The organism is Pedobacter gandavensis, from assembly GCF_032677645.1.
In the GTDB taxonomy this organism is placed as follows: Bacteria; Bacteroidota; Bacteroidia; order Sphingobacteriales; family Sphingobacteriaceae; genus Pedobacter; species Pedobacter gandavensis_A.
The window spans coordinates 1-57,671 of record NZ_JAVTSB010000001.1 but is presented as its reverse complement, the minus strand read 5'-3'; the positions used below and the strand labels follow the sequence as shown (position 1 = coordinate 57,671).

General features: G+C 42.5%; 35 protein-coding genes (1 of these 35 running past the window's edge). 23 read left to right on the top strand and 12 right to left on the bottom strand.

From position 1 onward, the window contains the following. The 3 genes from R2Q66_RS00175 to R2Q66_RS00165 form a co-directional block, all read left to right on the top strand. Nucleotides 1-1,105: the 3' portion of an ammonium transporter gene (locus tag R2Q66_RS00175; protein WP_316745719.1), read on the top strand. It extends 272 nt beyond the left edge of the window; the window shows 1,105 of its 1,377 coding nt (coding positions 273-1,377); the start codon falls outside the window, past its left edge; it ends in the stop codon at nt 1,103-1,105. A gap of 124 nt (nt 1,106-1,229) precedes the next feature. Then, nucleotides 1,230-2,249 carry an outer membrane beta-barrel protein gene (locus R2Q66_RS00170; RefSeq protein WP_316745717.1) on the top strand — a complete coding sequence of 340 codons (1,020 nt, stop codon included), beginning with the start codon at nt 1,230-1,232 and terminating at the stop codon, nt 2,247-2,249. A gap of 157 nt (nt 2,250-2,406) precedes the next feature. Next, nucleotides 2,407-2,997 (top strand): DUF4468 domain-containing protein, encoded by a 591-nt coding sequence (locus tag R2Q66_RS00165; RefSeq protein WP_316745715.1) that lies wholly within the window; start codon nt 2,407-2,409, stop codon nt 2,995-2,997. On the opposite strand, the gene R2Q66_RS00160 is transcribed toward R2Q66_RS00165, so the two are convergent. Then, entirely contained in the window at nt 2,998-3,471 is a 474-nt protein-coding gene (locus tag R2Q66_RS00160) for a ribonuclease H-like YkuK family protein (RefSeq protein WP_265840920.1), read from the bottom strand. It lies immediately after the preceding gene. Between the two features lie 337 nt (nt 3,472-3,808). Here R2Q66_RS00160 and R2Q66_RS00155 point away from each other — a divergent pair, with 337 nt between their 5' ends. The 8 genes from R2Q66_RS00155 (at nt 3,809) to R2Q66_RS00120 (ending at nt 28,717) form a co-directional block, all read left to right on the top strand. Continuing rightward, entirely contained in the window at nt 3,809-4,027 is a 219-nt protein-coding gene (locus R2Q66_RS00155) for a hypothetical protein (RefSeq protein ID WP_316745711.1), read from the top strand. A gap of 65 nt (nt 4,028-4,092) precedes the next feature. Next, complete coding sequence (locus tag R2Q66_RS00150) at nt 4,093-5,400, top strand: DEAD/DEAH box helicase (protein ID WP_410479370.1); 1,308 nt, start codon at nt 4,093-4,095, stop codon at nt 5,398-5,400. Between the two features lie 50 nt (nt 5,401-5,450). Beyond that, a complete protein-coding gene (locus tag R2Q66_RS00145; protein WP_316745707.1) occupies nt 5,451-5,699 on the top strand; it encodes a DUF1456 family protein in 249 nt (82 codons plus the stop codon). A 346-nt stretch (nt 5,700-6,045) separates the two neighbouring features. Beyond that, nucleotides 6,046-23,334: a gliding motility-associated C-terminal domain-containing protein gene (locus R2Q66_RS00140; protein WP_316745705.1), complete on the top strand. Its 17,289-nt coding sequence runs from the start codon at nt 6,046-6,048 to the stop codon at nt 23,332-23,334. 21 nt (nt 23,335-23,355) lie between these two features. After that, the gene (locus tag R2Q66_RS00135; RefSeq protein WP_316745703.1) at nt 23,356-24,351 is read left to right on the top strand and encodes a type IX secretion system membrane protein PorP/SprF; all 996 of its coding nucleotides are present in this window, start codon (nt 23,356-23,358) and stop codon (nt 24,349-24,351) included. Nucleotides 24,352-24,366: 15 nt separating this feature from the next. Then, nucleotides 24,367-26,361 carry an OmpA family protein gene (locus R2Q66_RS00130; RefSeq protein ID WP_316745702.1) on the top strand — a complete coding sequence of 665 codons (1,995 nt, stop codon included), beginning with the start codon at nt 24,367-24,369 and terminating at the stop codon, nt 26,359-26,361. A gap of 260 nt (nt 26,362-26,621) precedes the next feature. Further along, nucleotides 26,622-27,488 carry an ROK family protein gene (locus R2Q66_RS00125; protein ID WP_316745700.1) on the top strand — a complete coding sequence of 289 codons (867 nt, stop codon included), beginning with the start codon at nt 26,622-26,624 and terminating at the stop codon, nt 27,486-27,488. Nucleotides 27,489-27,616: 128 nt separating this feature from the next. Continuing rightward, nucleotides 27,617-28,717 carry a Fic family protein gene (locus R2Q66_RS00120; RefSeq protein ID WP_316745698.1) on the top strand — a complete coding sequence of 367 codons (1,101 nt, stop codon included), beginning with the start codon at nt 27,617-27,619 and terminating at the stop codon, nt 28,715-28,717. Nucleotides 28,718-28,778: 61 nt separating this feature from the next. Here R2Q66_RS00120 and R2Q66_RS00115 read toward each other — a convergent pair whose 3' ends face one another. Continuing rightward, nucleotides 28,779-31,319, bottom strand: coding sequence for an ATP-dependent Clp protease ATP-binding subunit (locus R2Q66_RS00115; RefSeq protein ID WP_316745696.1), 2,541 nt, complete (start codon nt 31,317-31,319; stop codon nt 28,779-28,781). A 523-nt stretch (nt 31,320-31,842) separates the two neighbouring features. On the opposite strand from R2Q66_RS00115, the gene ettA reads away from it, so the two are divergent. Then, nucleotides 31,843-33,522 carry an energy-dependent translational throttle protein EttA gene (gene ettA, locus R2Q66_RS00110; protein ID WP_316745694.1) on the top strand — a complete coding sequence of 560 codons (1,680 nt, stop codon included), beginning with the start codon at nt 31,843-31,845 and terminating at the stop codon, nt 33,520-33,522. Nucleotides 33,523-33,612: 90 nt separating this feature from the next. Here ettA and R2Q66_RS00105 read toward each other — a convergent pair whose 3' ends face one another. After that, nucleotides 33,613-34,530, bottom strand: coding sequence for a sugar phosphate isomerase/epimerase family protein (locus R2Q66_RS00105; protein ID WP_316745692.1), 918 nt, complete (start codon nt 34,528-34,530; stop codon nt 33,613-33,615). 234 nt (nt 34,531-34,764) lie between these two features. On the opposite strand from R2Q66_RS00105, the gene R2Q66_RS00100 reads away from it, so the two are divergent. From R2Q66_RS00100 to R2Q66_RS00085, 4 genes are read left to right on the top strand one after another with little or no spacing between them, the layout of a single operon-like run. Then, complete coding sequence (locus R2Q66_RS00100) at nt 34,765-35,730, top strand: formylglycine-generating enzyme family protein (RefSeq protein ID WP_316745690.1); 966 nt, start codon at nt 34,765-34,767, stop codon at nt 35,728-35,730. 48 nt (nt 35,731-35,778) lie between these two features. After that, nucleotides 35,779-37,098: a Gfo/Idh/MocA family oxidoreductase gene (locus R2Q66_RS00095; RefSeq protein ID WP_316745688.1), complete on the top strand. Its 1,320-nt coding sequence runs from the start codon at nt 35,779-35,781 to the stop codon at nt 37,096-37,098. A gap of 13 nt (nt 37,099-37,111) precedes the next feature. Next, a complete protein-coding gene (locus tag R2Q66_RS00090; RefSeq protein ID WP_316745686.1) occupies nt 37,112-38,122 on the top strand; it encodes an FAD:protein FMN transferase in 1,011 nt (336 codons plus the stop codon). Between the two features lie 32 nt (nt 38,123-38,154). Further along, nucleotides 38,155-39,096, top strand: a complete 942-nt coding sequence (locus tag R2Q66_RS00085) for a hydroxypyruvate isomerase family protein (RefSeq protein WP_316745684.1) — start codon at nt 38,155-38,157, stop codon at nt 39,094-39,096. A gap of 19 nt (nt 39,097-39,115) precedes the next feature. Here the strand turns inward: R2Q66_RS00085 and R2Q66_RS00080 are convergent, their stop codons facing one another. From R2Q66_RS00080 to R2Q66_RS00040, 9 genes are all read right to left on the bottom strand, one after another. Continuing rightward, nucleotides 39,116-40,189, bottom strand: coding sequence for a PA0069 family radical SAM protein (locus tag R2Q66_RS00080; protein WP_316745683.1), 1,074 nt, complete (start codon nt 40,187-40,189; stop codon nt 39,116-39,118). Between the two features lie 38 nt (nt 40,190-40,227). Then, complete coding sequence (locus tag R2Q66_RS00075) at nt 40,228-41,472, bottom strand: carboxypeptidase-like regulatory domain-containing protein (RefSeq protein WP_316745682.1); 1,245 nt, start codon at nt 41,470-41,472, stop codon at nt 40,228-40,230. 43 nt (nt 41,473-41,515) lie between these two features. After that, entirely contained in the window at nt 41,516-43,171 is a 1,656-nt protein-coding gene (gene recN, locus R2Q66_RS00070; protein WP_316745680.1) for a DNA repair protein RecN, read from the bottom strand. A 105-nt stretch (nt 43,172-43,276) separates the two neighbouring features. Beyond that, on the bottom strand, nt 43,277-44,977 hold the full coding sequence (locus R2Q66_RS00065) for a M56 family metallopeptidase (protein WP_316745678.1): 1,701 nt from the start codon (nt 44,975-44,977) through the stop codon (nt 43,277-43,279). A gap of 19 nt (nt 44,978-44,996) precedes the next feature. Next, entirely contained in the window at nt 44,997-45,380 is a 384-nt protein-coding gene (locus R2Q66_RS00060; protein WP_316745676.1) for a BlaI/MecI/CopY family transcriptional regulator, read from the bottom strand. 101 nt (nt 45,381-45,481) lie between these two features. Next, nucleotides 45,482-46,396, bottom strand: coding sequence for a DUF4835 family protein (locus R2Q66_RS00055; protein ID WP_316745675.1), 915 nt, complete (start codon nt 46,394-46,396; stop codon nt 45,482-45,484). Next, entirely contained in the window at nt 46,396-47,592 is a 1,197-nt protein-coding gene (coaBC, locus tag R2Q66_RS00050; RefSeq protein ID WP_316745674.1) for a bifunctional phosphopantothenoylcysteine decarboxylase/phosphopantothenate--cysteine ligase CoaBC, read from the bottom strand. The genes R2Q66_RS00055 and coaBC overlap by 1 nt, the downstream gene beginning before the upstream one ends. A gap of 43 nt (nt 47,593-47,635) precedes the next feature. Then, on the bottom strand, nt 47,636-47,962 hold the full coding sequence (locus tag R2Q66_RS00045; RefSeq protein ID WP_062550173.1) for a DNA-directed RNA polymerase subunit omega: 327 nt from the start codon (nt 47,960-47,962) through the stop codon (nt 47,636-47,638). After that, nucleotides 47,962-48,891, bottom strand: coding sequence for an outer membrane protein assembly factor BamD (locus R2Q66_RS00040; protein WP_316745671.1), 930 nt, complete (start codon nt 48,889-48,891; stop codon nt 47,962-47,964). Before R2Q66_RS00040 ends, R2Q66_RS00045 begins: the two co-directional genes overlap by 1 nt. Nucleotides 48,892-49,198: 307 nt before the next feature. Here R2Q66_RS00040 and R2Q66_RS00035 point away from each other — a divergent pair, with 307 nt between their 5' ends. From R2Q66_RS00035 to R2Q66_RS00005, 7 genes are all read left to right on the top strand, one after another. Beyond that, nucleotides 49,199-50,005 (top strand): carboxypeptidase-like regulatory domain-containing protein, encoded by an 807-nt coding sequence (locus tag R2Q66_RS00035; RefSeq protein ID WP_316745670.1) that lies wholly within the window; start codon nt 49,199-49,201, stop codon nt 50,003-50,005. 114 nt (nt 50,006-50,119) lie between these two features. Further along, complete coding sequence (locus tag R2Q66_RS00030; RefSeq protein WP_316745668.1) at nt 50,120-52,531, top strand: glycoside hydrolase family 3 N-terminal domain-containing protein; 2,412 nt, start codon at nt 50,120-50,122, stop codon at nt 52,529-52,531. A 303-nt stretch (nt 52,532-52,834) separates the two neighbouring features. Then, on the top strand, nt 52,835-53,665 hold the full coding sequence (locus R2Q66_RS00025) for an ABC transporter ATP-binding protein (protein WP_316745667.1): 831 nt from the start codon (nt 52,835-52,837) through the stop codon (nt 53,663-53,665). Nucleotides 53,666-53,675: 10 nt separating this feature from the next. Continuing rightward, entirely contained in the window at nt 53,676-54,455 is a 780-nt protein-coding gene (locus R2Q66_RS00020) for a hypothetical protein (RefSeq protein WP_316745666.1), read from the top strand. Nucleotide 54,456: 1 nt separating this feature from the next. Beyond that, entirely contained in the window at nt 54,457-54,834 is a 378-nt protein-coding gene (locus R2Q66_RS00015; RefSeq protein ID WP_316745665.1) for a GntR family transcriptional regulator, read from the top strand. A 112-nt stretch (nt 54,835-54,946) separates the two neighbouring features. Further along, nucleotides 54,947-55,672 (top strand): hypothetical protein, encoded by a 726-nt coding sequence (locus R2Q66_RS00010; RefSeq protein ID WP_316745663.1) that lies wholly within the window; start codon nt 54,947-54,949, stop codon nt 55,670-55,672. 505 nt (nt 55,673-56,177) lie between these two features. Continuing rightward, complete coding sequence (locus R2Q66_RS00005) at nt 56,178-57,044, top strand: DUF6266 family protein (protein ID WP_316745661.1); 867 nt, start codon at nt 56,178-56,180, stop codon at nt 57,042-57,044. Nucleotides 57,045-57,671: the final 627 nt, after the last annotated feature.

Sequence of the window (57,671 nt, the reverse complement as noted above, 5' to 3'; positions counted from 1 at the left end):
CGTAAGCTTTAGTCTGGCTTTTGGTGACAGTATTAACGGATTAATCGGAAATCCATTAACCTATATGTTCTTTCAGGGCGTAAACTCCGGACCATCATGGAGCCTGGCACCAACCATTCCACTAACCTTATTTGCACTTTTTCAATTGATGTTTGCCATCATTACCCCCGGACTGGTAGTAGGTGCAGTTGCAGAGCGTATCCGTTTCACTTCATACATACTATTTATCGTCTTGTTTGCACTTTTCGTGTATTCTCCATTGGCACACTGGACCTGGCATCCTGAAGGTATCCTGTTTAAAATGGGTGTCCTTGATTTTGCAGGTGGTACTGTAGTCCACATTTCTGCCGGTATGGCTGCTTTGGCAGGTGCATTGGTATTGAAAAGAAGAAGAAGTCACCAGGACCATCAGGAAGTTCCTCCTGCAAATATTCCTTACGTATTAATCGGTACCGGATTACTTTGGTTCGGCTGGTTCGGCTTTAACGCAGGTTCTGCATTGGGCGCAAACAGTTTGGCTGTATCTGCTTTTGCAACCACTAATATTGCCGCCGGTGCAGCAGGTTTATCCTGGATGTTCTTTGATGTAGCCAGAGGTAAAAAACCTTCCGTACTTGGTTTCTGTATTGGTGCTGTGGTAGGATTGGTCGCGATCACGCCAGGTGCGGGATTTGTGAGTATCCCTTCCAGTATTTTTATCGGTGCAGCGGCAGCAGTAGTGTCTAACCTTGCTGTGGTCTGGAAATCAAAAACAAGTTTAGACGATACATTGGATGTATTCCCTTGTCATGGCGTAGGTGGTATCGTTGGAATGTTGTTAACTGGTGTATTTGCCACAAAAACTGTAAATGCAGCTGGTGTAGATGGTTTACTTTATGGTAATCCTACCTTCTTCCTGGTCCAGTTGAAAGGTGTACTTATCGTTGCCCTTTTCAGTTTCGTTGTCTCTTTCCTAATCTTCAAATTCATCAATATAATCCAGCCAATCCGTGTAACCTCCGAAGAAGAAGAAGCTGGTCTGGATGCCAGTCAGCATGACGAGAAATATTTCCAGGGAACTTTAATCGTTGCCGCAACGGGAGTAGAAATGGACAATGTTGATTAATCGCTAAACCAAACAGAATAACCCAAACAGAATCACCCATAAAAAGAATTTTGCCTATGCTGTAATGCCCCCGATACAAATGCTTTAACCCATTATTGATTCTATACCTCAAACCAACCAAACCATGAAACTAAGATCAATTTTTACCACTGCATCACTGTCCTTCGCTTCTTTTTCTTATGCACAGGAAGCGCCTTTGCAGATTTCCGGATCTGTCGATACCTATTATAAGTATGATTTTGCGAAACAACCTAATATCGGAACCAGCTTTGCGGGCGACCAGAATTCTATCTCCTTAGGGATGATAGATCTGGCGCTGAAGAAAACTACAGGAAAAGCTTCATTTGTAGGGGAATTGTCTTTTGGACCACGAGGACAATATCAATCCCTGATCAATGGAGATGGAACTGACGACAATTCCTTTCATATTCAGAATCTATATGCAGCCTATGCCTTTACGGATAAGTTTACCGTAACTGCAGGTTATATGGGCACCTTTATTGGTTATGAGGTAATTTCTCCGACCGGAAATTACAATTATTCGACTTCCTATCTGTTCACCAGCGGGCCTTTCCAAAATGCAGGGATCAAAGGAAGTTATGCTTTCTCCAGTAAAGTGAGTGTGATGTTGGGGTTATTTAATGATTGGAATGTGTATAAAGATTTGAATGGGGTGTCTCATGTTGGCGGACAATTAACTCTTAGTCCGGTTGAGGGCTGGACAGCTTACCTGAATGTATTGTCGGGAAAATCTGCCGGAGCGGTAGGTACAGGAACAATTCTGGATTTAACCACTGCTTATCAGGTAACAGAAAAGGTGAAATTGGGTTTAAATGCAGCCGATTATACGGTAACCCATGATGGTGGAGGTTATAGCGGTGGCGCTTTGTACGTACAAAATGCGTTTACAACTGCTTTTTCTTTAGGCCTGAGGGGCGAATATTTTAACTGGAAAGGGACAGGGGAGGATAGCGATGAAAATATTCTCGCATTCACGCTTTCTGCGAATGTTAAAGCTGGCGGACTGACCTTTATTCCTGAGGTCCGGTTTGATGACGGATCTTCTGCTATGTTTGTGAAAAAGAACCTTAATCCCTCAAAGAATGCTTCACAGTTTTCTTTGGCTGCGGTATATGCTTTTTAGTCTTCGTTAATTAAATGCTGGAGGAGGTTGTTAAGCTTAGTATTTTGTGATTCGAATACTGATTTAAGCAGCCTTCTTCCTGTTATCTTTAAATCGCTTAAATTTATACTTTGGAAATTAAATATGCGCTGCATATGAAAGTAAATCTGCTATGCTTATGAAATTATATCTGCTGTGCTTATGGTGTTTTGTTGGAATGTCTGCTGTCTTTGCACAAGAACCGCAGCTATCCTTTGATGATCGCGGTAAATACATTTACTACGAAGTCGTATCCGCAAAAGGCAAAACTGCGGAGGAGTTAAAGCAAGGGGCTAAAGCTTATTTTAAAAGTCTGGCAGCACCAAAAATCCAGTTATCGGAGCAAGACTCCCTCTGGACTGGTAAAGGAAAACTAATCCTCCATAAAACGGCCTTTGTATTAACCCGTCCAACGGGGGAAGTTCGTTATCAGCTGTACCTGGATTTTAAAGAAGGGAAGTATCGTTTCTGGCTCACAGATTTCAGCTTTGTGCCCTATCAGCGGGATCGCTATGGCAATTTCGTTCCTGCTACACCATTAGGTATACCTTTAGAACAGAGACCCGGAAAATTAAATGCAGCGGAATGGGAATCTTATGGGAAAGCAACTGCTAAAGAGGCACAGTTATTTGCGGATAAATTTAAGCGCGCGATGTTGGAGGATCAGGCAATAACTATTCCAACCGCTAAAGCGATTCCGGTACAGACTACAAAAGATAAAAAATGGTAATTAGTGTACCATTTTATCAGCGCAGGTAGAGCTGGCAAAAGCCTCAGGCTTTGCTTTAAAAATAAATCCCATACTCAGGATATAGCCCATTGCTTCATTTAAAGCCTTGTTCGACTTAAACATCGGATTGGTGTTAATGTCTGCATGGACTTCCAGATCCACATCATACAAATCCAGTAAATCGCAAACCGCATAAGCGGTTTCTATGGATTTTTGTACTTCTACCAGCATTCTTTCCTTGATGCTCATCTTTTGTGGCGTTTTCTCCTGATGGATATACATGAAACCTCCATGATTCTCCCTTAACAGGACAATTACCGTCGCAAAATCAGTTAGTGGCCCTTTTACCTGTGAGTCTGTACCGATACAGACCTTGAGGTGGAACCCTTTTTCGGTCTCCCTGATGATGGCTTGTTCTACTTCTTCTAAAATGGACGAGTGGATCACTTCGCCGCTAAATTTCTTCCAGGTCATACGTTATTTGGTGTTAGAGTAAACAACCCGTATTCAGGTTTCTTAAAAATACCCGGATTAAATTAAAAAACCATTAATTTAATGTGGTTTAATTGTCAACAAATACTTAGTTTTCAACAGGTTGTGCGTTTTAAGGAGGAGCTAATCTGGTTTTACATCCTGCTATCCCACTTTTTGCATGGAATGCTATCGTTGTAAAACCGGGTGTCAATGGTAGAAAATGAAAACCCTTTTTCTTCCTGTTTGTTATAATAATTCTTGTCCAGGGTTCGTTTCTTATAGTAGAACAGATTCTTATTCCACAGAAGAACAGGCTATTTATCTAAATATAAGCATTATGAAAGCAGAATTGATTAATGAGTTTTATTTATTACAACAAAGCATGGCTCCTTATGATTACCGGGAGAAAATTGAAGAACAGGTCTATGAACCTTTAAAAAAGGCGAATCATAAAATGACCTCCTGGATCTACAAGCGTGGTAAGATGTTGATGATCCTGGACCGGAAGATGAACAGCTCGATGAAGCATCTGAGACGTAAATATTTGAAATTTTAACCTGAATTTTATATTTCCGGGCATTTCCCGCTAACGTTAAGGCTTAATTCCCTTATCTTTGTGCCATTATGGTAGAAAAGATACTGGAGAAATTAAAAATTACTTCTTTGAACGAGATGCAGCAGGCATCACTTGCGGCGACCGGAAAAGGAAGTGACGTGGTTTTATTGGCACCTACAGGTTCCGGTAAGACATTAGGCTTTTTGTTTCCTCTATTGAACAACCTCAATGCAGATGTTAAAGGAGTGCAGGCTTTAGTGCTGGTCCCTTCGCGTGAACTTGCTTTACAAATTGAGCAGGTATTCAAGCAGATGGGAACTGGTTTTAAAGTGAATTGCTGTTACGGGGGGCACCCTGTAAAAACAGAACGAAATAATTTAGAACAACCACCGGCGGTATTGATTGGTACTCCGGGAAGAATAGCGTATCATTTGCGCCATGAGAATTTTGATGAATCTACGATCCACACTTTGGTGTTGGACGAGTTTGACAAGGCGCTGGAATTTGGTTTCCAACAAGATATGGCTTATATCATCGCGAAATTACTTTCTTTAAAACAAAGAATCCTGACTTCAGCTACGGCAATGGATCAGATTCCTGATTTTACAGGTGTAAAAAAACCGGTGGAAATAGATTTCCTGAAAGATGTTAAGGTAGCACCAGATTTGAAGCTGAAAAAGGTATTAACTACCGCAGCGGATAAATTGGACACCTTATTTCAATTGATCTGTAAGATCGGTAACAAAACAACCTTGATTTTCTGTAACCACAGAGAAACGGTCGACAGGATCAGTGATTTGTTGATCGACAAAGATTTGGCACACGATATTTTTCATGGTGGCATGGAGCAGGATGAGCGTGAGCGCGCCTTGCTAAAATTCAGAAACGGAAGTATTAAAATCTTAATCACAACGGATCTTGCTTCCCGTGGTCTGGATATTCCTGAAGTAGAGTACATCATTCATTACCAATTACCATACACAGAAGATGCGTTTTTACACCGCAACGGACGTACGGCTCGTATGAATGCAAAAGGTACCGCTTACCTGGTTATTGCTGATGATGAGAAGTACCCATTCCTGAAAGCAGATATCGAAACGGAAAACTTAAAAGGTAATTTTGACCTTCCTAAGGATAGCCAGTGGCAGACCCTATACATCGCGGCAGGTAAAAAAGATAAAGTCAACAAAATTGATATCGTTGGTCTGTTACTGAAAAAAGGTGGTCTTGAAAAAGATGATGTTGGCCTGATTGAAGTGAAAGATACAGCTTCTTATGTGGCGGTAAAAAGAAAGATGGTAGGTAGAGTACTTGCGGCTTTAACTAACGAAAAAATTAAAAACAAAAAGGTGAAGATTGAAGTTGCAATGTAAATCGCAATATTTAATTACTGATCTGAATTTAATACATAAAGTTCTAAATAATGAGCAATAACGATATTTTTAAGAAATTACGCGTAGCACTGGAGCTAACAAATGATGATATCATCAAAATAATGGAATTAGTGAACTTCAAAATCACCAAAAGTGAGCTTGGTTCCTTTTTCAGGAGCGATGACCATCCTAATTTCAAGCCTTGTGGTGACCAGATTCTGAGAAACTTTTTAAATGGCCTTGTCATTTATAAAAGAGGACCAAGAGTGACTGAATCCACTGAAAAACCAGCAAACTAAAAACTATTTTTTTAGATCAGGCCGCGGAGAAAATTAGCTTTTTCTCCGCGGCTTTTTTGTTTGTAAAATCCGCCTAATGATGGTTAATTGGGAGTTTAATTAATAATTTGTGAATTTTCATTAATAGTTGATCACTGTATGGTTTAGATGATTTTTGTTTAAAAAATAGTTAAACATTTATTTGTAGCTGAGGAAAATGACATTTTTTTGTATATTGTAATAAACAATTAGTAGGTATATGTCTTAAAAAGGTGGGTAAATTCCCTTAAGGTGGAACGTAGATTGTAAAGGCTGAGTAACTTGTTGTTGGCAACGAAGAATACCTTTATTTATTATATCTACCCCTATGATTACAAATTTACCTCTCTATCTGGCTCCTGCCAGAGGATCTTCCGTGTCCAAATTCCCACTAAAATCATTTTCGTCAATTGCGCTGTCTTTTGCTGATAAAACGAAATTTTTATTCTGTTTATTGCTTCTGGTCATTTTTGGCCAGCAGGCAAATGCTCAATTTACGATCACAGAGAATTTTAAAGGCAGTTCTACTGGTAATATTACCATTGGTGGTAACGCTAAACTGACTTCCGGAAAGGAGGATCCGGTGGGTAGCGGTTGGTTGCGACTGACACCAGATTCTACAAATAAACTTGGATATGGTTACGTAAATCAGTCTTTCCCTTCCACATTAGGGGTTTTGGTCGATTTTGAATATACGGACTGGCGAAGACCAAACACCGGAGGAGCAGCGGATGGTTTTTCCGTATTTCTTTTTGATGCTACAAAACCCAATTCTATTGGTGGTAAAGGTGGTTCCCTTGGGTACGCACCTATTGCAGCAAACTCTGCCAATGATCATGCTGGTGTAGTGGGTGGATATGTAGGAATTGGATTAGATGAATTTGGGAACTTCTCCAATCCAGGAGAGGGAAGGACAGGGGGGGTGACTACCAATACAGGTACCGTATGGCCGGATAGGATTTCTATGAGAGGTTCTCAGGCAGAAAGTTATAAATACCTGACCAGCGCTGTAGTACCCGGTGGAGTTGATTATCCAACTGCCGTAAGTACAAGGCCAGATCCAACTTTGTTCTATAGAAGGGTGCAAATTGAGATTTTACCTATTGTAGGGGGGGCAGATAATGGGAAATACCAAATTACGGTGAAGTTGAAAACCAGTTTAACCGGTAATTTTGCAACAATTCTTGCACCTTTTACCTTAGCCACCTTACCCCCTGCAAATCTGAAATTGGGTTTTGCTGGTTCGACAGGTGGTTCTGTGAATAATCATGAGGTAAGAAATGTAATTATTACCACTCCTGGTGGAGTTAGGGTGGATAAAGCAGTGGATAAAGCAAGTGCGATTTCTGGTCAGGATCTTACTTATACGGTCAATGTGACAAATTCTACTCCAGCTGCGATTGCGAATTTGAAATTGGCAGATACCATCAGGAATTCAGCCAATGCCATTCTTACGGCAGCTGATTTTACGATTAACAGCATTAGCTTTAGTAACAATGGAAATGCGGGAAATACCGCTCCTGGTTATTCAAATGGAACTGTAGTTGCCGGTGGGACCAATCCATTCAATGCTACTTTGAATATGGCGGCTAATACCACCAGTACTTTTACCATAAAGGGGACGATCAATAATGCTTATAGCAATAGTATTCTGAAAAATTCCGTCGGAATAGACCCTTCACAAACAGGAATTACAGATACCGATTTAACAAATAACTATTATACGGTTTCCACAAATGTATTGAAACAAAATGTTGATGTGGCGATTTCAGGAACCGTAGATAATAGCTGTTTTGTCCCCGGAGGGAATACTTTTACTTATAGCGTAACCAATCAAGGTGCTACACCAACGGTGACTCCGGTGAGTGTAACTTATACTCCTCCTTCAGCAGCATTTACTGTGGTAGGAACACCTTCAGGTTCGGGTTGGTCAGTTTCATTGTCCAATGGGGTTTATAGATTTACGAGGACATTGCTTGATGCTTTAGCCTCTGGGTTTGCTTATCCACCGATTTCTATAAAGGTGTTAGGACCTTCCACAGGCGGCCCCTGGACAAATCAGGCTGTTGTGACCTACCTAAACGATTCAGATATTTCAAACAATACAGCCAGCGTACTGACTTACGCTATTCCTGCAGCCCCTTCATTAGAGAGTACAACGGTTAACTATTGTATAGGTGCAACAGCAAGCCCATTAACGGCGACTGGTACCAACCTAAAATGGTATACTGTTCCTGTTGGAGGAATGGGAAGTACTACTGCACCTACGCCATCAACGACTACTGTAGGGACTACAAGTTATTATGTGACTTCAAGTAATGGTACCTGTGAAGGACCAATGACTACGATCAATGTGGTGGTACAGGCTGCAATCACTGGAAATACGGTTTCTGCCAATCAGATAATTTGTTCAGGACTCCAGCCTGCAGCATTAACAGGTGGAGCAGTGACCGGTGGATCTGGTAGTTATCTTTACTACTGGGAACAAAGCATCAATGGTGGAGCCTGGACTGCAGCAAGCGGCCAGAATAACCAGCCCGGTTATGCACCTGCTGCATTGACCACCACTACGGCCTATAGAAGAACCGTTAGCGGGGGAGCCTGTTCAAATACCAGTAATGTGGTTACGGTTACGGTTCAGCCAGCCATCAGTTCAAATACGATTGTCCCTCCAGCTACCCTGACGCTTTGTGGTGCAGGTGATCCTGGATTGATCACCGGTTCAGCAGCGCTTGGAGGTACTGGAACCCCAACTTATATCTGGCAATCCAGTATAAACAATGTGAATTATACGACTATTGCTGCTGCAACCGGAGAAAATTATGATCCGGGACCAACACCAATTACGGTATCCACCTGGTATCGTCGTCTGGCTACCTCAGGAGCTTGTACATTAGCTGATATTAGTAATGTCATTAAGTTCACGGTGAATCCGGTATTAACTGCAGGAACAATTGGTGCAAATCAAGCCTTTTGTGAATCGGCTATGCCAGCTACCTTTAATGAGTTAACGCCTGCTACAGGCGGAGATCAGATTTATGCCTATCAATGGCAAAGTAGTACTACAAGTACGACTACTGGTTTTGCTGACATTCCAGGTGCCACGCAAATCAACTATACCGTAAGCAGTCCAATTCGTCAAACCACTTATTACCGCAGAACGGTGATTTCAGCCGCTTCAGGCTGCGGTCCGGTAAATAGTCCTGCGGTTACCGTTACGATTACTCCGGTAATTACCGGGAATGCGCTGACTACACCAGTCGTATCTGCTTTTTGCGGGCCAACGGATCCCGGTGTAATTACAGCTACAATCCCTACAGGTGGCAATGGAACATATGTTTACAAATGGGAAAAAAGTATCGATGCTGGCAATAGCTACACGGTGATCGGTGGCAATACCGCTAATTTATCTCCTGGACTTGTGTCAGAAATGACGCTATTCCGTAGAACGGTGACTTCTGGTGCCTGTTCGTCTATCAGTGTTCCGGTAATCATCTATATTGATCTTGCCCCAACACCTTCCAATGCAGGTGCTAACCAACAGCAATGTGCGACAGACTTATTCCAGATGAACGGAAATGTACCGGTATTAGGAACGGGAGTATGGGCTGTGGTATCAGGACAAGCCGCGATTGATAATGTGAATCTGCCAAATACAACCGTGAATGTTGCAAAAGGAAAAACAGCAACATTATCCTGGACCATTAGTGCTGGCGCTTGTCCATCATCAGTGAGTAATGTCACCCTAACTAATTTCGACAATCCAACTACTGCCAATGCAGGTCCGGATATCACTCAATATAATAGTGCTGCATTTACCATGAATGCAAATGTGCCAACTTCCGGAACAGGAGTATGGAGCGTTAAAGTAGGAAGCACTGCAACAATTGCCACGCCAACTGCAGCAAATACCCTGGTAACTATTGAGCCGGGAAGCACGGCAACCTTAATCTGGACGGTGTCAAATGGTACTTGTACCGCTTCTTCTGATGAAGTAGTGATCACTTATACCAGACTCGCAGATATTAAAGTAACGAAATCGGTAGTGACTCCGGGACCATTTGTTGCCGGACAACCTATTGTTTACCGCATTGTAGCCACCAATAATGGCCCAAGTGATGCAACAGGGTTAAAACTACTCGATAATGTACCTGCTGATATTTCCGTATTGGCCATTAGTGCCAATGCGATGGGAACTGCCGCAGTTACTCAAAATACTTCCGCTGGTAATGCTATAAACGTGACTGGCGACATTGCTTTTGGTGCCGGCAATAGTATTACTGTAGATGTGAATGGTACCGTTGCCGCCAATTATTCAGGTAACCTGGTGAATACCGCTACGGTAACTTCTCCAATCATTCCTGATCCTGATGGGGCAACTTCTACAGTAACCAGTCCCGTGGATAGAAAACCAGTCCTGGTCTTAGAAAAAGACGGCCCGGCAAATGTCATCGCCGGAGATGCCATTGCTTATAAAATCATCATCAAAAATACAAGTACCAGCGATGCCATTGGTACTGCTATTAAAGACCTGATTCCTGCACAGATTAATAATGTGAACTGGACGGTCAGTAAAACCGGCACGGCAACTTTTACCGGGAATGCCAGCAATACCGGAAATAACATCAGCTTTACAGCAACGATTCCTGCGGGCTCAGCCAATACGGTAGTCATCAATGTAACTGGAACCGTATTGCCTTCTGCAACAGGAAGCTTCAGCAATACCGCATCAGCGACACCGGTAGAAAATGTGCCGCCAGTAAATTCCAATACTGTAGTGACCACAGTTTCCAGCAAATCCGGATTGGTGATGCTGAAAAACGGACCAACCAATGCACAAGCGGGAAGTCCGATCAGCTACACTTTGAGAATTACCAACAACGGATTGAGTGATGCCTTAAATGCAAGAATTACGGATGCGATACCCGCAGCCATAAAAACAATTACCTGGAACGCAACAGTTCAAGGCAGTGCGACCATTATCGGTCCAAATGACGGCGGTGGAAGTAACTCCATCAGTCTAAATGGAAATATACCAACAGGAGCAGCCAATGCCATTTTGGTAACGATCAATGGCATTGTTGATCCATCGTTTAGTGGAACTATCACCAATATTGGTATTGCTACACCTTCAGAAGTTGGAGGTACAACATCAAATTCTACCGTAATCACTCAGGTGAGCCGTACTCCGGTATTGACGATTACTAAAACTGGTGCAGCTACTTTAGTTGCCGGTCAGACTGTAAATTATGTGGTTACGGTAACCAATACCAGTACTGCAGATGCGAAAGCTTTAGTGATCACAGATGCAGTGCCAGCTCAACTGAGCAATGTGGTCTGGAGTACCAGTACACTAGGGACAGCCTCTATAGTTGGCACAGGAAACGGTACGGCTAATGCGATTAGTGTTACCGGAAATCTTCCTGCCGGATCAGCCAACAAAATTGTGATCAATATCAGCGGAACATTGAGTGCTGGTTTCTCTGGCACTTTAGCAAATACGGCAACGGCTACACCAGCAGAGCCTGGAACGGAAGCGAAATCAGCGACCAGTACAGGTCAGGCCATCAGACAGCCCGCTTTAAGTATTCTGAAAACCGGCCCGGCTACGATTACTGCCGGTAACCAAATCACCTATACAGTAACTGTGGCCAATACCGGCGTTTCGGATGCCGTAGATTTAGTGGTGACAGATGTGGTGCCAGCCAGTATCAAGGATGTAACCTGGACATCTACCATTGCTGGAACAGCAGTGATTGACAATGGGGCAACCGGAATTGGAAACAACCTTTCCTTAACCGGAGATATTCCGGCAGGTGCGGCCAATAAAATTACCCTGACTGTTAGAGGAACGGTTGATCCATCTTTTAACGGCAGCATTTTAAATACCGCTACCGCTACACCTACAGAAAGTGCAGCAACGCCAGTCAGCTCTTCAGTAACGACTACCGCGGCGCGTACGCCAGAATTGAGCATTACTAAAACCGGCCCTGCAGTATTGGTGGCCGGACAAAACATTACCTATACCATTACCGTAAATAACTTTAGTGCTTCAGATGCGAAAGCATTGGTGATTACAGATCAGGTGCCTGCAACTGTTGGTGGAGTAACCTGGTCGGCAATAGCCGGAGGTACCGCCTTAATTAATGGTACTGCTGCTGGAAGTGGAAACGCCATCAGTTTGAATGCAGACCTTCCGGCAGGTGCCAGCAATAGCATTACCCTAACGGTGAAAGGTAAAGTTACGGCGTCATTTACCGGAACATTGAGCAATACAGCAACGGCTACGCCAGCTGAACCTGGCACGGTCGCCAAATCGGCAACCAGTACCAGCATTATCAGTAGAATACCGGTGTTGGCGATTCAAAAAACAGGGCCTGCAACGATTTCTGCAGGTCAGCAAATCAATTATACCTTAACCATTAGCAATACCGGAACTTCGGATGCCACAAATGCGACGATTACAGATGCGATTCCAGCAGGAATTACCAATGTGACCTGGACGGCAACAGCCGATGTAGGAGGTACTGCTACGATTATAGGTGCTGCTTCAGGAAGTACAAATGCCTTGACGTTCAATGCAAATATTCCTGCAGGCCTGACCAACGTGATCCGGGTAAATGTACAGGGGAATGTGAATTCAGCTGCAACAGGAACTTTAGTCAATACGGCTACGGTAACGCCATCAGAAGCAGGTGCTACTCCATCGGTTTCTACAGTGACCACTACTTTACAGTCGGTACCAGGAGTTACGTTGTCTAAATCGGGTCCTTCACAGATCGCTGCGGGACAAACCGTGACTTATACCTTGATTGCGGGCAATACTGGTCCTTCGGATGCAACTAACCTGAACATTACCGATGCTGTGCCAGTTCCATTAACCAATGTAACCTGGACCGCAGTATCGGAAGGTACCGCAGCAATTACTACCGGAGCAACCGGTACTGGCAGCAGTGTAACCGTTATTGGAAATATTGCCGCAGGTACAGGAAATAGAATCCTGGTGACGATCACTGGTCTGGTGCCATCAAATACTACGGCTACTACTTTCAGCAATGTGGCGAAGGCAAGTCCGTCGGAACCTGGCGTGTCTCCGGTAAATTCAAATACAATTACGACTACCATCAATAAAAAGGTGACCATCTCCGCTGTCAAATCTGCAACAGCAGTACTTTCAGCAGGAGAGAACATCACTTATCGATTAGAAATAAAAAATACCGGTCCTAGTGATGCGCAGAATTTATTGATTGCAGACCAGCTGCCATTAGGAATGATCAATACCCAATGGACTACTGCGACCAGCGGAACGGCATCGGTAATTTCTGGCGTAACAGGTACGGGAAATTCATTGAGCCTGCGCGGTAATATTCCGGCAGGGAATGCCAATGTGATTTTGGTCATGATCACGGGTAAAGTAGATCCGAATTTTACGGGTACACAATTGGTTAATACCTTTACCGTTGATCCGCTGGAACCAGGAAATCCTACCGTAACCTCGAATACCACCACTACCCTCATCAATAAAACCGCAGACCTGCAGATTTCAAAAACAGGTCCGGCAACAGCGATTGCAGGTAGAACAATAAATTATACCATTACAGTAAACAATGCAGGGCCATCAAACAGTATGGATGCGAATATTGTGGATCAGGTTCCGGCAGGAATTACAGGGGTAACCTGGACTGCTACCGCTCAAAATGGTGCCGTGATCAATACCAACCCGGCTTCAGGATCTACAAATAACATCAATGTGCTGGCTGCTATTCCTGCAAATTCAGGAACGGTAACGATCAATGTAAGCGGAACAATTGATCCGGGTTTTACAGGAAGTATACTGACAAATATTGCTACTGCTACTCCGGAAGCAGGAGTCACAGATCCAACACCGGCAACAAGTACAGTGGTTACCGCGGTCAGCCGTTCTGCCAATGTGAGGATTGTGAAATCCGGCCCGGCAAATATTACTGCCGGTGAGCAAATTACCTATACGTTAAGAATTGTAAATGACGGACCTAGTTTCGCACCAGGAGTCCTGATCAGAGATTTATTTCCTGGAGTTCTTCCAGGTTCTCCAGTGACTAATGTAAGCTGGAAGGCTATAGCCTCAAACGGAGCAGCCTTAAACGCTGGAACAGTGAACAATTCGGCTAGTGGAACAGGGAATGTAGCCTTTAGCGCTAATATTCCTTCTAAGACAGGCGTGATAGATGTGACCATTACGGGAACGGTGAATCCGGCGACAGCTCCGGGTGCCTTTGTAAATACGGCCACTGCGTTTTTACCTGATAATTCGGTTACCGATCCCGATCTGGTCTCTAATACGAGTTCAGTGACGACTACTGTTGGCGTAGAAACAAATTTAGCGGTATCGAAAAGCGGACCAAGCAAAATCAATATTGGCGATCCGATTACCTATACCATAGAGATTAAAAACAACGGACTGAGTAATATCACGGATGCTGCCATTACTGATGTGGTCCCTAATTCTGTGGCCGTGAGTAGCTGGACCGCAGTAGCCTCAAACGGCGCCTTTATCGAAGGTTCAATAAACGGGACGATTTCTGGAACGAGTAATGCTGTCATCACCTATGGCGATATTCCATCTACAGTAGTAGGAAATCCTCCTTCGCTGATCAGACTCACCATTCAGGGGATTGTGAAAACAACCGCCGAATCGACCTTTACCAATACGGTTACCGTGGAATCGAATGGTATTAAAGAAAGTGCTGTAGTAACTGCTTTAAATGCATCTACAGATGTATATATCGAGAAAAACGGACCTCAAAGTATCCTTGCTGGTGCACCAATCAGCTACCAGATCAAGGTAGGTAACGATGGTCCGATCAATGTGGCCGGTCTTAACATCTCAGATGTTATCCCTCCGGTAATTCAAAATGTAAGCTGGAATGCGACTACTTTCGGAACGGCAACGATTACCGGAGCAGCTAGTGGAAGTACAAATACCATTCAAACCACTGCTTCAATTGATGCAGATCCTGCAAATTATATCTTAATTAGCGTTCAAGGGACTGTTGATCCAGCTACGAATCTGACTGTCATTAACAATACTGCAAGGCTGTTGCTTCCAGCAGGAGTGTCTGATTTTAACCTGACTAATAATACCAGTACTGCTTCGACTGCCCTGGCTTCAAAATCAGGATTGTCGGTTCGTAAAATGGGACCAGCAGATGCAGTTGCAGGTTCTGAAATCAGCTATACGATTATCGTAACGAATGCAGGGCCAAGTAATGCGGTAGGTACAGTGATTACCGATGCTGTTCCTGCAAACGTTAAAAATGTGACCTGGACCTCCAGTCAGATTGGCGCTGCAACTATTACTGCAGGTGCAACCGGAACTGCCGGCGCAAATAACCTGGTAACCCTAACCGCGAGTATTCCGGCAGGTGCAGGAAATGAGGTAGCCATTGTAGTGAAAGGAACCATTGACCCTTCTTTTGCGGGCTCATTGCTAAACAATGCAGTGGCAACACCTGCTGAGCCAGGGAATCCTCCGGTAACTTCTCAAAATGTAACGACTACCGTAACGAATAAAACGGCATTGAGCATTGTGAAAACAGGACCATCAAGTGTGGCTGCTGGAACAACAATTCAGTACCAGCTGCTGCTGAGTAATGCAGGACCAAGTAATGCATTAGGCATGGTCATCACAGATCAGATTCCTGCAGGCTTAACTAATGTACGCTGGACTACGGCTGCCACTACTGGTGCGGTAGTGACTGCAGGTGCAACCGGAAATACAAATCCGGTATCGGTGACTGCTAATTTCTTAGCAGGTGCAGGCAACCTGGTGGTGACCATCCTCGCGGATGTCCCGGCAAACAGCCAGTTGGCAAGCGTAAGTAATACGGCAACAGTGGCACCAGGAGTTCCTGATCCCAATAACCCACCAGTGACTTCTAATGAGGTGACTACGGGAATTGTGAAAGACGTCACACTGAGTTTAACAAAATCAGGTCCTCCAACCTTAAATGCAGGAGAAAACATCACTTATACACTAGCCATTAAAAATACAGGTCCTTCAAATTCTAGTGCAACCAGGTTAACAGACGCGGTTCCTGCAGACATCACAAATGTTTCCTGGACGAGTACGGTTGCTGGTGGTACCCTGATTACCGATGGTAGCACAGGATCTGGAAACCATATAGATCTGACAGCTGACATTCCGGTAAATGGAACAATCCTGGTCAATGTAAAAGGAACAGTAGATCCTTTATTTGCAGGTACGTTAACCAATACCGCAGTGTTGAGTCCTAAGGAAGTTGGTGAACAGCCAGTGAATGCGGTTGCAGTAACACAGGTGAGTAAATTAACTAATTTACAGATTGGGAAAAGTGCAGTCAACAAAGCAATTGCAGGTCAGGTGATGACTTACCAGATTAAGGTGATCAATAACGGACCAAGTACTGCGCTGAATGCCTTGATTACGGATGCAGTTCCGGTACAGCTGCAAAACGTAAGCTGGACTGCCATTGGATTAGGAGCAGTAGTAATTACGGAAGGTGCCCAGGGAACTGGAAACACTTTACGTGTGAAAGCGAATATTCCTGCGGGTCAGCAAAATGAAGTTGTAATTGAAGTTACAGGAACGATCCTGGCTTCTTACGCAGGTACATTAAGCAATTCCGCTACAATAACCCCGGTAGATCCAGGAAATCCACCATTGGTAACACCGCCGGTAATCACAGTGGTTACACAAGAACCAGAAATCAATATCAGTAAAACAGGTTCGGCAACGGTTACAGCAGGTGGACAAATCAGCTATACCATTGAAGCCAATAATACCGGATTAAGTGATGCCACTAACCTGTCAATCACCGATGCGGTAAATTCAAATATTAAAAATGTAAGCTGGACCAGTAGTACTGCTGGTGCAGGCAGTATCATCAGCGGTAATCAAGGAACTGGAAATGCAGTATTGATTAAAGGAAACCTCCCGGCTGGTGCTGCTAATAAAATCACCATTAACATTACAGGTACAGTAGATCCGGCATTTGCAGGTACTTTAAGTAATACTGCGACTGCTACACCGGAAGAACCTGGTATTCCGCCAGTGGTTACGCCACCAGTGGAAACTGTGGTCAATCAGGTTCCGGTAATTGTAGTCCATAAAACAGGTCCTGCATCGGCCACTGCCGGCGGAGCGATTACTTATGTGGTAGAAGTAAGCAATACTGGTTTGAGTAATGCGAAAAACCTGAACATTACCGATCAGATTGATCCGGCCATTACCGGAGTAACCTGGACGGCCAGTACAGCAGGAACAAGTACCATCAACGGTTCTGCTTCCGGTACGGGAAACGTGGTGTTAAATGCAAATATTCCTACTGGTGCGGCTAATAAAATCAGCATCAGTATTACTGGAACGATTAATCCTGCAGCGCAGGGTAAACTGGTCAATATGGCCACTGCAACGCCTGCAGAACCTGGAATTGTTCCGGTAAACAGTAACCCTGTAGAAACTAATATCGATCAGAAACCAATTGTAGTGATCACTAAAACCGGACAACCTACGGCTACGGCAGGAGGAGAGGTTACTTATATCATTACTGCGGTAAACAATGGATTGAGTAATGCTTCAGGGCTAACTATAGTGGATGATGTACCTACCGCATTACAGAATGTAAGCTGGACTTCGGTTTCAGGAGGAACAGCATCGATTCTTACGGGTGGTACAGGAACAGGTAATTTTATGGCACTAACCGCCAATATTCCGGCAGGGAATGTCAATAATAAAATCACGATTACCTTAAAAGGAACCGTGAACCCTGCCTTCTCCGGGAAACTGGAAAATGCGGCCTCTATTGCAGTGCCATTAATTAATTTCCCGAATGTAATTACACCGCCAGTAGAAACGGCAGTGGATGCCAAACCAGGTATTACGCTGGTTAAAACCGGCCCTGCTGCGGTCATCTCCGGATCGGAAATTACTTATACAATTGTTGCAGGAAATACCGGGTTGAGTAATGCAACGGCAGTAGCCATTACAGATGCAGTGCCTGCTTTGCTGAGCAATGTGAGCTGGACCAGTGTAGCTTCCGGAGCTGCAGTGATCAATACTGGTGCTGCTGGTACCGGAAATGTGCTGCTCTTAAACGGCGATATTCCTACAGGTGCCAATAACCTGATCACCATTACGGTGAAAGGAACAGTTGATCCTTCATACAATGGTAACCTGAGCAATACTGCAATAGCGACCCCATCGGAACCGAATACGGTACCGGTAAATGCCTCAACTACGGCCATTGTAAGCAAGACGCCAGTGTTGGCCATCGCGAAAAACGGACCGAATACCATTGCTGCGGGTCAGGAGATTATCTATACGCTAAGTATCAGCAATACTGGAAAGGCCAATGCAGACAATGCGACCATCACGGATGCCATTCCTGCAAATATTACCGGGGTAACCTGGACTGCAGTGGCAAACGGGGCGGCAAGTGTGGTGAGCGGTGCAACTGGAAATACAAATAACTTATCTATGAATGTACATGTTCCTGCAGGTGCAGCCAATTCGATATTGGTAACAGTTAAAGGAACGGTTAGCCCTTCTGCAACAGCAGATCTGGTGAATAAAGCAACGATTACGCCTTCGGAAGATGGAACAGTGCCTGCTAGCGCTACAGTAACCACTACTTTAAAATCTGCTTCTTCGGTTAGCCTGGTTAAAACAGGTCCATCACAGATCTCCGCAGGTCAGACGGTTACTTATACGCTGCTGGCAGGAAATAACGGTCCTTCTGATGCACGTAACCTGAGTATCACTGATGCAGTGCCTGCCGGATTAACCGGAGTAACCTGGTCGGTGGCTACGCAGGGAACCGCTACAATAAGTACCGGAGCAAATGGTACAGGCAATAATGTACAGCTGACAGTAGATATTCCTGCCGGTATTGCCAACCAGATTTTAGTGACTATTACCGGGAAAGTGCCAGCTTCGGCTGCTGCCGGAACACTGACAAATGTGGCCACCGCTACACCGTCGGAACCAGGTAATCCTCCGGTAACGTCCAATACCATTACCACTACAGTAGACCATAAGGTGGCTATCAGAGCAGTGAAATCTGCAGTCGCTACGATCGCCGCCGGCGAGAACATCAATTATACCTTACAGGTTTATAATGATGGGCCAGGTGATGCGGCTAATCTGGCGATCAGTGATGTGGTTCCTGCGGGAATTACCAATGTCAGCTGGACAACTACTGCCACTGGCAGTGCAAGTGTGGTTGCAAATGGTACAGGTACCGGAAATACACTGAACGCAAGTGTGAATATCCCGGCAGGTGCGGGCAATTCAATAACAGTGTTGATTACAGGATTGGTAGATCCAGGTTATACTGGCACAACATTGAAAAATAGCTTTACCGCTACCCCTGCAGAACCAGGGAATCCGCCGGTACCTTCTGAAGAAGTGACCACGGCTGTGGTTAAAACGGCAGACCTGCAAATCACGAAAACAGGACCGGCTGCGGTTGTCGCAGGTTCAGCGATCAGCTATACGATTAACGTGAAAAATGCAGGTCCAAGTCATGTGACTGCTGCAACTATTACAGACAATCTGCCGGTTGGTTTTACCGTACAGAACTGGACTGCAACCGGACAAAATGGTGCGGTAATCAGTGGTCCGGCTACTGGAACAGGTAATGTAAGCCTGACCGCAGCAATTCCTGCAGGAAATGCAAACGTACAGATTGTGGTGACTGGAAAAGTGAATGCTGATTTTGCAGGCAGCAGCCTGATCAATACGGCAACGGCTACACCAGGACCAGGGGTAACAGACCCAACACCGGCAAGCAGTACGGTAACGACTGCCATCAGTAAAGTCGCGAATGTGAGAATCACTAAATCAGGACCAGCAGATATTGCGGTTGGAGAAATGATGATTTATAACCTTCGCATTGTGAATGATGGCCCAAGTGATGCGGTTGGTGTGCTGATTAATGATGTGATTCCTGGAAATCTGGAAGCCGGGGCAACCTGGACCAGCACACTTCTGGGGGGAGCCAGCTTGAGTCAGCCTTCAGGAACCGGTAACATCAGCCTGATTGGAGGAATACCTTCAGGAACAGGTGTCATTGAAATTAGTATCCTTGGAAAAGTAAAAGCAAATAATTTAGATAAAACAGTGTTCACAAATACGGCTACCGCTTATTTCCCTCCGGGCAGCTTGATCATTGATCCGGATCCGGGTTCAAATACCAGTACGGTGCCAACAATAATCAACAATGATCCAGTGCTTAAAGTATCGAAAAGTGGTCCGTCAACGGTGAATATTGGTGATCCGATTGAATATACGATTGTCATTAGAAACGGTGGCGCAGGAAATATTGTCAATGCAATGATTGCTGATCCGGTACCTAATGATGTAGCGGTAAGCAGCTGGTCTGCTACGGCAACAGGTGGGGCAACGCTGAACGGAGCTGCTTCGGGTACAACCAATTCAATCGTAACTTCTGCGGATATTCCTGCTGATGGAGATCCGAATACGACCGTATTGATCGTAGTGAAGGGTACGGTGAGAACTACTGCCAATGCGGTGTTTACAAATACGGTGACCGTAACTGCCAACGGAGAACGTAAAAGCTCTGTGGTTACTGCTGTGAATCAGTCGACAGATGTTAAGGTAGAGAAATCTGGTCCACAGGCGGTGATCTCTGGAGCTGCGATTACTTACACGATTAAAGTAACCAACCAGGGGCCAAGAGATGTGGTTGGATTAACGATCAAAGACAATGTTCCTTTGGAGATTGGTCAGATCAGCTGGACTGCTCAGGCAGTGGGTAATGCGAGCGTTAACGGAGCAACTACTGGTACGACCAATGCGGTACTAGTGAATGGAGATGTGCCGGTTGGTGCCGCCAATTATGTGCTGATTACGGTGAATGGTACGGTGAATGCCAATGTGCCTTCCGGAAATATCAGCAACATCGCTGCGGTGACTTTACCGGTAAGTATGGTCGACTTTAACATGGCCAACAATACCAGTGAAGTGAAAACAGTAATCAGTTCCGTTTCTGGATTAACAATCAGCAAGGCTGGCCCTCAAAATGGACTTTCCGGATCTGCGATCACTTATACGATCAAAGTACGCAACAATGGATTGAGTAACGCAAGTCAGGCACAGATCAGAGATGTGGTGCCGGCAGGAATCAAAGCGGTAAGCTGGACGGCCACTGCTACAGGCAATGCGCTGATCAATTCCGGAGCTAGCGGAACAGGAAATACAGTAGCCGTGAATGCAGATGTTCCTGCAGGTATCAATGCGGAGGTGACGATTACAATTAATGGTACAATCGATGCAAGTTTCAGCGGACCAATTGTAAACACTGCTACGGTGACACCTTCAGAACCAGGTAATCCAGCAGTAACCTCTCCACCAGTTACCACGAACGTGCTGAATAAATCGGCACTGAAAATTGTGAAAACAGGGCCGAATAGTATTGATGCTGGTAAAACAGTGAATTATACACTGACCATTAATAATGCTGGTCCGGGTAATGCGGTAAATGCGGAGATTTCTGATGCGATTCCTGCTCAATTGACTAATGTAAGTTGGACCAGCAGCGTTTCTGGTGCAGCTGTCATCAATTCAGGTGCAAGCGGACAAGGCAATGCGCTGTTGATCAGGGCGGATCTTCCAGCTGGAAATGGCATCATTACCGTAAATATTAGCGGCTTGGTTCCTGGAGGGACTACCGCAGGAAATATCAGCAATACGGCAACAATTAAGCCTGCTGAGCCAGGTAATCCATCGGTTCCTTCTAATACGGTAACGACAGCAATTGTCAATAATGCAAATTTAAGTCTGGCGAAAAGCGGTCCTGGTACGTTAAACTCAGGAGAAGCAATCAGCTATACTTTAACAATTAAAAATGATGGCCCATCAGATGCCATAGGTGTTAAAGTGTCGGATGTGGTAGATCCTGCGGTAACGAATGTTTCCTGGACTACAAGTCTGATCGCTGGAGCAACCATTAGTTCAGGGGCTACAGGTAATGTGAATGCAGTAGCATTGACGGCTAATGTTCCGGCAAATGGCAGCATCCTGGTCAACATCAGCGGTAAGGTAAATCCTGCTTATGCCGGAATATTGATCAATAAAGCAATATTGACGCCTGCGGATCCTGCTAAACCGGTGGTCAATGCGCAGGTGAGTACAACGGTAACGAGTCTTTCTGCATTGAAAATCACTAAAACAGGGGCTTCAACAGTGACCGCAGGCGGCCTGATGAATTACCAGATTACAGTGGTTAACAATGGTCCGGGTACTGCGCAGAATGCAGTGATCAAGGATGTGGTTCCTGCACAGTTAACCGGGGTAACCTGGACGGCTGTGGCGAATGGAGCAGCATCGATCAGTACCGGATCAACCGGAACAGGAAATGCGTTAAGCGTAACGGCTACGATTCCTGCAGGTGCTGGTGATGGTATCGTCATCAACCTGAGCGGAAAAGTAGATGCTGCTTATCTGGGCGCATTGAGTAACACGGCTACGGTGACCCCGGTAGAACCAGGGAATCCAGCAGTAGTGACGCCTCCGGTGACCACAGTTGTCGTTGCGAAGCCATCGCTGACTATTAAGAAAACAGGCCCGGCTACCATCAGTTCAGGTGCAAATATTACCTATGTGATTGAAGTTGGAAATACAGGACTAAGTAATGCCAAAGGGACGCTGATCACTGATAACGTGTCTGCGGAAATTACCAATGTGAAATGGACAACCAATACAACTGGAACTGCTGCAGTAACCGCCGGTGCAACCGGAACAGGTAATGCGGTGGCAGTAACAGGAGATATCGCAAACGGTGCCGGTAATAAAATAACCATTACCGTAACAGGTACAGTAAATGCAGGTTTCGCAGGTACATTGAGCAATATCGCTACTGGAAAACCTGCTGAACCGGGCAATCCACCGGTAGTGACGCCTCCGGTAGAAACCGTGGTCACTAAGACACCAGCGCTGAGTATCAGTAAAACCGGTCCGGCACAATTGAAATCCGGAGAACAGATCACTTATGTAGTAGAAGTATTAAATCCTGCTCTAAGTGATGCGGATAATATTACGGTGACGGATTTGGTATCTTCGGATATTCAGAACATAAAATGGACTTCGGAGATAATGGGTACTGCTAAGATTATTTCTGGTGGTACTGGTTCTGGTGGCCGTGTAGAGCTGGTCGCAGATCTTCCGGCAGGTACAGCAAATAAAATTGTGCTGACGATTACCGGTACTGTATCTAAGTCCTTTACCGGGAAACTGGAAAACACGGCAAGGATATTGGCTACCGCAGTTACCCCGGAAGTAGGAAGTAATACGGTTGCAACGATAGTCGAAAATGCCGATTTTATCATTCCGAATATCATCACACCAAATGGTGATGGTAGTAATGATACGTTCAAAGTGAAAGGACTGGAGAATTATCCGGGTACTCAGGTAATGATCTTTAACAGATGGGGAAATGAGGTGTTCCGCTCCGATAACTACACCAACAACTGGGATGGTAGTCAGCTGAATGAAGGTACTTACTATTACCTGATCTTAAGAAGAGAAAAATCGGGACAGACAACGCCGTTTAAAGGATGGTTATTTATTAAAAGGTAGAACATTTAAGAACACGCTACAATGAGAGATTTAAAGAAATATGGTTTAGTATCACTGCTCGTACTTGGGATGAGCAGTGCATACGCACAGCAGACGATCCAGTTTAGTCAGTATGTTTTTAATGGTTTAGCTGTTAACCCTGCCTATGCCGGTTATAAAGAAGAATGGACAGCGAATTTTAGTTTCCGCTCGCAATGGGTAGGAATTGATGGCGCACCCCGTACAGGAACGGCCTCTTTTGACGGATTAACAGATCAGGAAGGGAAGAAGATGGGACTGGGATTTATAGCTTCCACAGACCGTTTAGGCCCCCAGAATACCTCTGCCTTTTATGTGAATTATGCGTACCGTTTGCAGTTAGATGCTGAAGATACCAAGCGACTGAGTTTTGGTATCGGTGCTGGTGCAACACAATATAACCTGGATGGCTCGAAATTTATTTCTACAGATTTAGGTGATGGGGTAATCCCGATAGGAAATGAGAGTAAGCTGAGACCCGATGTGCGGGTTGGGGTTTATTTTTATACGCCTAAATTTTATATTGGTGCTTCCGTACTGGATTTATTATCAGGATTGAGAGGTAATGACATCGCCACAGAGGGAGATTATAAAGTACTCCGCCAGGTGCGTCACCTGTATGTAACCGGTGGTATGATGATTCCTTTGTCGGAATCTTTGGATCTGAAACCCAGCTTTATGCTGAAAGAAGATTTTAAAGGGCCTACAAATTTAGATTTAAACGCCTACCTGCTGATCAGTAAAGTGGTCTGGCTGGGCGCTTCTTATCGCACAGGTGTGACCTTATGGGATAAGAAAAATTTACAAACCGGACTAAGTCAGAGTGATGCCATTGCCGGAATTGTAGAGCTTCAAATGAGCAATAGATTCCGCCTGGGTTATTCTTATGACTATACTACGAGCAAGCTGTCCAGCTACCAGAGTGGATCGCATGAGTTCTCGCTAAGTATGAGTTTCCCTGGAAAAAAAGCAAGGGTATTGAGTCCACGTTATTTTTAAGCTGCAAAGAATTATATGAATACAACAGCATTTAAAAGTCCAGCATCTTTCATGACCAGGGTATTGATCATGGGAATAATGGCGCTATTTTTAGGGAATTACACCATGGCTCAGGAACAATTGAGCCGGAAACAACAGGCAGATGTTTACTTTAACCGCTACGAGTATTACCCGGCATCAAGGCTATACCTGCCCCTGGCAGAGCGTAAAAATCCGGATGTAAAAGTATTGGAGAAACTGGCCGCTTGTTATCGCATGATGAATGATTATGACAATGCCGAAAAATGGTATGCGAAGGCAGTTGCTGATCCTAAAGCCGATCCTTTGAGTCATTACTATTACGCGGAAGCCTTACAGCGAAATGAAAAGTTTGATCTGGCTAAAGTTGAGTACTTGAAGTATGCTGCGCTTTCCGGTAACCAGAAAGAGATTGCCTTAAACATCGCTTCCTGTGACAGCGCGGCCTTATGGATCAAAACGCCAAAGGATATTAAGATCAAAAATATGGAATCTTTAAATACCAAATCTGCGGATTGGGGTTTAACCGATTATGGGAATCAGGGCTATGTTTTTACTTCTGAACGTCCCTTAGGCAGAGAAACAAAAGGCAATGATTTGTATAAATGGAATGGGAATCCATGGTTGAAATTATTTACGGCAACAGCCGATGGTCAGTTCAAAGGAGAACTTCCAATTGTTACGGAAGTGAATAGTCCGGCGAAAGCAGAGTATCATGTTGGACCGGTAGTATTCAATAACACCGGAGACATTGCTTATGTGACAATCGCTACCAGAGCGCCTGCGGCACTGATCCCCCTGGATAAAACAAAAGGCGGAGATCGCTTATATACCCGTAGACTGGAACTGTTAATCGCGAAGAAAAACGGTGATAAATGGGATTTGAAGTCTTTCCCTTATAATGATGTAAAGGCTTATTCTGTTGGACATGCCGCGTTGGCTAAAGCTGGTCAGCTGATTTATTTTGCTTCCGATATGCCGGGTGGTTTTGGTAAATCAGATATCTGGTATAGCGAACAGCAAGCAGATGGTACCTGGGGTAAACCCGTAAATTGTGGTGCCGAAATCAATACTCCGGAAGAAGAAGCTTTTCCAACAGTAGGCCCTGAAGGGGAGTTGTTTTTCGCTTCCAAAGGTAAGATCGGAATGGGTGGCTATGATATTTATGCTGCACATGGGGAGAAAAGCCAATGGAGTAAAACGGAAAACTTAAAATATCCGCTGAATTCTACCAGTGATGATTTTTATCTGTTCACAAAGAATGGCAAGTCTGGTTATTTGTCTTCCAACAGACAAGGTGGCGCAGGTGACGATGATATTTACAGCTTCGCTGATGAAACACCTCCAATGATGATACTGGCCTTAGCGGGTACTGTGTTTGACCAGCAAAGTAAAGCGCGCTTGGACGGAGTATCGGTTACTCTAACTGATGCTAACGGAAAACAACTGAAAACTTTACTGACAGGGCAGGATGGTAATTTCTTTTTCGGTTTAGCGAAAGATCAGGACTATAAAGTTGCCTTTAATAAATTAGGCTATACCGAAGACCTGAAAACCTTAAGCACCAAAGGGCTTACTAAATCTGATACTTTAACCATGCAGGCCTTCCTGGGTAAGGATAAGTTTGAGCCAGGTAAGACTTATGTTCTGAAGAATATTTACTATGATTTCGACAAAGCAAACATCAGACCGGATGCAGCAAAAGAACTGGATAAACTGCTGGCCATCTTAAAAGAAAACCCGGCGATTTCCATTGAACTGGGTTCACATACTGACAGTAGGGGCGCAGATCAATACAATCAATGGTTGTCTCAAAGAAGGGCAAATGCTGCGGCACAATACCTGATAGATCGTGGTATCGACCGTTCCCGAATTATCGCTAAAGGTTATGGCGAAACGATGTTGCTCAATAAATGTGGCAATGGGGTAAAATGTACTCCTGCAGAACATCAATTGAATAGAAGAACGGAGTTTAAGATTATCAAAAACTAACTCTTTTGAAATAAACAAAAACAGCCTGTTTTCTTTTTAAGGAGACAGGCTGTTTTTGTTTAGTTGTTTTTTTATCAGGAATCGGGCTTGTCGGGGGCCATGGCTTCTCTGGAAGCGGATTGAAAATCTTCTCTGGTTTTATCCGCTAATATTTGAATTACCTTGCTTATTATTACTGCTAAAACTATTTAATAACAATTAGATAATCTAAAAGGAATTATTTAATTTGCTGAGATTTTAAAAATTAGACGACGAATACAATGAACTCAAATTCAACAAAACTCCCTTATATAGGTGTGGATATAGGTGGCTCTCACATTACTGCCGCTCACGTTGATGCAACCACATTTAAGGTAATTGAAAGTACGCTGAAAAGAGAAAGAGTAGCCTCAATGGATACCGCAGAAGTAATTTTGCAGTCCTGGTTGAAAGTTCTTTCTTCGTTAATTATACGTGAAAACGGTGAAAATACTAAAATCGGTATCGCCATGCCTGGTCCTTTCGATTATGAAAAAGGAATCTCCATGATGCAGAACCAGGAAAAATATGATGCTTTGTATGGAGTTAATGTAAAAGAGATTCTGGCAAAACGTCTGGAAATCCCTGAATCAGATATTGTATTCATCAATGATGCAGAAGCCTTTCTAAGAGGTGAACTGGCCTCTGGAGCGGCAGCAGACAAGCAAAGAGCCGTTGGCATCACCCTGGGCACCGGATTAGGCTCTACGAGCAACGGAAGCGGTATCACTGTAGATATGAACTGGGCTTTCCGTCCATTTAAAGACAGCATCGCCGAAGAATATATTTCTACCAGATGGTTCCTGAAAAAATATAAGGAGATCACCGGTAAAGAGGTTAAAAACGTAGAAGTTCTGTTGGAAGTAGCAGAAGAATCAGTTAAGAATGAAATATTCGAAGAATTCTCCGATAACCTGAGCACTTTTCTGAATGATTTTATTGCGCAGGAACAACCGGAAGTGGTGGTTATTGGCGGTAATATCGCAAAGACATGGGATCATTTCATCGGACTGTTAACCGCCAAAATCAAAGATAAAACGGTAGCCATCAGACAAAGTGAAATGTGGGAAGATGCAGCATTAGTAGGTGCAGCGAATGCATTGGCTTAATATTGGTCTTAAAAACTGTCACTGAGGATGATAGTGATATTTTTGTCTTGCTGTGAGCCGATTAATTTGGTTATTCGGCTCATGAAATTACTATATTTGAGCCGAATAACTAAATTAATCGGCTCATTATGTACAATTGGGAATTACCAGACTGGCCGGATTTCAAATATCAGCTCCAAAATATGGAGCCTGTTTGGTATGATTTTGCCAGGGAAACCGGAGAAGTAAATGGGATGCTGAACGCATTGCCAAATACGATGCAACAGGAAACATTAGTGCAATTGATGTTGACCGAAGCCATTAAAAGCTCTGAAATTGAAGGGGAGTATTTAAGTCGCACAGATGTAATGTCCTCTATAAGAAATAATCTGGGGCTTAATCCAATTCCTGAGGTGCTGGCTGATCAGAGGGCAGCAGGAATAGGTGCACTGATGGTGGATGTCAGAAAGACCTTTCACCTGCCGCTTACCATCGTTAAGCTGATGGAATGGCATAAGCTTTTACTAAGTTCCTTCAAAGGTATAAATCCAGGAAACTGGAGAACAGGGACTGAGCCTATGCAAGTGGTTTCAGGTAGGATGGGTAAAGAGACCGTTCATTTTGAAGCCCCACCAGCTCAAGAGGTTCCGGCTGAAATGGATAAATTTATCAATTGGTTTAATGATACTGCTCCCGGAGCTGCTTTGGAAATTTCTAATCCAATCATTAGGGCAGCTATTTCACATTTATATTTCGAATCGATTCACCCATTTGAGGATGGGAATGGGCGTATGGGGCGTGCTATTGCAGAAAAGGTATTGTCGCAGACGATAGGCAGACCTGTAATGTTGAGCCTGTCCAGAACTATAGCAGCAAATAAAACAGCTTATTATGAGGCCTTGACTGTAGGGCAACAAAGTAATGAAATCACACCCTGGGTCAAATATTTCGCTGAACTGAGCCTGCAAGCTCAAAAGGAGGCAAGACTATTGGTGGACTTTACTTTGCAAAAAACACAGTTCTTTGACCGCTTTAAAGCTGAACTGAATGAACGCCAGTTGAAAGTCATAACGAAAGTACTGGACGCTGGCCCTGCGGGCTTTGAAGGAGGTATGACCGCAAAGAAGTATATGTCTATAGCTAAGACATCAAAGGCCACAGCAACACGAGATTTGCAGTTGTTAACCGAATTAAAGATTTTTATCCCAATGGGTGGTGGTAGAAATATACATTATACGCTAAACCTCTAAACAAATAAGCCCCTAACAGTTCAACTGCAAGGGGCTTATCATTTATCACCTACCGAAAGTATTACTCAATACTTCCTTCTTCTTTTTTCTTTTTCTTACCTGGTGCTTTGTTTTCTACTACAATCAGATCATCTTCTTTGTTGTAGTCAATTTCCAGCGTATCGCCATCATTGATTTCACCTTTTAAGATTTCTTCTGCAATAGGATCTTCCAGATATTTCTGAATAGCACGTTTTAACGGTCTTGCACCAAAGGCAATGTCGAATCCTTTATCTGCGATGAAGTCTTTTGCTCTGTCGGTTAATTTCACTTCATAACCTAAGTTATGTACACGACCGAACAATGATTTCAACTCAATGTCAATGATCTTGAAGATTTCATCTTTACCTAAAGTATTGAAAACAACAACATCATCTACACGGTTTAAGAACTCAGGAGCGAAAGCACGTTTTAACGCGTTCTCAATCACACCTCTTGAATGTGCATCAACCTGGTTTGTTTTAGCCGATGTAGAGAAACCAACCCCTTGTCCGAAATCTTTCAACTGGCGTGCGCCAATATTAGAAGTCATGATAATGATTGTATTTCTAAAATCTACTTTGCGACCAAGACTGTCCGTCAGCTGACCTTCATCCAATACTTGTAATAAGATATTGAATACATCTGGATGCGCTTTTTCAATCTCATCCAATAGAATTACCGCATATGGTTTACGACGTACTTTCTCAGTCAGCTGTCCGCCTTCTTCATAACCTACGTATCCCGGAGGAGCACCCACTAAACGGGATACCGCAAATTTCTCCATATACTCACTCATGTCGATTTGAATCAGTGAATCATCACTGTCAAACATGAAACGCGCAAGTTCTTTTGCCAATTCTGTTTTACCAACACCGGTAGGGCCTAAGAAAATAAAGGAACCAATCGGTTTTTTCGGATCTTTCAATCCTGCTCTTGTACGTTGAATCGCTTTGGTTAGCTTTTTAATTGCTTCATCCTGACCGATAATTTTGGTTGCTACCGTCTCGTACATATTCAACAGTTTTACACTGTCTGTTTGTCCAACACGTTGCAATGGAATACCAGTCATCATAGAAACTACTTCTGCCACGTTATCTTCTGTTACGGTATAACGTTTGGTTTTAGTATCAGCTTCCCATTCTGCCTTCGCACGATCCAGCTCCTCTAAAAGATTCTTTTCAGTATCTCTTAATTTTGCAGCCTCTTCATATTTCTGGCTTTTTACAACCTTATTCTTTTCAAGCTTGATTTCTTCAATCTTGTTTTCAATATCAATGATGTTCTCAGGAACGTGGATGTTCGTTAAATGCACTCTTGAACCCGCTTCATCTAAAGCATCAATCGCTTTATCCGGCAGGAACCTGTCAGTGATGTACCTTGAAGTTAAGGCCACACAAGCATTAATCGCTTCATCTGTATAAGTTACCCCATGGTGATCTTCATACTTTTCTTTAATACGGTTCAGGATCTCAATGGTCTCATCTGGTGTAGCAGGCTCGATCATTACCTTTTGGAAACGACGGTCTAATGCACCATCTTTCTCAATATACTGACGGTATTCATCTAAAGTAGTCGCACCAATACATTGAATTTCGCCCCTTGCCAAAGCAGGTTTGAACATATTCGATGCATCTAAAGAGCCCGAAGCACCACCGGCACCTACAATCGTATGAATCTCATCAATAAACAAGATCACGTCTGTAGATTTTTCCAGCTCGTTCATCACCGCTTTCATACGCTCTTCAAACTGACCACGGTATTTAGTACCTGCGACTAATGAGGCAAGGTCTAAAGTAACTACGCGTTTGTTGAACAATACTCTGGACACTTTTCTTTGAACAATACGTAAAGCAAGACCTTCTGCAATCGCAGATTTACCTACTCCCGGCTCACCGATTAAGATCGGGTTGTTCTTTTTACGACGTGATAAGATCTGAGAAACACGTTCAATCTCTTTTTCACGCCCAACAATAGGGTCCAGACGGTTTTCTTCTGCTGCTTTCGTTAGATCTCTTCCGAAATTATCTAATACCGGAGTCTTGGATTTAATATCGGAAACCTTTTTAGGGCTGCTGAAGCTTTCTTCCTCACGATAATCATCATCACCACCTGTTGATGCGCTATTTTGAGTCTCATCTCTGAAACCGTTTTTATTCACTTCAACTTCCTGTTTGAAAATTTCGTAATTGATGCTGTACTGCAATAAGATTTGAGAAGCAATATTATCATCGTCACGCAAGATGGACAGCAACAAATGTTCTGTACCAATCAAATCGCTCTTGAAGATTTTGGCCTCCAGATACGTGATCTTTAAAACTTTTTCGGCTTGCTTGGTCAATGGGATATTCCCCAGGTTGACCGTTACACTGGACGTACCTCTAACCGAGTCCTCTATTGAGCGACGTAGTTTTGAAGTGTCTACACCCAGCGATTTTAATATCTTAATGGCCATACCATCGCCTTCGCGAATTAGGCCTAACAAAAGATGTTCTGCGCCTATGTAATCGTGACCTAATCTCAGGGCTTCTTCCCTGCTAAAAGATATCACGTCTTTTACTTGTGGAGAAAATTTAGCTTCCATATATACCTTTCTAAATCGGGAATGCTCTAAACTATAAAATTTGTTTTATAAAAAGGCAGCACCCGATTCTTTTATTTTATCAACAATTACGCCATAGGGAAGGAAACGGATGTTAGACCTGCCGATATTTCATGAATCTTACCAATTGCTGACTTAATTGGCTACTTTCCCTAACCCCTAAGCAAATATGTCAGTATAAATATACGAATTTATAAACTCAGGATATGGCTTTCTTTTTCAGGTTCAAATGGTTGTACAATTATTGTACTCCCCGCTTCACAGTTATCAATAATCGTTTTTCTTTATTTTAGAACAGCAGTCTCAGCTAATTTTGGATGTATAGATATCTATATCTATTGATGTCTTCAGGGAAGCGTCAGGAATCAGCTGTATATCTGCTAAACTAATTTTATAATGGGCTTTTCATGCTTATCTTTGCAGGCATTGGACGCCAATATTTCCATTAAAACAGTCAATAATTAAAGTAAACGCCTTTTATAGGCATGTAATATAATCAGTAACTATGTCAGACGAAAAAATAATATTTTCAATGGCGGGGGTAAATAAGATTTATCCACCCCAAAAGCAAGTTCTAAAGAACATTTACCTATCCTTCTTTTACGGTGCCAAAATTGGTGTAATCGGTTTGAACGGATCTGGTAAGTCCTCTCTTTTGAAAATTATCGCCGGTTTGGACAAATCCTTTCAGGGAGAAGTAGTTTTCTCTGCTGGATATACCGTAGGGTACCTGGCTCAGGAACCAATTCTGGATGAGAATAAAACCGTTAGAGAGGTCGTAGAAGAAGGTGTAGCTGAAATTACAGCGATCCTGAAAGAATACGAGTCGATCAACGAACAGTTTGGATTACCTGAAGTTTATGAAAATGCGGATGCAATGGATAAACTGATGGCCAAACAAGGGGAGCTACAAGATAAAATTGATGCTTGTAATGCCTGGGAACTGGATAATAAACTGGAACGTGCAATGGATGCATTGCGTTGCCCGGATCCGGATGCTAAAATTGGTGTACTATCAGGTGGTGAGCGTCGTCGTGTAGCGATGTGTCGTTTATTACTTCAGGAGCCTGATGTATTGCTATTGGATGAGCCTACGAATCACCTGGATGCGGAAAGTATTGATTGGTTAGAGCAATTCTTAAAAGACTACAAAGGAACTGTAATTGCAGTAACCCACGATAGATACTTCCTTGATAATGTTGCCGGATGGATTCTGGAATTAGACAGAGGTGAAGGTATTCCATGGAAAGGAAATTATTCTTCCTGGTTAGAGCAAAAAGCAAAACGCCTTGCTCAGGAAGAGAAAACAGAAAGCAAACGTCAGAAAACATTAGAACGTGAGTTAGAATGGGTACGTATGGCACCAAAAGCCAGACATGCTAAATCTAAAGCGCGTTTATCAAACTATGATAAGTTAGCTTCTGAAGACTCTAAAGAAAGAGAAGATAAACTGGAGCTTTTCATTCCTGCGGGACCAAGATTGGGTAACGTAGTGATTGAAGCGAATAACATTACTAAAGCTTATGGCGATAAATTGTTATTTGAGAACCTGAGCTTCTCTTTACCGCCAGCAGGTATCGTTGGGATTATCGGCCCCAATGGTGCAGGTAAAACTACGTTGTTCCGTTTGATCACGCAACAGGAAACTCCGGATACCGGAACCTTCCGCGTTGGTGAAACCGTAGCCTTAGGTTATGTAGATCAAATGCACAATGACCTTGATCCGGATAAAACCGTATATGAAAACATTACGGATGGTTTAGATAACATTCAGTTGGGTAATAAAGCCGTAAGTGGTAGAGCTTACGTGTCTAAATTCAACTTTAATGGTGGTGATCAGCAGAAAAAAGTAGGGGTACTTTCCGGTGGAGAGCGCAATAGGGTTCACCTGGCCATTACTTTGAAAAAAGGTGCTAACGTACTTTTACTGGATGAGCCTACCAATGATATTGACGTAAACACGTTAAGAGCATTGGAAGAAGCCTTAGAGAATTTTGGCGGATGTGCAGTTGTGATTAGTCACGATCGTTGGTTCTTAGACCGTATCTGTACACACATTCTTGCTTTTGAAGGTGATTCTCAGGTTTACTTCTTCGAAGGTAACTATAGTGATTACGAAGAAAACCGTAAGAAAAGATTAGGTGATGTAACTCCTCACCGTCTTAAATATAAAAAACTAGTGTAAACCACTAGATTTTCAATAACAACAAAAAACGGCTGTTTCCTTTCGGAGCAGCCGTTTTTTTATAACAATGATTTTATCACACAGGAACTGCTAGTACTTACGTCTTACTTTTTCCAGTAATTCTTTAGTTTTTCTAACGCCTTCATCTTCCGATAATACGCTACCTTCATATTCAATACCTACAATTCCTGACCATTTTGCCGCTTTGATAATGTCAAACATCTTCTTATAGTCAATGTCTTTCTCTTCTCCATCAGGAAGGAAATCGTGGGTTTTTGCACTTACACCTTTCGCAAAAGGCATCAGTTCTTCAACACCCAGGTATTTATCATATTCTCTATCTGCGCTGATACGGAAATTCCCAAGGTCAGGCAAAGTGCCGCAATAAGGGTTATTTACGCCTTTAATTACTGCAGAAAGCCATTTCCCATCCGAAGAATAACCACCATGATTTTCTACAATCACATTGATTTTCTGTTGCTTTCCGTACTCACTTAATTTTCCTAATCCATCAATAGCCGCCGTTTTTACTTCATCGGCTGTGCCCTTACCTGCAGCATTGACCCGAATGGTTTTACAACCCAGATATTTCGCGGCATCAATCCATTTATAGTGGTTTTCTACTGCCTTTAATCTGGCTTTATCGTCCGAATCTCCCAAACTACCTTCTCCGTCAATCATGATCAGGTGATTTTGAATACCCTCACTAGAAGTACGGTCTTTAAGTTCTTTTAAGTAAGCTTTGTCAGTTTCTTTCTTATTGAAGAAAGGACTTACATATTCTACGATATGGATATCAAATTCCTTTTTAGCTTTTAAAGGGAAGTCCATATTGGTCAGCTTTCCGGCAAAAAGTGCCTTATGAAAAGACCATTCTGCCAGAGAAATCTGGAAAAACTCTTTCTTTTCAAAAGCAAAACTATCTAAAGGTATCACAGAAGACAGGCCGGCAGCGGCAGAGAATAAGCCCAGATCTTTAAGAAATTTTCTACGGTCGTTTATTTTCATTTGTGTTTGGTTTAGGGGTTGATTTCACAAGGTATTAATTTCTTATTGTAAAAAAAACACTTTCTAAAAAAGACGTATAAACACTTACTTATGGCGGAAATCGTAACAACTTAGTGTGTTTTTAACACATTTTACCAATTAAAGCACCTTCAAATTTTGGATTCTAGGGAAATGCTTCTATTTTAGAGTTGGAATAGGTTAGGTTAAAATATCAATTGTATCAAAAACGTATCAATGAAACTTCAAAAATTACTGGCAGTTCCCCTTTTACTAGCTGCTTTTTCTGCCTCCGCTCAGGAGAAACATCAACCTTATAAACAACAGATTGATGGGACAAAATTAATCTTCGAAATGCAGGCTATCCCGGGAGGAGAATTCCAGATGGGAAGCAAAAAAGGAAAAGCAGATGAATTGCCGCTCCATAAAGTAACACTCGCTCCTTTCTGGATGAGTACCTATGAAGTAACCTGGGATATTTACGAACCCTTCTTATATAAAGATTACGAAACTACGCATAGCACTACTGCCGTTCCGGCAAATGTAGATGCCGTTACCCGTCCAACTAAACCTTATCTGGACATGACTTTTGGCATGGGAAAAGAAAACCACCCGGCTTTAGCCATGACAAATTACAATGCCATCCAATATTGTAAATGGCTTTATGCCAGAACAGGTGTGTTTTATCGCCTGCCAACAGAAGCCGAATGGGAATATGCCAGCAGGGCTGGAAATACGACCGACTATGCTTTTGGCAATGAAGCGGCTAAATTGGGAGATTACGCCTGGTTTAAGGACAATAGCGCTGGCAAAACCCATGAAGTAGGAAAGAAGAAACCCAATCAATGGGGATTGTATGATATGTACGGAAACGTAGCCGAATGGACTTACGACCAATATCAGCCTGATTTTTACGCTAGCGTAAACGGAGAAAAAGGTAATAATCCAGTAGCTATACCTGATAAATTGTACTCCCATGTGATTCGCGGTGGATCTTATGATGATGGCGCAAAAGAATTACGTTCTGCTGCCAGACTGGCTTCAGACCCGGTATGGAAACAACTGGATCCGCAAATTCCAAAAAGTAACTGGTGGTTCCCGGAAGCTCCTTTCATAGGAATGCGTCTGGTTAGACCAGCCACTCCGCCATCAAAAGCAGAAATCGACGCTTATTACAATAAACCGGTAATAGCGGATTACTAAGAAAAAGAACTCACACATTAACAACCAAATAAAAAACCAAACCAAACTATGAACAACGAAGATTTACGCGATAAGCGCCGTGACTTTTTAAAAACATCTGCCCTGGTTGCAGGAGGTGTTATGATCAATCAATTTGCTTTCGCGGGAGGTCATACCTCTACCGATGATACCATTAAAATCGCATTGATTGGCTGTGGAGATCGTGGAACTGGTGCTGCCTTTCAGGCATTAAGCACTAAACAAAATATTAAATTAGTGGCCATGGCTGATGCTTTCCAGGATCGTATGGACAACAGTTATAAAGTGCTTTCTGATAAATTTAAAGATAAAGTTGACGTACCGGTAGAACGCAGATTTGTTGGCTTTGATGGCTACCAAAAAGCGATTGCACTGGCAGATGTTGTATTATTGGTTACTCCTCCGGGATTCAGACCTACTCATTTTGAGGAAGCAGTGAAACAAGGGAAACATGTGTTTATGGAGAAACCGGTAGCAGTAGATGCACCAGGTATCCGTAAAGTCCTTGCTGCGGCAGAAGTAGCCAAAACGAAAAAATTAAACGTAGTCGTAGGATTGCAACGTAGATACCAGACCAACTATACGGAAACTTTAAAACGTATTCAGGATGGTGCTATTGGTGAAGTAATGAGCGGCCAGGTTTACTGGAACAGTGGTGGGGTATGGGTGAAAAAACGCCAGCCAGCACAAACAGAGATGGAATATCAAATGAGAAACTGGTATTACTTCAACTGGTTATGTGGAGATCATATCGTAGAACAACACGTACACAATATAGATATCGCCAACTGGGTGAAAAATGCGTATCCGGTTTCTGTACAGGGAACAGGAAGTCGTGCCTGGAGAACAGGAAAAGATTATGGTGAGATCTATGACAACCACGCCGTAGAATTAACTTATGCGGATGGTGCGGTAATCTATAGCCAGTGTCGCCATTTTGAAGGTATTGCCAATCGTGTGGATGAAACATTCCAGGGAACAAAAGGCCGTACCTACTTATCAGCAGGAAACAATGGTGTAATCTGGGATCTGAAAGGTAAAGAAATGTTTAGTCACCCAACAAAAGGAAATGCAAATCCTTACCAGACAGAACATGATTTATTATTTGCAGCAATCGCCAAAGGAGACTATAAATTTGCTGATGCAGAACGTGGTGCTAAAAGTTGCTTCACAGCCATTATCGGTAGATATGCAACTTATTCCGGACAAACGATTAAGTGGGATGATGCTTTAAAGGCAGACAACAGTCTGATGCCAGATCAATTGAGCTGGAACGCAAATCCAAAATTAATGCCGGATGCAAACGGTTTGTATCCAATCCCAACTCCGGGGAAAACTAAAGTAATCTAAGCCGGATCTGCTTGTGGCAGTAATCCAAAAATCGGCTTTGCTGTTCTTACCGCTGCTGATCACGCTTTTTACGAAGCAAAATGATCAGCAGCAGTATAGCATTCATGGCTATGCCCAGGGTACAGACTATTCCATTAAATATTTTGCTACAGATAGTGTGGTCACTAAAGGATCAATTGATAGTATTTTGCTAAAGATTGATTCTTCTATGTCGCTCTATAAACCCTATTCTCAGATTTCTCAGTTTAATCTTTCGAAGAAAGGAATGCGTGTAGATGATCATTTCGCTGCGGTAATGCGGAAGTCATTTGAAGTATACCGGGAAACAAAGGGAAAATTCGATGTCACGGTAGCACCTTTGGTGCAGGCCTGGGGATTTGGACCGAAAGCAGTAACCAGCTTTCCGGATTCTGCTAAAATAAAACAGCTGTTGCAAAATGTTGGAATGAACCACCTGTCGCTAAAAGGAAATTACCTGAAAAAGGATAAGCCCGCAATTACGATAGACCTGAATGGCATCGCCCAGGGCTATAGTGTAGATGTGGTCGCAGATTATCTTTTGAAAAAAGGAATCAAATCTTTTATCGTCGAAATCGGTGGGGAGTTAAGGGTGGAAGGACCAAAGCCTGATGGATCGGTCATGAAGATTGGCATTGAAGGACCGGCTGCATCCAGTACCGACGAACCGGAAATCCGACATATTCTGACTTTTAGCACAGGCGCAGTCACCACTTCCGGTAATTATAGGAAATACCTGCAACGCGGAAAAGGAAAGATTGCTCATTTGATTAATCCTAAAACAGGTTATCCATTGGATAATCAATTGATCAGTGCCACAATTTTTGCAAAAGATGCCATTACCGCCGATGGGTATGACAATGCCGTCATGGCCATGAGTATGGAAGAAGCTCTGGCTTTTGTGGACAGTAAGAAAGGAATGGAAGCTTACCTGATCTACCACCGTAAGGATGGCAGTGTAGCGGACACCCTGACTACCGGCTTCAAAAAGATGATTTTAAAATAAATAACAATTCAATACCTATTAAAATATCAAAGATGAACAGGATAGAATTTTTAAGAAATAGCGTTTTAGCAACTGGTGCCGTATTGGCCGGTTCTGCTGTAAATGCAGTTGCTAGTACTCCTGAAGGAGCTGTTCTTAATGCAACAACAGCCCCAGGGAAAACATTTAACCTGGATTATGCACCACACCAGGGGATGTTTGCCAATAATGCCGGTAAAGACTTTTTGGATCAGATCCGATACATGCACGATCAGGGATTCAGGTCTATCGAAGACAATGGTTACCTGGGACGTTCCCTGGAAGAGCAAACCAAAATTGGCGATTTACTCGCAAAATTAGGGATGACTATGGGCGTGTTTGTAGTAGATGGTGGTGATAACTGGAAAACTTCCCTGACCACCGGAAAAAAAGAATTCAAAGATAAATTCGTAGACACTTGTAAGCGGTCCGTTGAAGCTGCAAAACGCTGTAATGCAAAATGGCTGACCGTAGTTCCGGGTTTTTATGAACGCAAACTGCCTTACGGAAATCAAATGGCCAATGTAGTAGATGCAATGAGAGCAGGAGCGGAGATCTTTGAACCGCATGGCCTGATTATGGTATTAGAAACTTTGAGCGATACACCGGAATTGTTCCTTCAGCAAACTCACGAAACTTTTAATGTGTGTAAAGCGGTAAACAGCCCGGCCTGTAAAATCCTGTACGATATTTACCATATGCAGAAAACAGAAGGCAACCTAATCGTGAATATGGATCGCTGCTGGGATGAGATCGCTTATATCCAGATTGGCGATAATCCAGGTAGAAAAGAACCAACCACCGGTGAGATCAATTACAAGAACTTATTTAAACATATCCACGGAAAAGGTTATAAAGGCGTGATGGGTATGGAACATGGTAATTCCAGACCAGGTAAAGAAGGAGAACTTCGCGTGATCCAGGCTTATCGTGAATCTGACAACTTTTTAGCTTAACCTTCAAAGGAAAAGAAATTTAAAACATACTAAACTGGGTTCCGGGTACTTTAAACAGACCGGAGTCCAGTTGAATACGCTGTTCATTCAAATGATTTAAACGGCAATGGAGCTTAAAATTGTCTTTAATCAACTGCGCTAGATTTCCATTTCCCTGCATTCTTTCTCCAAACCTGCTGTCGTTCACATTCCCATCGTGACAAGATTGGATCTGATGCCATACCTTTTCAAAACGATCCGGGTAATTTTTACGGAGCCAGTCTTCAAAAATATCACCTACTGCACCATTGAGCCTCACTATCGTATAACCAGCCGAACGCGCACCGGCATTGGCCACTGCCTTTAGTATGGCCGGAATTTCATGATCGCTTAAGCCCGGAACTAATGGGGCAACCATCACACCCATCGGGATACCAGCCTTACTCAACTCTTCCACAATCTTTAATCGTTGTTTAGCAGTGGTGGTCCGGGGCTCCATCTTTTGTCTTAACTGCTCGTTCAAACTGTTGATAGATACATAAACCATGCACAAATTTAACTTGGCCATTTCCGATAAGAGATCCAGATCGCGAAGAATGAGGGAGTTTTTGGTAATCAGCCCGATCGGCTGTCGATATTCCAATGCAATTTCCAATAGCTGTCTGGTGATTTTAAACTGCCGTTCTGCCGGTTGATAACAATCCGTATTACCTGAAAGAGAAATGACGGAAGCATCCCAGCCTTTTCGTTCCAGGAACTTTTTAAACAAGCCAGGCGCATCTTTCTTAACCACAATTTTTCGTTCGAAATCAAGACCTGCACTAAATCCCAAATACTCATGCGTATTGCGGGCATAGCAATAAGTACAGCCATGTTCACATCCCAGGTAAGGATTCAAAGAATAGGCCATCCCCACATCCTGACTGCTCACCTTATTGACAATAGATTTACTCTGACTAAAAATAAAGCTGGTCTTCTGATCACTTTCTTCCCAATCGTCTATGCCTTCCTGATGCTCCTTCACATAATCGCTCTTTGCAAACCTGTTGTGTGGATTGAATTGTGCACCTCTTCCCTTAAAGTAGTTTTCGCCGGTATCTTCCTCTAATATCATCAGTTAAAATTACTAATAATATTAGTAATTAACAATACTTACTTCTTCGGCGTAATCGGGATGTAATCCATAGGAACGGTATCCGCCATCTTTTCATAAGCCCAAAATCCACTAAATAATGCAGCCTTTGCATTAAAAACCCCTCCATTCATATAAATATGAAGGGGTGCCTGAAGCAAATGAATCACCGAAATCTGGTAATTTGGAATATCTAGGGGCCGGTTGATTGCATGGCCGGAATGGTCCGTATATTCCGGAGTTTCTCTTTCATTGGTATTCATCACATAAAGATCATCACTGAAATTAATTGTTCTCAAATCAGTATATAATGATTTCACTAAGGTATCCGTTAAGATTTCGGCCCTGTTCAATACACTTATCTTTTTCGGAACAGCCCTTTGTTTGAGCCAGTAATTAACAGAATCATTCAATGGAGAGCCGCCACCCGCACCTATTCTAATGATATTATTGCCGGGTTGCTGAAATCTCTTTAGATGTGCATTGATCAGACTATCCGGAAGCCTGTTTTTATTGGGGATTTCTGCCAGTTTATAAATGACAAAGCCCTCCGCAACGCTGCTGTTCTGATATAATGAGCGGAAAAAATGCTGGGAAGAACCCTGATAAGCAATTTCTCTTTTCCTGATCCATTCCTTCTTTTTAGATTTTGAGCCGGGTAGCTCTTCATAATAGGGATGGCCGGAATAGTAAACAATATTATTTTTTAAATCCCTTTCAAAATACTCCAGCATATACTTAATGCGGTAACCTAATGATTTATTTTCAATGATTAGAAACTCATTGGCGGTCACGCTCAGCTTGTTTTCAGCCCTGTCGAAGTAGGCTTGTATGACCTGAGGATTTAGGATTTTACATTTCTCCGCATTTGGAGTCCTGCCAATAAACTGAGCGATGAATTGCTTAATATACTTGTCCCGATCCGGGTCTGCTTTAATGATAACCTCCTGGAGTTGAACCGTGTTTTCCTTTAATTGCACCTCAATTTTAACAGACTTGTCGGATATAACGACGTTTTTACTGAAAGGAAGATAGCCCATCATCTCGATCAGCACATCATAGTTTCCGGGTTTAAGGTTCGACAGGATAAATTGCCCGTCATTATTAGAGACGGTCGCAATCTTGTAACTGCTCAGGTATACTCCGGCACCAGGAATGGTTATTCCTGCTTTGTCTTTAATGGTTCCGCTGATATTAAAGCTATTCTGGGCAAAGCAACTGAATCCAGTTAATAAAAGTAAAATACAAAAGCGCAACCGTATCATAAGACTAATGTAGCTAAAGCGTTATAAATATAAGTTCCGGCTTTTAATAACCCAGAAGTTCTTTTGCATTGGCGATTGCCGGAAGTCCCGGATCCTTGCCACTCAGCATTTCTGCAATGACGTGAATGCGCTCTTCAGGAGCCAATCGGCGGATTCCTGTAGTAGGACGTACCCCTTTCTCATTTTTGTACACAAAATAATGTGCTTCACCTTTAGCCGCAATTTGTGGAAGGTGGGTGATACACATCACCTGCATGTTTTTTTCCAGATCACCGATTACATCACCTACGCGAAGGGCAGTTTCTCCGGAAATACCTGTATCAATTTCATCAAAAATTAAGGTAGGTAAAGCCGTATGTTTGGCCATAATTGATTTCAAAGCCAGCATCAATCTGGAAAGCTCTCCACCCGAAGCGACTTTGCCAACCGGTGCCGGTGGCTGACCACTATTCGCAGAAAACAGCAACACTACATTGTCTTTTCCATCTTTATTCAACTCCTCTAAAGGTGTTTTTACAATCTTGATCTTTGCATTTGGCATACCCACCAGTTGCAATACTGCTTCAACCTCGTTTTCTGTGGCTATGATAGACCTATCCCGATCCGAAGATAAAATGGCGGCCATCTCCTCCAATTGTTCTTTCAGTTGAGCGATTTCCTGATTTAAACGATCAATTTCTTCATCGCTGCTCAATAGATTATTTAAATTATCAGAAAGCTTTTGATGGATGCCCATCAGTTCTTCAATACTATTGACTTTATGTTTTTGTTCTAAGGTATAAATCACATCCAGACGGCTGTTGATCTCTTCAATTCTTGAAGGATTAAAAACCGTGCTTTCTTCCAGATTTAAGGTTTCTGCGGCAATGTCTTTTAATTCGATCAGCGCAGAACGAAGACGCTCATTCAGCTGTGCATAATCCGGGTTAAAGCGTTCTATCGCCTGAATCTGAACAATCACCTCTTTTAGAACCGGCAGGGCCGAAGCTTCCTGGTCAGAAAGTAAGCCATAGGCATTCACCAGACTTCTTTTGATACTTTCTGCATTATTGAGCGTTTGCAATTCTATCTCCATCAAACTTTGCTCATCCATTTTCAGGTTTGCATTTTCAAGTTCGGTGAAAAGAAACTGCTCATAATCCTGTCTGCTTTTCGCTTCATCAGCTGCGGTTTGTAAGGCAGCAAGAAGTTGTAAATGCTTTTTATACTGTTTGTAACCTTTGCGGTATTGGGCCAGCAGCGATTGATGATCAGCCAGCGTATCTACTACAGAAAGTTGAAATCCGGGATCATTGATCTCTAAAGTCGCATGTTGCGAGTGGATATCAATCAATTTTTCTCCAACTTGTTTCATCACGCCAAGCGTAACCGGAGTATCATTGATGAATGCTCTTGATTTACCATCGGTAGAAATCTCTCTCCTTAAAATAGTTTCCTCATAAAAATCAATGTCGTTCTCTTCAAATAAAGAATGCAGCGTATCATCAGTCAGAAGAAATTGGCCTTCTATGATACATTTCTTCTCCTGATTAAAGAAATACTTGGTTTCTGCACGTTGTCCGAGAATCAGGGACAGGGCACCCAGCATAATAGATTTACCAGCACCAGTTTCCCCGGTGATGATGTTTAAACCTTTGTCGAGTTTTAGCTCAACGCTGTCTATTAGAGCGTAGTTACGAATGGAAAGTTTCTGTAGCATATTACCCTGCTAAAATAACAAATCTTAAGCAATGAAGCTGGGTTCTTTCGCATAAAAAAGGCAGAAGAAAAATCTTCTGCCATTAGTTCTGTTTACTGGTGTTCCTTAGTTATTTGGTTTTTCTGAGCTTTCAGTTTCCTTTTTCTTTTTTAATGCTTCTACTTCAGCATCAAATTTGCTACGCAGTTCCTTGTATTCTGCTGAACTTTGAAGTGCTTTCGCTTCAGCTATTTTTTTCTTGAATTCCGGAGAATTAACATGAGCCATGGTTGCTTCCGCATTTTTACGGATATCTTCCTGCTGTTTTTTCCATTCCGGAGAATCAAAGTGTTTTTTCATGGCCGCTGCATTTGCAATCATAGCTTCCTGATTTTTCTTGAAATCCGGGGAATCAAAACGTTTGGCCATGGCTACTGCATTGGCAACAATGGCCTGCTGTTGTTTCTTCCATTCCGGAGAATCAAATTGCTTCCTGATCTCTTCAGCATTTTTACGGATGGCTTCCTGTTGTGCTTTCCATTCCGGAGAAGATAAGAAGGCCATGCTGGTATTTCTGATGCTATCTGCGATAAATACACCGGTTCCAAGGCTATCAGGGTAATAATAACTCCGCTGACCATTCTTATTTGTCGTAATCACTACACGGTTTATCTTTTTGTTTTTTGTGGTGTCAGCACAAACAGCTGCTGCGGGTTTTGCCACTTTCAGTGTTACGGCCACCGGCTTTTGAAATCTAAGCCCTATACCGGCGATCTCCATTTCAGGAGCTGCCGCTGCTGCCGCAATAACAGCTGTTTTTTCTGCTTTAGAAGGCTTCACCCAAGCCAGAGAAATTACGGTGATAATGGTTAGTGTGATGGCAAAGAACTGTTGCTTTGCATTCATATAAGTCGTTTTCATGTCTGTAATTCTTTTTATACGTTGATACAAATGTTGATTTTTTCCTGTCGCCGCCATGGAAAGGGCAGGGGCAGATTTGTCTTTCAGAATTTCCAGCTTTAGCAAGGCATGAGCATACGTCACCGGCGTCCCGGTAAGCTGTACAACCAGATCATCACAAGCATGTTCACGTTCAATATTGATGAACCTGCCACTGAGCCAGATGAAAGGATTAAAAAATAAAATGGTTTCTATACCGGTTTTAATAAGATTTAAGAGGTAGTCATTTCTGCGGATATGAGAAAGCTCATGGATTAAGATGGCCTCCACCTGTTTCAGATCCAGCTGTGCAGCCAAAGCAATTGGAAACAAAACAATCGGTTTAAAATAACCCAACACCAGGGGAACGTTTACCTGGTCTGAAAGGTAAAACCCAATGTGTTGCTTTAACTTTAACTGGCTCCGCATCTCTTCGAATATCGAGGCCCATGCCGCAGGAACAGCCTGATGTACGGAATTCTTAAGCTGCTGCATTTTTTGATAACCAGCCAGTAGAATAAACAACTGGAACAGTAATCCAATGCCATATACCGTAACGAGGTAGGGGAACATCTGTTCGGCTTTGCTGCTGATATTCTGGGGAATGTCGTTTAGGTACTCATAGTAAGCCGCGCTGATCATCAGATTGGCACTTTGCTGCGTACCATTAACCTGTGGAAGTTTAAATATGGAGAAAAAGGTGATGCAAAAGCAAACAAAGATGAGGCATAAAGCGCCATAGGCGAGGTTATGTTTGAGGCCAGACCTTAGCTTTGGAAAAGCAAGGACGATTAAGAATAACAGGCCATAAATAATGGCACCTTGCCATAAAGAGTGGAATATACTCCAGCCGGTTGCTTTGATCAGGTTGTTTACAATTGCTTCCATAATGTGGTTCTTGCTTAGGTTATTTGTCGCTTAGGTTGTCTAGGTATTTTTTAATCGAATCGATTTCATCTTTACTGGCACTGTGGTTGCCTAAGGCCTGCATCACCAAACGTGCAGCGGAACCGTTAAACACATTGTCGATCATTTTACTCACGAGGTGTTGCTCGGTTTTCTCCTGATTAACCAATGCCCTGTAGATATGCGTTTTTGAAGAAGTATCACGGCTCACCAAACCTTTTTCGGACATGATCTGCATCAGCTTTAAAGTGGTGGTGTATCCTGCTTCCTTGTTCTTTTCCAAAATCTCATGTACTTCTCTTACCGTACAATGGCCTTTTTCCCACAATATCTGTAAGATCTCTAATTCGCTTTCCGTGGGTTTAAGGGGGGTAGATTGGGTCATATCTCTTGATGTACGAATTGTTTCGTAATCAAATGTACGAATCTATTCGTAGAAACAAAATGTTTGGTAAAAAAAATAACAAATATTTTTTGAAAAGGGGATTACATGCCTTTTTGGACCGGTTTTAGGGCCTCGTATTTACTAAGGTTTCCAGGGTCAACTTCAGAAAGTAACTGATAAGAAGTGATGCGTTCCTGCGGATTACCCAGAGAAAGCACGTTTACAATTTCATCTGCTTTGCTGGAGAAATACATATTTGGAAAGATTGAACCTATTTTCTGGCGGTCCATTTTTGTTAAATTGGCAAGAAAAGAAACGATCTTTTTTAAAGCCTTATCCTCGTCTTGTTGCAAGCGATCCAGCCCATTAAAATGGTAATTAAAGATAAATCCCCTCAGTTCTTCAAAGGAATTGTCGAGTAAGTTCTGATTTAACCAGTATCTGTTTCTTAGTCCGTCAGAAGCCTTCCATCCCGCATTGCTCGATGCCTGGGCAAGGTTTAACGTGTTTTGGGCTTTAATGAAGTACTGGGTTCCTCCAAGCTGACTAAAACTATCTTTATCCAGCCCAATAATGGTATGCGCGTAGAAGCCAAGTAAAGAACTCAGGTTAGAAATGTAATTCTGTTCAGAATAGTCAAGTGCCGAACCTTCGTTATAATTGAAGTCAAAATCTTTGTCGCTAATGTTCAGGATGGTGCTGTTATATGCAGTACCATAAACAGGTCTGCTCGATTGGATTTGTGCCTCTGCTTTATAACCTGAACCGCCATCCCATGAAGTTACTGTGATCACGAAATTGGTTTCTACCCGTTCATTTGGCAGGTAAGTTTCATTCGTCCACTTGTTATTGTTTAAGAAGTCTCTGATTGTGTTTTGAAGGATCTCCAGGTTCCGCTTATTGATGTTCGGAACAGTAGGAGCAGCAACCGTAACCCGGGCATTCAGCTCCTGAGCACGAGCAATAACCTGACTAAAAAGGAAAGCGATAAAGAGAAGGAGAAAGCGTTTTTTCATTAATGAACTAGTTTTAGTATTTCATTGCAAATATCCCTTGCCACTGCTGTCTTTGATTTAGTTTCAAACACGATCTTTTCCCCTGCTTTATTAAATATAGTGATTTTATTGGTATTCAGCTTAAATCCCGCCCCCTTGTCGTTGAGAGAATTGAGTACAATCAGGTCCAGATTTTTCTTGCTGAGTTTCGATTTGGCATAAGCCTCTTCGTTTTCAGTCTCCAGTGCAAAACCCACTAAAATCTGATTGCCAGACTTAACTTGTCCGAGCGTAGCCAAGATGTCTGTTGTCTTTTTAAGTTCCAGACTGAATTCCGCACTGTTTTTCTTAATCTTCTGATCTGCCGCGGCAACTGGAGTATAATCTGCTACAGCAGCACTCATCACCATGATATCCGTTTGAGGAAAGGCGGTTTCGCAAGCAGCCAGCATATCGGCAGCACTCACTACATCAATCCTTTTCAGCGTACTATTGCTCTTTTCGGCAGTAGGACCGGTAATCAGGGTAACTTCGGCGCCTAAGGCTACAAACTCATCCGCAATGGCAAAGCCCATTTTCCCGGAAGAGTGGTTGCCAATAAAGCGAACCGGATCAATCGCTTCATAAGTAGGGCCGGCAGTAACCAGCACCTTTTTACCCAATAAAGGAAGTCCTTTTTTTGCAGCCTCATTCAGGAAAGAAAGGATGTCTTCAGGTTCAGCCATCCGGCCGGCACCATACAAGCCACTTGCCAGTTCTCCATCACCCGGAGGGATGATCTGATTTCCATAAGAAAGCAATTTATCTATATTCTGTTGGGTACTCTCATGCTTCCACATGTCCAGATCCATCGCCGGAGCAACAAAGACAGGGCATTTTGCAGATAAGTAAACCGCAGATAAAAGGTTGTCGCAGATTCCTGTAGCCATCTTCGCCAAAGTATTGGCACTAGCTGGTGCAACGACCATGAAATCAGCCCAAAGGCCCAATTCAACATGGTTACTCCAGACACCGGTTTCGGCATCGAAGTATTGCGTGTATACAGGATTTTTTGAAAGGGTAGCCAGGGTGAGCGGAGTAATGAAATTCGCCGCATCGGCCGTAAGGATAACTTTAACGTTTGCGCCAGCCTTTACCAGTAACCTGACCAGTATCGCTGATTTATATGCTGCAATGCTGCCGCAAACGCCAAGAATAATGTTTTTATTTTCTAGCATAGTTTTTTAATGCATGAATGCAATGGAATACCTATGCCTGATCTTATTGTTGCTCTTTAGCAGGGTTTCTGTAGTAAATTTTGTCATTAAGAAACTCATCAATAGCAATTAAGCTAGGCTTAGGCATACGCTCATAATGCTTACTGATTTCGATTTGTTCCCTGTTTTCAAAGATCTCTTCCAGGTTGTCATTTGAAGAAGCAAACTCAGCTAATTTACCGTGTAATTCTTCTTTAATGTTGTTAGAAATCTGATTAGCCCTTTTAGAAATAATTACTAAAGACTCATAGATATTCTCAGTTTTCTGATCTAAATCATTAACATTTCTAGTAACCGTAGTATTCGGTACAGCAGGTTTATTCGTGTTCATTATTTGATGGGGGTTTTAATTGTAGTATTGGTACTATCCGCCTTAGCTTCTTTCGCCAACATGGCTTTATATTTTTCCTGATTCTTTTGGAATTCCGCAATCATACGTTTTGCATGCTCAATACCAGATTCACTATCAGCCTTTAATGTTTTAGCCTGATCCATCAATTTACTCTCTGGATAGGAATTCATAAACTCATCGGCATAAGTGATCGCTTCATTGTAACGGTCTTCCTGACGGATTTCAATACTGTTTTTTGCGTAGTTATATTGTGATCTCACGATCAGTAAATCCATCTCCTCTGCATACTTAATATCAGGGAAATCAATTTGTGCATTCTTTAAAGCGATTACGGCTGATTTGTAATTGCTGACATCAGCTGCGCCCAAATCATAATATAATTTAGCATTGTCAAATGCTTTAGTCTCTAGTTTTGCACGTAAATCTGCAATGTATTTACTCGCCTGAGCTACACGCTCACTTTTTGGATAAAAGTTGATAAACAACTGTAAAGCGTCAATCGCTGCCTTGGTATTCGTCTGATCTAAGGAAGATTTTGGCGATTCCAGGTAGTAGCAATAAGCCCCCAGGTATCTGCATTCTTCTGCATATTTACTGGTCGGATAGGTATCCGCAAATGATTTAAACTGATATCTGGCAGTGGTGTAATCTCTTAATTTGTAAAGGGTTAAGGCGTAGTAGTAGTTTAAGTCTTCCGCTTCCGCTCTACCTCTGTACTTCTGTGAAAGGTCTTCAAAAAGAATAATCGCTTTCGAATAATTCTTCTTGTTGTAGAGCTTCATGGCCTCCTGATATTTCTTGGCTACATCATTGCTCAATCTGATTTTTTCAAACTGGCTTTTGCAACCCGCTATAGTCAGGGCTATAATGGTGAAACTTAATAGTAATACGTGTTTAATTTTAAACATTCTGCAAAGATAAGTTAATAATACGATAACGTCAATTAAAAATAATAGGACGCTAAACTATGGAAAGCGTTTCATCCCGTCAAACCCTTAACATATTTTAACAAATGACAATTCATAAAATCGTCACCTGAGGCGATAAGGAGGATTAAATATAAGTATTTCTTGTTGTTTTACCGCTTAAAAATCACCGGTTTTATAAAGGGATACAGGAATGAAGGACTTGCCTTATAAATCAGCAGGCTAAACGAAAAGGTTAAAGGGTGTTAAAGTTCTTTAAATCAGTCTTGTGCTGACTTACATTTATGTTATGAAAACCCTTCCACTGATCTTTTTACTCTGGATAGCGATCCAGCTACACTGCCTGGCTCAGGAACAATCCTTCCCTAAACTGATTCGGGGCAGGGTGATTGATCAGGATACCAAACGGCCCATCCCAAACATCCGGATTAAAATGAGGTCCGGTAGAACGGTAACCGGTAACAATGGCGAGTTTAGTATGATGCCTGAAAAACTGGATACCCTAAAGTTTTCCGGCTTCAACTACCTCCCCTTGACACTGCCCTATGCTGCCGGTATGAAAACGGAACTGCTGATTGAACTCAGGGAAAGCCAGATCGGGTTGCAGGAAGTAGCCATTGTGGCGAAGAGAAACCATAAAAAAGATTCACTGCAAAAGAGAAAGGAATATGCCAGTGTTTTCAATTATAAAGCGTCTGGTTGGAAATCTGTATTTGTCCCGGTGTCTTCACATAATCCGCGCTTGCCTTTTGAATTTGTTTCCCTCAACATTGGCGGACTGGTTAGCTTGCTGACCAGTAAAAACAATAAGCAGAATAAATTCAGGAAAAAACTACTCAGGGATGAATCTGCGGCTTATGTGAACTCGCGATACAATGAAGAGCTGGTTGCCGGATTGAGCACTGGAAATGGGAGGACTGCCCTCAGCGGAGATTCCCTCTACCTATTCCTCAATACGTATCGGCCCCCAAAAGATAGCCTGTTGCAAATGACCAATTACCAACTCCTGATTTACCTGAAATCAAAGTTGATTGTTTTTAGATCGGAAGCCGGAAATAGGTTGGAAAATTTAACAGGTTTAGATCAAAAACCTTAGCAGAGCCTTTATTTTAACGAACTAAATTGCCAATATCATTGATACAATAGCCAGTACTAAACCAGTTAATTCTTTTAATTTAGTCGGATTTATAACCAAGTATAGTAATAGCCGATGATGATGAAAAAGACGCTGATCGTTGCCGGGGCACTCTTATCCCTACAGAGTGTTTCATTTGCCCAACATCAAAATATTTATAAGAAAAACTGGATAGACTTTAATAAAAACGGGAAGAAGGACATCTTCGAAGACCCAACACAGGCGATTGAAAAACGGGTAGCCGATTTACTTTCTCAAATGAATGTGGAAGAGAAAACCTGTCAGATGGCCACACTTTATGGCTATGGCAGGGTACTAAAAGAGGAAATGCCAGTCGCAGAATGGAAAACAAAAGTCTGGAAAGACGGTATCGCCAATATTGACGAAGCATTAAACAGTCTGGCCTATAATAATAAGGCTGTAACGGAATTTTCTTACCCATTTAGCAAACATGCCGATGCGATAAATACCCTTCAAAAGTGGTTTATAGAGGAAACCCGAATGGGCATCCCCGTAGATTTCACCAATGAAGGCATCCATGGGTTATGTCATGATCGCGCAACGCCCTTACCTGCACCAATCAATATCGGTAGCACCTGGAATAAGGCTATGGTAAGACAAGCCGGTTCAATTGTAGGCAGAGAAGCAAAAGCATTGGGCTATACCAATGTATATGCACCCATTCTTGATCCCGCCAGAGACCAGCGTTGGGGTAGAGTCGTAGAGTGTTACGGTGAAAATCCTTACCACATCGCCGAGCTCGGCAAACAAATGGTCTTAGGCATTCAGGAAAATGGCGTTGCCGCTACTTTAAAGCATTTTGCAGTCTATAGTGTTCCAAAAGGTGGCAGAGACGGACATGCTCGTACCGATCCCCATGTGGCACTCAGAGAATTACACCAGATTCATTTGTATCCTTTTAGAAGGGTAGTTCAGGAAGCTGCGCCAATGGGGGTAATGAGTAGTTACAACGATTATGATGGCGTTCCAATCACTGGAAGTCACTATTTCTTAACGGAATTGCTAAGAGAAAAATATGGGTTTAATGGGTATATCGTTTCGGATAGCGAAGCCGTAGAATACATTTATTCTAAGCACCATGTGGTGGATGACTATAAAGGTGCGGTGAAACAAGCGGTAGAAGCCGGACTGGATGTCCGCACCAATTTCACCATGCCTGAGGAGTATATCATGCCTTTAAGAGCCTTGATCAAGGAAGGACGTGTATCCATGAAAACGATCGATGAACGCGTCGGAAATGTATTGCGTGTTAAATTCCGTTTAGGTCTTTTTGATCAGCCTTATGTGCAAAATACCAAAGCATCAGATCAGTTGGTACATACAGCCAAAGATGAAGCCTTTTCCGCACAGCTGAGTCGGGAGTCTCTGGTCTTGCTAAAAAACGAAGCTGATTTATTGCCTTTAACGCTAAAGAATCTGAAGAAAATCATGGTTACCGGTCCTCTTGCCGCAGAACAAAACTATACGACCAGCAGATATGGCCCTTCAAATAATCCCATCACTTCTGTTTTGGATGGGCTAAAAAAATACGTAGGGACAGCAGCAACTGTAAATTATGTGAAAGGTTGCGACATTATTGATCCAACCTGGCCGGAAAGTGAAATCATTCCAACGCCATTGACTGCTGAGGAGCAGGCTGGAATAGATGCCGCAGTGGCAGAAGCGAAATTATCAGATGTGATCATCGCCGTAGTAGGAGAGGATGAGAAACGCGTCGGAGAAAGTTTGAGCCGTACTGGTTTAAACCTTCCCGGCCGACAATTACAGTTGTTAATGGCCTTACATGCTACCGGTAAACCGGTGGTGATGGTGATGGTAAACGGGCAGCCTTTAACCGTCAACTGGGAAAATAAAAACCTTCCTGCAATATTGGAAGCTTGGTTTCCTGGCCCACAAAGTGGAAATATCATTGCAGAAACTTTGTTCGGCGACTATAACCCTGGTGGGAAATTACCCATCACCTTCCCAAAATCAATCGGACAGCTCGAATATAACTTCCCTTTTAAACCCGCTTCTCAAGCCGGACAACCAAGCAGTGGAAACAATGGATACGGTAAAACGAGTGTAAATGGTGCTTTATACCCATTTGGTTACGGTTTAAGCTATACCACTTTCGAATACGCTAATCTAAAAGTGAAACAAAGCTCGCAACAGGCAGGCGCTACTATTGAAGTCAGCGTGGATGTAAAGAACACCGGAAAACGTAAAGGCGACGATGTGGTACAGTTATACCTTAAAGATATGGTGAGTAGCGTAACCACTTATGATTCTGACCTGCGTGGTTTTGAAAGAGTAGGACTTTTACCAGGCGAACAAAAAACAGTAACGTTTGTACTCAACCCGGACGATCTTTCTATCCTTGATAAGGATATGAACTGGAGGGTGGAGCCGGGTAAATTCCGCGTGATGATCGGCCACTCTTCTGAAGATATCAAATTAAAAGAAGAATTTGATATCCTCCCTTAAGGGTAAACCGCGCTTTAATACAGGCCTTCTGAAGCTTTAAGGAGGCTTAGGGAATATAGCCCGCTTTGAGATTTTAGGTGATTAACCCTCCAATGACGATTAGCGTCACTGGAGGGTTTTTGATTGATGCCCCATCTGCTTATTGATCCTGGTAGATAAGCGATTCTTCAACAACGAAATACATCATTTAATTAGCTGCTCTAGTCAGCATGAAAAATATTTTCAAATTAATTATTTGGATAATTAAAACTATTGTTTAGTTTTACTGTGTACTAGTTAACTAGTACACTAAACTTAACCGCTATGATAGAAATTTCTAACCTGACTTTTGGATACAGCAAAAAGAAGCTGTTGTTTAAAAATCTGAACTTAAAACTTCAACCTGGCCATATCTATGGTCTTCTTGGAAAGAATGGGGCAGGTAAATCCACACTGCTTAAAAACCTTGCCGGCCTGGTGTTTCCGCAGGAAGGACGTTGCAGCCTGAAAGGCTATCGTGCAGCAGACCGTTTACCCGGCTTTTTGCAGGAACTGTTTTTTATTCCGGAAGAGATTTACTTACCAGGAACTTCTGCTGTTCAGTTTGCCCAAAATACAGCACATTTTTACCCTAAATTCAACGAAGAACAATATTACCGGATGCTCTCAGAATTTGATGTACCGCAAACCAGTATTCTGAATAAACTATCTTTTGGCCAGCAGAAAAAAGTAATGATTGCTTTCGGCCTCGCTACAAATACAAGCTTGTTAATTATGGATGAACCTACAAATGGTTTGGACATTCCTTCTAAAGCGAAGTTCAGGAGAATCATTGCCGGTGCATTAACAGCAGAGCGTTGCATTGTCATTTCTACCCACCAGATCAGAGATTTAGACAGCCTGATTGATCGCCTCCTGGTTGTACATGAGCAGGAAATGGTCTTGAATAAGAGCCTGGATGAAATCGCTGAGCGCATTCATTTTAGTAGTTCTGCACCATCGGATAAGGCAATGATCATCTATGAGGAAGCACACCGGATAGGTTTGAATACCATGAGTGTAAACCATAACGAAGCTTTTAGTAAAGTTGATGTTGAACTTCTTTTTAGTGCCCTCATCAACGATCATAAATCAGTTACAAACCATTTAAACTAAAAAACGCCTCATGAATAATATATTTAACCTTTCGAGATTTTTACAGCTTTTTGTTAAACATACTCAGGAATATTATAAAACCTATCTGTTATCTGTGGGCGTAATAGTCGCGCTGCTGGCAACAACTTTGGGCTACGTATCCTATTTAAGTAGTGGAAATTTGGGTATTAAGAGTCAGTTTACCATATTTTTCTGTTTCTTTATCGGAGCCGGATCAATCTTTACCAGCATGATTTTCTCAGATCTTGGGAATAGTAGAAAATCAATAGCCACCCTGATGTTGCCAGCCTCACATTTTGAGAAATATCTGGTGGCCTGGATTTACTCTTTTCTAATTTATCAATTGATTTTTGTACTTAGTTTTTACGCGGTGGACCTGCTGGTTTTAACCGTGCAAAATTCAGGAACAGATAAAAAAATGGAGGTGTTGAACTTACAGACCCCTGGATTAACTTATGGCATGGCACTGATTACTTTCGCCGTACTTCATAGCCTGGCTTTCCTCGGTGCCGTGTTTTTTGAAAAACTCCATTTTATAAAAACCGCCTTCACGGTAGCCGTAATTTGTCTGTTCTTCATTTTGATCAATCAGCCTTTAGCATCTGCTATTTTAGGGATAAAATTAGAAAAGGTAGTCCCCTTAGTTAATGCAACCTTAAGAGAAGCTGATGTTCGTTATAGCTTAGAAGCACAATCGTCCATTAAACCTATTATGATAGGGATGACGTATACAATCGTGCTGATCTTATGGATCGGCGCTTATTTTAAATTGAAAGAAAAACAGGTGTAGTATGGAATTTAGGGAGAATGAAGCGATATACCTGCAAATAGCAGCTTATGTTGGAGAACACATTGTATTGGGCAAATGGCCCCTGGATCAGAAGATTCCTTCGGTCAGAGATTTAGCCGTTGAACTACAAGTAAACCCCAATACCGTGGTGAGAGCATATGAGTTCTTGCAGAATAAAGAGGTAATTACGAACAAACGGGGGATTGGTTTCTTTATCGCCGCAGATGCGGAAATGAAAATCAAGGAATATAGTAAGGAACGTTTTCTTGGAAATGCCCTTCCCGAATTCTTCAAGAATATTTATCTGCTGGATATCAGTATGAAAGAAATTGAAGAAAGGTTTGAGCAGTTTAAAGCCGAACATTACCACCAGGATTAAATTGAAATATGACCATCAGTGACAGCTTTTCGAATAAACTGCGCGTTTTCTTTAGCGTCAGGAATGTTTGATAAATGCCCCATCTGATAATTAACCATAAAATTAGAAATAGATGAAAACAAGTAACATGTTGATCATTGCCGCAATTATCGTCTCATTAGGGATGATTACGACCTATAATTTCTCCTTAAAAGCTGCCTATGAAGCAGGTGATTATAAAAATCGTTTCAATGAAAGCGAGTTTACAGAAATGAAAAATGTGGAAACATTAAATGTGAACGCTGCCAATTTGATAACGGTTGTGATAGAACCAGGGAAGAAAGAAGGCATCTGGATTAGAAAAAGAATTAAAAGCCGGGTAGCGCTTAATCAGGAAGGACAAACTTTAACCATCGGCCTGACAGATGAAGCCAAAAAAGCGATCAGAACTATTGGATACGACGATATTGTGCTGATTGTAAATAACTTAAGTAAGTTGAAAACGGTTGCTTACTGGCCGAAAGGAAATACACAGGAAAATGTCAATTATTTTGGCTCTGAAGTGGTCTTAAAAGGCCTAAAAGGTGACAATCTGGAAATTATGATGGATGGTTCAACTTCTGTTAGTATGGATAAAGCGGTACTGAAAACATTAAAGGCGGTGATAGGAGAGGAGAAAGGTGCTGCTGCGCTGAATCTTGATCAGGACAATCAAATTGAATTTGCAGAGTTTGAGATTCCGGGAGCAAGTAAATTGACCTTGAGTAATCCCAAAATTGTAAAGACGCAGTATAATGTGTCTGATAAGGCTAACGTAACTTTAAATGGTACGGCTTTACAGGTCATCAAAAACAAGTAAATCTGCATCGTTTTAAAACAACCAAATAAAATGGAAGGGCTCATGCAATTAGCATGGCCCTTTTTTGTTGGATAATTTTTTTTAGCTGGAAAAGAGGGGTAGAAGGTCAGAGGAATGGCTTTGATTTATAGGGGTTTTAAGGGCGTTTTGTGAGGGGGTTGATGGGGCCTTAGCCGGCTTGATGACCAAACAGGCTCTCTGTTAAGCCTACTTATCCTGTTTAATCTTGCTGCAGTAACAAACTAATTTATAGGCGCTTCGATATTTTTGATACTAAACTTAATTTCAGGCTAACCTTGCCGATAGATTTTACGGTTTTCTAAGGTTAAATCATCACTGCTCCTGCGCGCTGCTACTGTGTTTGTATTTTTTGAAAGGGCCTAAATCAGACTTTAAGTGTGTTTAAGGCCTGTCTGTTGAGTATATTAAAGACAGCATTTGCGTTGTTGTTTATTAATTTAATTATGTCCAACTTGGACTGAGTAAACAATTAAATTTTAAAATTATGTCAATTTCAAGAAATGGAATGCATGGCTACCCAAGCGGTAAGCTAGGCAATGTGGTCTCTTATATGTTAAGAGGTCAGTTGGTTCACAGAACCGTAGGTAAACCCGGCAAACCTAGTCCGAAACAAAAGGCGAATCATGAGTCTATGCGGGTAATCACGCATTTTCTGGGTCATTTTAAAGATTATCTGAATAATGGATTTGAGTTAGAAGCGCGCGGAACAATCAGAAATCAGCACAACCTGGCGGTATCCTACAATAAGAAAAATGCTTTGCAGGGGGAATATCCGAACATCAGCGTCGATTATGCAAAAATACAATTCAGTAAGGGTACGTTAAAGAACCCTGAAGGCCTCCGTATGGAGAAAGTGGAAGGTGGTTTACAAATCAGCTGGGATCCTTTTTATCAATCCGCAATGGGTTCACAATATGATGACTGTCTGCAACTGGCGGTTTATTTTCCAAAAAGCAGGAGGCAAAAAATAGAGTTGAATTTTTCTAAAAGGGAGATGGGGACTGCTTTTCTAGCTTTAGCCGAGGAAGAGCTGGAGAGTTCTATGGAAGTATACCTGTTTTTAAGTGCTGCAAACCATGATTCCGTTTCAGATACCCTTTATCTGGGCAATCTGAACGGTGCCTGGGAAAACCAGAAAATTATAGCAGAGAAAGGAAAAAATGTGGAGACAGAAGCTTTATATGAAAACGCGAGGTATGTGCAGGTAATGGCGCAATACAAGGGTCAAATGGAGTTAAAGCCAGAGAATAGGATACCGGATAAAGCTTTTAGAAACTTAGAAACGGAATATTTGGTTCTCAGAAATAGATATGAATCAACATCCAGATCGCGGCAATCAAAACCTGGTTAGAATTTTTAAATTAAGCATATAACTCCTGTAATTGGTTTGAACTACGATGAAAAGCAGCAACCGGCTCTGTTTTTCAACCTATTATAGTACTGTTGCCTGGCTTAGGTATGCCGAATAGGCGCGTAAACCTGCAAAATGAGATTGATTGGCAGTCTCCTCATTGCTATGTTCCATAATTTGGGGATATTATTAGGGTATACCCACGCTGAATTGGCGATTTAAGCATATCAATTGGCTGTCTTTGGATATACCTATATATAATATGACCTTTCAGATGGATCATATGGATCGGCCTGGTCTCGGTATACTATATATATAGGTATGATGAACGTATGATTAGATGGCGTTATGAATTGGTTTATTAAGGAATCCTTTGAGTTTATTCAACATTATCTGCCGGAGAGCCGGTTTACAGACTACGTTTTCAGGTATTATACCTTGAATTGTCTTACTGGTAGGTGCTGTCTGATTTGTTTTTACGATTTACACACTGTGGCTCATGTACTTAGCGATGTGATACAATTATAAAGGTAATATTGTTTGCAGGGGAGCTTATTTTTCCTACTTTTGCATCCCGCTTCGGAGGAAGGGTTTAGTATAAAAAACACACTAAAGAAGATTTGAAAG

What these genes read in the sequence shown, in the direction of transcription:
- R2Q66_RS00100 (WP_316745690.1), top strand. Translation starts at nt 34,765, where the DNA reads ATGAAACTTCAAAAATTACTGGCAGTTCCCCTTTTACTAGCTGCTTTT.
- coaBC (WP_316745674.1), bottom strand. Translation starts at nt 47,592, where the DNA reads ATGCTAGAAAATAAAAACATTATTCTTGGCGTTTGCGGCAGCATTGCA.
- R2Q66_RS00055 (WP_316745675.1), bottom strand. Translation starts at nt 46,396, where the DNA reads ATGAAAAAACGCTTTCTCCTTCTCTTTATCGCTTTCCTTTTTAGTCAG.
- R2Q66_RS00040 (WP_316745671.1), bottom strand. Translation starts at nt 48,891, where the DNA reads ATGTTTAAAATTAAACACGTATTACTATTAAGTTTCACCATTATAGCC.
- R2Q66_RS00020 (WP_316745666.1), top strand. Translation starts at nt 53,676, where the DNA reads ATGAATAATATATTTAACCTTTCGAGATTTTTACAGCTTTTTGTTAAA.
- R2Q66_RS00060 (WP_316745676.1), bottom strand. Translation starts at nt 45,380, where the DNA reads ATGACCCAATCTACCCCCCTTAAACCCACGGAAAGCGAATTAGAGATC.
- R2Q66_RS00125 (WP_316745700.1), top strand. Translation starts at nt 26,622, where the DNA reads ATGAACTCAAATTCAACAAAACTCCCTTATATAGGTGTGGATATAGGT.
- R2Q66_RS00015 (WP_316745665.1), top strand. Translation starts at nt 54,457, where the DNA reads ATGGAATTTAGGGAGAATGAAGCGATATACCTGCAAATAGCAGCTTAT.
- R2Q66_RS00010 (WP_316745663.1), top strand. Translation starts at nt 54,947, where the DNA reads ATGAAAACAAGTAACATGTTGATCATTGCCGCAATTATCGTCTCATTA.
- R2Q66_RS00080 (WP_316745683.1), bottom strand. Translation starts at nt 40,189, where the DNA reads ATGATATTAGAGGAAGATACCGGCGAAAACTACTTTAAGGGAAGAGGT.
- R2Q66_RS00025 (WP_316745667.1), top strand. Translation starts at nt 52,835, where the DNA reads ATGATAGAAATTTCTAACCTGACTTTTGGATACAGCAAAAAGAAGCTG.
- R2Q66_RS00030 (WP_316745668.1), top strand. Translation starts at nt 50,120, where the DNA reads ATGATGATGAAAAAGACGCTGATCGTTGCCGGGGCACTCTTATCCCTA.
- R2Q66_RS00095 (WP_316745688.1), top strand. Translation starts at nt 35,779, where the DNA reads ATGAACAACGAAGATTTACGCGATAAGCGCCGTGACTTTTTAAAAACA.
- R2Q66_RS00065 (WP_316745678.1), bottom strand. Translation starts at nt 44,977, where the DNA reads ATGGAAGCAATTGTAAACAACCTGATCAAAGCAACCGGCTGGAGTATA.
- R2Q66_RS00120 (WP_316745698.1), top strand. Translation starts at nt 27,617, where the DNA reads ATGTACAATTGGGAATTACCAGACTGGCCGGATTTCAAATATCAGCTC.
- R2Q66_RS00140 (WP_316745705.1), top strand. Translation starts at nt 6,046, where the DNA reads ATGATTACAAATTTACCTCTCTATCTGGCTCCTGCCAGAGGATCTTCC.
- R2Q66_RS00170 (WP_316745717.1), top strand. Translation starts at nt 1,230, where the DNA reads ATGAAACTAAGATCAATTTTTACCACTGCATCACTGTCCTTCGCTTCT.
- R2Q66_RS00145 (WP_316745707.1), top strand. Translation starts at nt 5,451, where the DNA reads ATGAGCAATAACGATATTTTTAAGAAATTACGCGTAGCACTGGAGCTA.
- R2Q66_RS00155 (WP_316745711.1), top strand. Translation starts at nt 3,809, where the DNA reads ATGAAAGCAGAATTGATTAATGAGTTTTATTTATTACAACAAAGCATG.
- R2Q66_RS00115 (WP_316745696.1), bottom strand. Translation starts at nt 31,319, where the DNA reads ATGGAAGCTAAATTTTCTCCACAAGTAAAAGACGTGATATCTTTTAGC.
- R2Q66_RS00160 (WP_265840920.1), bottom strand. Translation starts at nt 3,471, where the DNA reads ATGACCTGGAAGAAATTTAGCGGCGAAGTGATCCACTCGTCCATTTTA.
- R2Q66_RS00035 (WP_316745670.1), top strand. Translation starts at nt 49,199, where the DNA reads ATGAAAACCCTTCCACTGATCTTTTTACTCTGGATAGCGATCCAGCTA.
- R2Q66_RS00045 (WP_062550173.1), bottom strand. Translation starts at nt 47,962, where the DNA reads ATGAACACGAATAAACCTGCTGTACCGAATACTACGGTTACTAGAAAT.
- R2Q66_RS00075 (WP_316745682.1), bottom strand. Translation starts at nt 41,472, where the DNA reads ATGATACGGTTGCGCTTTTGTATTTTACTTTTATTAACTGGATTCAGT.
- R2Q66_RS00105 (WP_316745692.1), bottom strand. Translation starts at nt 34,530, where the DNA reads ATGAAAATAAACGACCGTAGAAAATTTCTTAAAGATCTGGGCTTATTC.
- recN (WP_316745680.1), bottom strand. Translation starts at nt 43,171, where the DNA reads ATGCTACAGAAACTTTCCATTCGTAACTACGCTCTAATAGACAGCGTT.
- R2Q66_RS00085 (WP_316745684.1), top strand. Translation starts at nt 38,155, where the DNA reads ATGAACAGGATAGAATTTTTAAGAAATAGCGTTTTAGCAACTGGTGCC.
- R2Q66_RS00005 (WP_316745661.1), top strand. Translation starts at nt 56,178, where the DNA reads ATGTCAATTTCAAGAAATGGAATGCATGGCTACCCAAGCGGTAAGCTA.
- R2Q66_RS00130 (WP_316745702.1), top strand. Translation starts at nt 24,367, where the DNA reads ATGAATACAACAGCATTTAAAAGTCCAGCATCTTTCATGACCAGGGTA.
- R2Q66_RS00135 (WP_316745703.1), top strand. Translation starts at nt 23,356, where the DNA reads ATGAGAGATTTAAAGAAATATGGTTTAGTATCACTGCTCGTACTTGGG.
- ettA (WP_316745694.1), top strand. Translation starts at nt 31,843, where the DNA reads ATGTCAGACGAAAAAATAATATTTTCAATGGCGGGGGTAAATAAGATT.
- R2Q66_RS00165 (WP_316745715.1), top strand. Translation starts at nt 2,407, where the DNA reads ATGAAATTATATCTGCTGTGCTTATGGTGTTTTGTTGGAATGTCTGCT.